The sequence below is a fragment of the Rhodococcus sp. P1Y genome (genome assembly GCF_003641205.1).
GTDB lineage: Bacteria > Actinomycetota > Actinomycetes > Mycobacteriales > Mycobacteriaceae > Rhodococcoides.
In genome coordinates this window covers 917,180-971,400 of record NZ_CP032762.1, presented here as the reverse complement: position 1 = coordinate 971,400, position 54,221 = coordinate 917,180, and the positions used below count along the sequence as shown (strand labels likewise).

General features: G+C 62.9%; 63 protein-coding genes (2 of these 63 running past the window's edge). 36 read left to right on the top strand and 27 right to left on the bottom strand.

Annotated elements, in window-relative coordinates; genetic code table 11:
- From D8W71_RS04580 to D8W71_RS04555, 6 genes are all read left to right on the top strand, one after another.
- On the top strand, positions 1–149 hold the end of the coding sequence (locus D8W71_RS04580; protein ID WP_121111380.1) for an urea amidolyase associated protein UAAP1. Its footprint begins 646 nt before the window's first position; 149 of the gene's 795 nt are visible here — the last part of the coding sequence; its start codon lies beyond the left edge, outside the window; it ends in the stop codon at positions 147–149.
- Positions 146–766 (top strand): urea amidolyase associated protein UAAP2, encoded by a 621-nt coding sequence (locus D8W71_RS04575; RefSeq protein WP_121111378.1) that lies wholly within the window; start codon positions 146–148, stop codon positions 764–766. Before D8W71_RS04580 ends, D8W71_RS04575 begins: the two co-directional genes overlap by 4 nt.
- Positions 763–2,772, top strand: a complete 2,010-nt coding sequence (locus D8W71_RS04570; RefSeq protein ID WP_121111376.1) for a 5-oxoprolinase/urea amidolyase family protein — start codon at positions 763–765, stop codon at positions 2,770–2,772. The genes D8W71_RS04575 and D8W71_RS04570 overlap by 4 nt, the downstream gene beginning before the upstream one ends.
- Positions 2,759–4,519, top strand: coding sequence for an allophanate hydrolase (gene atzF, locus D8W71_RS04565; protein ID WP_201265250.1), 1,761 nt, complete (start codon positions 2,759–2,761; stop codon positions 4,517–4,519). Before D8W71_RS04570 ends, atzF begins: the two co-directional genes overlap by 14 nt.
- 142 nt (positions 4,520–4,661) lie before the next feature.
- Positions 4,662–5,165, top strand: coding sequence for a PaaI family thioesterase (locus D8W71_RS04560; RefSeq protein ID WP_121111374.1), 504 nt, complete (start codon positions 4,662–4,664; stop codon positions 5,163–5,165).
- 3 nt (positions 5,166–5,168) lie between these two features.
- Positions 5,169–5,702: a winged helix-turn-helix transcriptional regulator gene (locus D8W71_RS04555; protein ID WP_121111372.1), complete on the top strand. Its 534-nt coding sequence runs from the start codon at positions 5,169–5,171 to the stop codon at positions 5,700–5,702.
- Here the strand turns inward: D8W71_RS04555 and D8W71_RS04550 are convergent.
- From D8W71_RS04550 to D8W71_RS04540, 3 genes are all read right to left on the bottom strand, one after another.
- Entirely contained in the window at positions 5,652–6,293 is a 642-nt protein-coding gene (locus D8W71_RS04550) for a LysE family translocator (RefSeq protein ID WP_121111370.1), read from the bottom strand. The two genes, D8W71_RS04555 and D8W71_RS04550, sit on opposite strands and share 51 nt — an antisense overlap.
- An 82-nt stretch (positions 6,294–6,375) precedes the next feature.
- Positions 6,376–6,975, bottom strand: a complete 600-nt coding sequence (locus tag D8W71_RS04545) for a DUF937 domain-containing protein (protein WP_121111368.1) — start codon at positions 6,973–6,975, stop codon at positions 6,376–6,378.
- Positions 6,976–7,022: 47 nt separating this feature from the next.
- Positions 7,023–7,898: an SGNH/GDSL hydrolase family protein gene (locus tag D8W71_RS04540; protein WP_121111366.1), complete on the bottom strand. Its 876-nt coding sequence runs from the start codon at positions 7,896–7,898 to the stop codon at positions 7,023–7,025.
- Positions 7,899–8,123: 225 nt separating this feature from the next.
- On the opposite strand from D8W71_RS04540, the gene D8W71_RS04535 reads away from it, so the two are divergent.
- From D8W71_RS04535 to D8W71_RS04525, 3 genes are all read left to right on the top strand, one after another.
- Positions 8,124–9,137 (top strand): alpha/beta hydrolase, encoded by a 1,014-nt coding sequence (locus D8W71_RS04535; RefSeq protein WP_121118574.1) that lies wholly within the window; start codon positions 8,124–8,126, stop codon positions 9,135–9,137.
- Positions 9,138–9,404: 267 nt separating this feature from the next.
- Positions 9,405–11,045, top strand: a complete 1,641-nt coding sequence (locus D8W71_RS04530; RefSeq protein WP_121118572.1) for an alpha/beta hydrolase — start codon at positions 9,405–9,407, stop codon at positions 11,043–11,045.
- Positions 11,046–11,089: 44 nt separating this feature from the next.
- A complete protein-coding gene (locus D8W71_RS04525; protein ID WP_121111364.1) occupies positions 11,090–11,269 on the top strand; it encodes a hypothetical protein in 180 nt (59 codons plus the stop codon).
- Positions 11,270–11,271: 2 nt separating this feature from the next.
- Here D8W71_RS04525 and D8W71_RS04520 read toward each other — a convergent pair whose 3' ends face one another.
- On the bottom strand, positions 11,272–12,192 hold the full coding sequence (locus D8W71_RS04520) for a transketolase family protein (protein WP_121111362.1): 921 nt from the start codon (positions 12,190–12,192) through the stop codon (positions 11,272–11,274).
- Positions 12,192–12,866 carry a transketolase gene (locus D8W71_RS04515; protein ID WP_121111360.1) on the bottom strand — a complete coding sequence of 225 codons (675 nt, stop codon included), beginning with the start codon at positions 12,864–12,866 and terminating at the stop codon, positions 12,192–12,194. The genes D8W71_RS04520 and D8W71_RS04515 overlap by 1 nt, the downstream gene beginning before the upstream one ends.
- A 103-nt stretch (positions 12,867–12,969) precedes the next feature.
- On the opposite strand from D8W71_RS04515, the gene D8W71_RS04510 reads away from it, so the two are divergent.
- Positions 12,970–13,923 (top strand): NAD(P)/FAD-dependent oxidoreductase, encoded by a 954-nt coding sequence (locus tag D8W71_RS04510; protein WP_121111358.1) that lies wholly within the window; start codon positions 12,970–12,972, stop codon positions 13,921–13,923.
- Positions 13,924–13,925: 2 nt separating this feature from the next.
- Here the strand turns inward: D8W71_RS04510 and D8W71_RS04505 are convergent, their stop codons facing one another.
- Both D8W71_RS04505 and D8W71_RS04500 read right to left on the bottom strand, forming a co-directional pair.
- A complete protein-coding gene (locus D8W71_RS04505) occupies positions 13,926–14,642 on the bottom strand; it encodes a Clp protease N-terminal domain-containing protein (protein WP_121111356.1) in 717 nt (238 codons plus the stop codon).
- Positions 14,643–14,708: 66 nt separating this feature from the next.
- Positions 14,709–15,164, bottom strand: a complete 456-nt coding sequence (locus D8W71_RS04500; protein WP_121111355.1) for a DUF6069 family protein — start codon at positions 15,162–15,164, stop codon at positions 14,709–14,711.
- 190 nt (positions 15,165–15,354) lie between these two features.
- On the opposite strand from D8W71_RS04500, the gene D8W71_RS04495 reads away from it, so the two are divergent.
- Together D8W71_RS04495 and ggt are read left to right on the top strand one after the other, a co-directional pair.
- Positions 15,355–17,595, top strand: coding sequence for a putative bifunctional diguanylate cyclase/phosphodiesterase (locus tag D8W71_RS04495; protein WP_121111353.1), 2,241 nt, complete (start codon positions 15,355–15,357; stop codon positions 17,593–17,595).
- Positions 17,596–17,706: 111 nt separating this feature from the next.
- Positions 17,707–19,518 carry a gamma-glutamyltransferase gene (ggt, locus tag D8W71_RS04490; RefSeq protein WP_236077902.1) on the top strand — a complete coding sequence of 604 codons (1,812 nt, stop codon included), beginning with the start codon at positions 17,707–17,709 and terminating at the stop codon, positions 19,516–19,518.
- A 72-nt stretch (positions 19,519–19,590) separates the two neighbouring features.
- On the opposite strand, the gene D8W71_RS04485 is transcribed toward ggt, so the two are convergent.
- The 6 genes from D8W71_RS04485 to D8W71_RS04460 are packed head-to-tail and all read right to left on the bottom strand — an operon-like array spanning position 19,591 to position 27,286.
- On the bottom strand, positions 19,591–20,277 hold the full coding sequence (locus tag D8W71_RS04485) for a response regulator (protein WP_121111349.1): 687 nt from the start codon (positions 20,275–20,277) through the stop codon (positions 19,591–19,593).
- A complete protein-coding gene (locus D8W71_RS04480; protein WP_121111347.1) occupies positions 20,274–22,730 on the bottom strand; it encodes a sensor histidine kinase in 2,457 nt (818 codons plus the stop codon). Before D8W71_RS04480 ends, D8W71_RS04485 begins: the two co-directional genes overlap by 4 nt.
- 12 nt (positions 22,731–22,742) lie before the next feature.
- Positions 22,743–23,381 (bottom strand): potassium-transporting ATPase subunit C, encoded by a 639-nt coding sequence (locus D8W71_RS04475; RefSeq protein ID WP_121111345.1) that lies wholly within the window; start codon positions 23,379–23,381, stop codon positions 22,743–22,745.
- 2 nt (positions 23,382–23,383) lie between these two features.
- Positions 23,384–25,498, bottom strand: coding sequence for a potassium-transporting ATPase subunit KdpB (gene kdpB / locus D8W71_RS04470; protein WP_121111343.1), 2,115 nt, complete (start codon positions 25,496–25,498; stop codon positions 23,384–23,386).
- Complete coding sequence (gene kdpA / locus D8W71_RS04465; protein WP_121111341.1) at positions 25,495–27,180, bottom strand: potassium-transporting ATPase subunit KdpA; 1,686 nt, start codon at positions 27,178–27,180, stop codon at positions 25,495–25,497. The genes kdpB and kdpA overlap by 4 nt, the downstream gene beginning before the upstream one ends.
- 7 nt (positions 27,181–27,187) lie before the next feature.
- Positions 27,188–27,286 carry a potassium-transporting ATPase subunit F gene (locus tag D8W71_RS04460; RefSeq protein ID WP_121111339.1) on the bottom strand — a complete coding sequence of 33 codons (99 nt, stop codon included), beginning with the start codon at positions 27,284–27,286 and terminating at the stop codon, positions 27,188–27,190.
- A gap of 294 nt (positions 27,287–27,580) precedes the next feature.
- Here D8W71_RS04460 and D8W71_RS04455 point away from each other — a divergent pair, with 294 nt between their 5' ends.
- Both D8W71_RS04455 and D8W71_RS04450 read left to right on the top strand, forming a co-directional pair.
- Positions 27,581–28,207, top strand: coding sequence for a hypothetical protein (locus tag D8W71_RS04455; protein WP_121111337.1), 627 nt, complete (start codon positions 27,581–27,583; stop codon positions 28,205–28,207).
- Positions 28,208–28,267: 60 nt separating this feature from the next.
- A complete protein-coding gene (locus tag D8W71_RS04450; RefSeq protein WP_121118570.1) occupies positions 28,268–28,801 on the top strand; it encodes a hypothetical protein in 534 nt (177 codons plus the stop codon).
- Between the two features lie 163 nt (positions 28,802–28,964).
- Here the strand turns inward: D8W71_RS04450 and D8W71_RS04445 are convergent, their stop codons facing one another.
- Both D8W71_RS04445 and lepB read right to left on the bottom strand, forming a co-directional pair.
- Entirely contained in the window at positions 28,965–30,152 is a 1,188-nt protein-coding gene (locus D8W71_RS04445) for an MFS transporter (protein ID WP_161965401.1), read from the bottom strand.
- A 174-nt stretch (positions 30,153–30,326) separates the two neighbouring features.
- Complete coding sequence (gene lepB / locus D8W71_RS04440; RefSeq protein ID WP_201265249.1) at positions 30,327–31,067, bottom strand: signal peptidase I; 741 nt, start codon at positions 31,065–31,067, stop codon at positions 30,327–30,329.
- A gap of 75 nt (positions 31,068–31,142) precedes the next feature.
- Between lepB and D8W71_RS04435 the strand changes: the two genes are divergently transcribed.
- From D8W71_RS04435 to D8W71_RS04425, 3 genes are read left to right on the top strand one after another with little or no spacing between them, the layout of a single operon-like run.
- On the top strand, positions 31,143–31,721 hold the full coding sequence (locus tag D8W71_RS04435; RefSeq protein ID WP_121111331.1) for a hypothetical protein: 579 nt from the start codon (positions 31,143–31,145) through the stop codon (positions 31,719–31,721).
- A 57-nt stretch (positions 31,722–31,778) separates the two neighbouring features.
- Positions 31,779–32,390 (top strand): TetR/AcrR family transcriptional regulator, encoded by a 612-nt coding sequence (locus tag D8W71_RS04430; RefSeq protein WP_121111329.1) that lies wholly within the window; start codon positions 31,779–31,781, stop codon positions 32,388–32,390.
- Positions 32,380–33,663: an alpha/beta hydrolase gene (locus tag D8W71_RS04425; RefSeq protein WP_161965400.1), complete on the top strand. Its 1,284-nt coding sequence runs from the start codon at positions 32,380–32,382 to the stop codon at positions 33,661–33,663. Before D8W71_RS04430 ends, D8W71_RS04425 begins: the two co-directional genes overlap by 11 nt.
- A 31-nt stretch (positions 33,664–33,694) precedes the next feature.
- Here the strand turns inward: D8W71_RS04425 and D8W71_RS04420 are convergent, their stop codons facing one another.
- A complete protein-coding gene (locus D8W71_RS04420) occupies positions 33,695–34,939 on the bottom strand; it encodes a KasA/KasB family beta-ketoacyl-ACP synthase (RefSeq protein WP_121111325.1) in 1,245 nt (414 codons plus the stop codon).
- Positions 34,940–34,979: 40 nt separating this feature from the next.
- On the opposite strand from D8W71_RS04420, the gene D8W71_RS04415 reads away from it, so the two are divergent.
- The gene (locus tag D8W71_RS04415) at positions 34,980–35,543 is read left to right on the top strand and encodes a TetR family transcriptional regulator (RefSeq protein WP_121111323.1); all 564 of its coding nucleotides are present in this window, start codon (positions 34,980–34,982) and stop codon (positions 35,541–35,543) included.
- Between the two features lie 41 nt (positions 35,544–35,584).
- Here the strand turns inward: D8W71_RS04415 and D8W71_RS04410 are convergent, their stop codons facing one another.
- Positions 35,585–36,436: an LLM class flavin-dependent oxidoreductase gene (locus D8W71_RS04410; RefSeq protein WP_121111321.1), complete on the bottom strand. Its 852-nt coding sequence runs from the start codon at positions 36,434–36,436 to the stop codon at positions 35,585–35,587.
- A gap of 188 nt (positions 36,437–36,624) precedes the next feature.
- On the opposite strand from D8W71_RS04410, the gene D8W71_RS04405 reads away from it, so the two are divergent.
- The 3 genes from D8W71_RS04405 to D8W71_RS04395 are packed head-to-tail and all read left to right on the top strand — an operon-like array spanning position 36,625 to position 38,412.
- Positions 36,625–37,098, top strand: a complete 474-nt coding sequence (locus tag D8W71_RS04405; RefSeq protein WP_121111319.1) for a MerR family transcriptional regulator — start codon at positions 36,625–36,627, stop codon at positions 37,096–37,098.
- Positions 37,095–37,637, top strand: coding sequence for a cysteine hydrolase family protein (locus D8W71_RS04400; protein ID WP_121111317.1), 543 nt, complete (start codon positions 37,095–37,097; stop codon positions 37,635–37,637). The genes D8W71_RS04405 and D8W71_RS04400 overlap by 4 nt, the downstream gene beginning before the upstream one ends.
- A gap of 46 nt (positions 37,638–37,683) precedes the next feature.
- On the top strand, positions 37,684–38,412 hold the full coding sequence (locus D8W71_RS04395) for a phosphotransferase enzyme family protein (RefSeq protein WP_161965399.1): 729 nt from the start codon (positions 37,684–37,686) through the stop codon (positions 38,410–38,412).
- Between the two features lie 20 nt (positions 38,413–38,432).
- On the opposite strand, the gene D8W71_RS04390 is transcribed toward D8W71_RS04395, so the two are convergent.
- Entirely contained in the window at positions 38,433–39,209 is a 777-nt protein-coding gene (locus D8W71_RS04390; protein ID WP_121111314.1) for a 2-phosphosulfolactate phosphatase, read from the bottom strand.
- Between the two features lie 26 nt (positions 39,210–39,235).
- Between D8W71_RS04390 and D8W71_RS04385 the strand changes: the two genes are divergently transcribed.
- From D8W71_RS04385 to D8W71_RS04375, 3 genes are all read left to right on the top strand, one after another.
- Complete coding sequence (locus D8W71_RS04385; RefSeq protein ID WP_121118568.1) at positions 39,236–39,634, top strand: GNAT family N-acetyltransferase; 399 nt, start codon at positions 39,236–39,238, stop codon at positions 39,632–39,634.
- A gap of 34 nt (positions 39,635–39,668) precedes the next feature.
- Positions 39,669–40,079: a hypothetical protein gene (locus D8W71_RS04380; protein WP_121111312.1), complete on the top strand. Its 411-nt coding sequence runs from the start codon at positions 39,669–39,671 to the stop codon at positions 40,077–40,079.
- Between the two features lie 136 nt (positions 40,080–40,215).
- Positions 40,216–40,443, top strand: a complete 228-nt coding sequence (locus D8W71_RS04375; RefSeq protein ID WP_153275309.1) for a hypothetical protein — start codon at positions 40,216–40,218, stop codon at positions 40,441–40,443.
- 34 nt (positions 40,444–40,477) lie between these two features.
- Here the strand turns inward: D8W71_RS04375 and D8W71_RS04370 are convergent, their stop codons facing one another.
- Positions 40,478–41,017: an HPP family protein gene (locus D8W71_RS04370; protein WP_121111308.1), complete on the bottom strand. Its 540-nt coding sequence runs from the start codon at positions 41,015–41,017 to the stop codon at positions 40,478–40,480.
- A gap of 101 nt (positions 41,018–41,118) precedes the next feature.
- Here D8W71_RS04370 and D8W71_RS28360 point away from each other — a divergent pair, with 101 nt between their 5' ends.
- A complete protein-coding gene (locus tag D8W71_RS28360) occupies positions 41,119–41,715 on the top strand; it encodes a CGNR zinc finger domain-containing protein (RefSeq protein WP_121111306.1) in 597 nt (198 codons plus the stop codon).
- A gap of 139 nt (positions 41,716–41,854) precedes the next feature.
- Here D8W71_RS28360 and D8W71_RS04360 read toward each other — a convergent pair whose 3' ends face one another.
- Positions 41,855–42,292, bottom strand: coding sequence for a PaaI family thioesterase (locus D8W71_RS04360; RefSeq protein ID WP_121111304.1), 438 nt, complete (start codon positions 42,290–42,292; stop codon positions 41,855–41,857).
- Between the two features lie 71 nt (positions 42,293–42,363).
- The gene (locus D8W71_RS04355; RefSeq protein WP_153275308.1) at positions 42,364–42,786 is read right to left on the bottom strand and encodes a hypothetical protein; all 423 of its coding nucleotides are present in this window, start codon (positions 42,784–42,786) and stop codon (positions 42,364–42,366) included.
- On the opposite strand from D8W71_RS04355, the gene D8W71_RS04350 reads away from it, so the two are divergent.
- Positions 42,752–43,363, top strand: coding sequence for a hypothetical protein (locus D8W71_RS04350; RefSeq protein ID WP_153275307.1), 612 nt, complete (start codon positions 42,752–42,754; stop codon positions 43,361–43,363). The two genes, D8W71_RS04355 and D8W71_RS04350, sit on opposite strands and share 35 nt — an antisense overlap.
- Before the next feature lie 11 nt (positions 43,364–43,374).
- Here D8W71_RS04350 and D8W71_RS04345 read toward each other — a convergent pair whose 3' ends face one another.
- On the bottom strand, positions 43,375–43,923 hold the full coding sequence (locus D8W71_RS04345) for a hypothetical protein (protein WP_121111299.1): 549 nt from the start codon (positions 43,921–43,923) through the stop codon (positions 43,375–43,377).
- Between the two features lie 61 nt (positions 43,924–43,984).
- On the opposite strand from D8W71_RS04345, the gene D8W71_RS04340 reads away from it, so the two are divergent.
- The 3 genes from D8W71_RS04340 to D8W71_RS04330 are packed head-to-tail and all read left to right on the top strand — an operon-like array spanning position 43,985 to position 45,655.
- Positions 43,985–44,548 carry a TetR/AcrR family transcriptional regulator gene (locus D8W71_RS04340; protein ID WP_121111297.1) on the top strand — a complete coding sequence of 188 codons (564 nt, stop codon included), beginning with the start codon at positions 43,985–43,987 and terminating at the stop codon, positions 44,546–44,548.
- Positions 44,529–44,978, top strand: coding sequence for a PadR family transcriptional regulator (locus D8W71_RS28355; RefSeq protein WP_442972015.1), 450 nt, complete (start codon positions 44,529–44,531; stop codon positions 44,976–44,978). The genes D8W71_RS04340 and D8W71_RS28355 overlap by 20 nt, the downstream gene beginning before the upstream one ends.
- Entirely contained in the window at positions 44,975–45,655 is a 681-nt protein-coding gene (locus D8W71_RS04330) for a hypothetical protein (protein WP_121111295.1), read from the top strand. The genes D8W71_RS28355 and D8W71_RS04330 overlap by 4 nt, the downstream gene beginning before the upstream one ends.
- Before the next feature lie 18 nt (positions 45,656–45,673).
- Here D8W71_RS04330 and D8W71_RS04325 read toward each other — a convergent pair whose 3' ends face one another.
- Positions 45,674–46,849 (bottom strand): Cmx/CmrA family chloramphenicol efflux MFS transporter, encoded by a 1,176-nt coding sequence (locus D8W71_RS04325; protein WP_121111293.1) that lies wholly within the window; start codon positions 46,847–46,849, stop codon positions 45,674–45,676.
- A gap of 383 nt (positions 46,850–47,232) precedes the next feature.
- Here D8W71_RS04325 and D8W71_RS04320 point away from each other — a divergent pair, with 383 nt between their 5' ends.
- The gene (locus tag D8W71_RS04320) at positions 47,233–48,756 is read left to right on the top strand and encodes an HNH endonuclease signature motif containing protein (protein ID WP_121111291.1); all 1,524 of its coding nucleotides are present in this window, start codon (positions 47,233–47,235) and stop codon (positions 48,754–48,756) included.
- A gap of 138 nt (positions 48,757–48,894) precedes the next feature.
- Here the strand turns inward: D8W71_RS04320 and D8W71_RS04315 are convergent, their stop codons facing one another.
- From D8W71_RS04315 to D8W71_RS04305, 3 genes are all read right to left on the bottom strand, one after another.
- Complete coding sequence (locus tag D8W71_RS04315; RefSeq protein ID WP_121111289.1) at positions 48,895–49,329, bottom strand: hypothetical protein; 435 nt, start codon at positions 49,327–49,329, stop codon at positions 48,895–48,897.
- A 269-nt stretch (positions 49,330–49,598) separates the two neighbouring features.
- The gene (locus D8W71_RS04310) at positions 49,599–50,048 is read right to left on the bottom strand and encodes a hypothetical protein (RefSeq protein WP_121111287.1); all 450 of its coding nucleotides are present in this window, start codon (positions 50,046–50,048) and stop codon (positions 49,599–49,601) included.
- Positions 50,049–50,055: 7 nt separating this feature from the next.
- The gene (locus D8W71_RS04305) at positions 50,056–50,610 is read right to left on the bottom strand and encodes an RNA polymerase sigma factor (protein WP_236077711.1); all 555 of its coding nucleotides are present in this window, start codon (positions 50,608–50,610) and stop codon (positions 50,056–50,058) included.
- A 138-nt stretch (positions 50,611–50,748) separates the two neighbouring features.
- On the opposite strand from D8W71_RS04305, the gene D8W71_RS04300 reads away from it, so the two are divergent.
- Genes D8W71_RS04300 through D8W71_RS04275 form a run of 6 tightly spaced genes read left to right on the top strand, consistent with a single transcriptional unit; the run spans position 50,749 to position 53,134 of the window.
- Positions 50,749–51,222: an Asp23/Gls24 family envelope stress response protein gene (locus tag D8W71_RS04300; RefSeq protein WP_121111284.1), complete on the top strand. Its 474-nt coding sequence runs from the start codon at positions 50,749–50,751 to the stop codon at positions 51,220–51,222.
- A complete protein-coding gene (locus tag D8W71_RS04295; protein WP_121111282.1) occupies positions 51,219–51,494 on the top strand; it encodes an Asp23/Gls24 family envelope stress response protein in 276 nt (91 codons plus the stop codon). The genes D8W71_RS04300 and D8W71_RS04295 overlap by 4 nt, the downstream gene beginning before the upstream one ends.
- Complete coding sequence (locus D8W71_RS27535; protein ID WP_121111280.1) at positions 51,491–51,727, top strand: hypothetical protein; 237 nt, start codon at positions 51,491–51,493, stop codon at positions 51,725–51,727. Before D8W71_RS04295 ends, D8W71_RS27535 begins: the two co-directional genes overlap by 4 nt.
- Positions 51,728–51,745: 18 nt before the next feature.
- On the top strand, positions 51,746–51,928 hold the full coding sequence (locus tag D8W71_RS04285; protein ID WP_121111278.1) for a DUF2273 domain-containing protein: 183 nt from the start codon (positions 51,746–51,748) through the stop codon (positions 51,926–51,928).
- The gene (locus D8W71_RS04280) at positions 51,918–52,262 is read left to right on the top strand and encodes an Asp23/Gls24 family envelope stress response protein (protein ID WP_236077710.1); all 345 of its coding nucleotides are present in this window, start codon (positions 51,918–51,920) and stop codon (positions 52,260–52,262) included. Before D8W71_RS04285 ends, D8W71_RS04280 begins: the two co-directional genes overlap by 11 nt.
- Positions 52,259–53,134 (top strand): hypothetical protein, encoded by an 876-nt coding sequence (locus D8W71_RS04275; RefSeq protein ID WP_121111274.1) that lies wholly within the window; start codon positions 52,259–52,261, stop codon positions 53,132–53,134. Before D8W71_RS04280 ends, D8W71_RS04275 begins: the two co-directional genes overlap by 4 nt.
- Here D8W71_RS04275 and D8W71_RS04270 read toward each other — a convergent pair.
- Positions 53,118–54,221: the 3' portion of a cytochrome P450 gene (locus tag D8W71_RS04270; RefSeq protein WP_236077709.1), read on the bottom strand. The gene runs 129 nt beyond the window's last position; only the last 1,104 of its 1,233 coding nucleotides appear in the window; its start codon lies beyond the right edge, outside the window; it ends in the stop codon at positions 53,118–53,120. The two genes, D8W71_RS04275 and D8W71_RS04270, sit on opposite strands and share 17 nt — an antisense overlap.

The following is a 54,221-nucleotide window of genomic DNA, read 5'->3' as shown; positions in this document are numbered from 1 at the left end:
ACACCTTCGACACCACCGCGCTCGACGTCACGGCCTGGGACGCCTCCGCCGAGCTACTCGACCTGGCGAACACCGATCCCGAGTATCGACGCGCCGTCTGGAACACCGAGAACGCATGGACTGCATCGCACCTGAAAGGCACACGATGACAACGACACTCGGCACCGTCGTACTCGACCAGATCACCGACGCGCGTGCACCCTGGTCGGCCGTTGTGGCAGCAGGAGACGTCCTCACGATCATCGACCTGCACGGCAACCAAGCCGTCGACACTCTGCTGTATGCAGCCGCGGACCATTCCATCCGTTATTCCGCCGCCGCGACGATCACCGCGCAGCGAAATCTGTTCCTGACCTCAGGAACCGTTCTACGAAGCGATGATTCGACACCGTTGATGACCATCGTCGCCGACGAGGTCGGCAATCACGACACGGTCGGCGGAGCGTGCTCGCAGGAGTCGAACACGCTGCGATACGGTCACCACACCAAGCACCAACACGCCTGCGTCGAGAACTTCCTCGTCGAGGGAGCCAAGTGGGGACTCGGCAAGCGGGACATGGTATCGAACATCAATTTCTTCATGAACGTTCCCGTCGATGCCGACGGCACCCTCGGCATCGTCGACGGCCTGTCGGCGCCGGGCAAGTCGCTGTCGCTGCGCGCCGAGGTGGATACGCTCGTTCTGGTGTCGAACTGTCCGCAGATCAACAACCCCTGCAACGGATTCGACCCCACCGAGGTCCGCATGGTGGTGACAAGGTCATGAGCCTCACCAAGATGACCGTCGTGCGGCCCGGCATGCTCACCACCGTGCAGGACTGGCCAGGACGCGTCGGATACTGGAAGGTGGGTGTGCCGCCGTCGGGACCGATGGACGATCTGTCGTTCCGCCTCGGCAACGTCGCCCTCGGCAATCCCGAGGGTGCACCGGGCTTGGAGTCGGCAATGTCCGGACCTTCCCTGACTTTCGACGCCGACACCTACGTGTGTGTCACCGGCGCAGACGCTCGGGTGCAGATCGACGGAACGGACGCACCGCAATGGCGTCCCGTTCTCGTCCCAGCAGGTGCGGTGTTGGATATCGGACCTACCAGCGGCGCAGGCCTTCGGGTGTACGTGACCATTCAGGGGATCATCGAGGTCGACGAGTACCTGGGCAGCGCAGCGACATTCACGCTCGGCAAGTTCGGTGGACACCGCGGTGGCACGCTCGCAGGCGGCGATATCCTCGAAATCACGGGAAACACGGATGCCGCGCGCATCCGCTCCATCCCGATGGAGCATCGACCGGTGCTGACGTCGACGTGGGACATCGCGGTCACCGAGGGACCACACGGTGCGCCGGAGTTCTTCACGCGCGACGACATCGATACCCTCTACTCGACACGCTACGAAGTGCACTTCAACTCCGATCGCACCGGCGTTCGGCTCATCGGCCCCAAGCCGGAATGGGCACGCGCGGACGGCGGCGAGGCCGGGCTGCACCCGTCGAACATCCATGACAACGCGTACTCCGTCGGTGCCCTCGACTTCACCGGTGACACCCCGATTCTGCTCGGTCCCGACGGCCCGTCGCTGGGCGGATTCGTCTGTCCCGTCACTGTTGTCGCAGCCGAACGATGGAAGCTCGGGCAGTTGAAGCCAGGGGACACGATTCGGTTCGTGCCGGTGAAAGCGGCGCACGCAGCTGCACTCGGTGCACTGGGCCTCGAGCGAAGGGCTTCCCTGCCGGTGGTCTTCTCTTCCGGTGGAGACGGCGATGACGGGGTGATCGCCCGGCGCGACGGTGACACCGCGGTGACGTATCGCCGCTCCGGTGACGACAACGTTCTCGTCGAGTACGGAGACATGACGCTCGACTTGGCGTTACGCGCACGCGCGCACGCATTGCACCAGCGCATCGAAACGATCGCACCTAGGGGATTGATGGATCTGACGCCCGGTATCCGGTCGCTGCAGGTCAAGGTCGATCCTGATGTTCTTCCCATCACCACGTTGATGGGTTTGCTCGCCGAGATAGAGGACGACCTGCCCGCCGCATCGGAGTTGGTAGTACCGTCGCGCACTGTCCGGATGCCGTTGTCCTGGGACGATCCATCGACCCGGGAGGCAATCGCCCGATACATGCACGGCGTACGCTCCGACGCACCCTGGTGCCCGTGGAACATCGAGTTCATCCGCAGAATGAACGGGCTCGACACTGTCGCAGATGTTTTCGACACTGTGTTCGCGGCCGACTACATGGTCCTCGGCCTGGGCGATGTGTATCTCGGAGCGCCCGTCGCCACGCCGCTCGATCCGCGCCATCGCCTTGTCACGACCAAATACAACCCGGCCCGCACCTGGACGCCGGAGAACGCCGTGGGAATCGGCGGAGCGTACCTGTGCATTTACGGCATGGAGGGACCGGGCGGCTACCAATTCGTCGGACGCACCACGCAGGTGTGGAACCACCGATACCCTGAGCAATCGGGCGCTTTCGAGAAAGAGAGTCCCTGGCTGCTCAGATTCTTCGACAGGATCTCCTGGTACCCAGTCGAACCGGAGGAACTGATGGATCTGCGGGCGGACACGGCGGCAGGCCGCGGCGGCGGAGTGGACATCACCGACGGCGAATTCTCCCTCGCCGAGCACGACAAGTTCCTGGCCGCCAACCACGAATCGATCGAGAAGTTTCGCGGCGTGCAGTCGGTGGCGTTCGACGCCGAACGCACAGCATGGTCCGCCGCAGGTGAGTTCACGAAGAAGGAGGCCGGCGATGCAGCGGCTTGAGGACAGGAGCGCAGCCTGCGGAGTGACCGGAGAGGACAGGAGCGCAGCCTGCGGAGTGACCGGTGTGCCAGTGGAACGAGTTCGGCAGGCCTACAAGCGAATTGCCGAGGCAGATCGGCCCGAGGTCTGGATTACTCTCCGAAGCGAGGACGACGTGCTCGCCGAGGCCGAGGCGCTGGACCCGACGCTCCCGCTCGCCGGGATGCTCGTCGCGGTCAAGGACAACGTGGACGTAGCGGGCCTTCCCACGACCGCAGCGTGTCCCGAGTTCGCCTACGTACCCGAGGTTTCTGCAACCGCCGTGGCGCGGCTGGTGGAGCAGGGCGCACTGATTCTCGGTAAGACCAATCTCGACCAGTTCGCCACGGGCCTCGTCGGCACCCGTAGTCCGTACGGCGCGGTGCGATGCGCATGGGATCCCGAGCGTGTGTCCGGTGGATCGAGTTCCGGGTCGGCCGTCGCGGTTGCACTCGGTATCGCAGACATTGGAATCGGCACCGATACAGCAGGTTCCGGCCGAGTGCCCGCGGCTTTCCACGGTCTCGTCGGCATCAAGACCACGCTCGGAATCGTCCCGGCCACCGGCGTCGTGCCGGCGTGTGCCGACTACGACTGCGTGACGGTCATGGCAGACAACCTGGAGACAGCCACACTCGCCACTCGCATCATGTCCGGCTACGACGACGCCGATCCTCGAAGTCGTTCGTGGCCATCGGATGTACTGCTCTCCGTAGGAGACACTCCACGGCTGGCCGTCCCTCGCGCAGAGGATCTGGCCGCATCGAGTCCCGAATACCTGGACGCATTCGCCAGGACTGTCGCCGGGCTCGAAGCGAAGGGAATCACCTACGACGTCGTGGATGTGTCACTGCTCCTGGCCATCGCGACCTTGTTGTACGACGGTGCGATCGTCGCGCAGCGCTATTCGGCCGTCGGACAGTTTCTTTCGGGTGGACCCGAATCGGCAGATCCGACTGTGGCGAAGATCGTTCAGGGCGCCGCAGAGCCGTCCGCGCATCGATACGTCGACGACCTGGCGGCCATCGCCGAGGGCAAGCGTCTGGCCGAGACGCTACTCGGTGGGTTCGACGGGCTGCTGTTGCCCACGACCACCGAGCATCCGACAATTGCTGCAGTGCAGCGCGATCCGACGGGAATCAATCGTCGCCTCGGCACCTTCACCAACTTCTGCAACCTGCTCGACATGGCTGCAGTCGCGGTACCGGGGGAGTCGACCGGCATCGGCGATCCATTCGGTGTGATGGTGGTGGTTCCAGCATTCCACGACCAAGTGGCCACCGACATCGCGGCCGCACTCGTGGCGGAACCGTCTCCGACATTGGTCGACGAGGGCATCGACGTTCTCGTAGTCGGCGCCCATCTGAAAGGCTTTCCCGTTCACCACCAACTGACCGACCGCGGTGCCCGCTTCCAGGGTGATGTGGTGACCTCCGATGCCTACCGCTTCGTGGACCTCGGAACGACTCCGCCGAAACCAGGTCTCGTCAGGCACGGACCTGGTCTCGGCGCTCCGATCGCAGGAGAGCTCTACCGAATGTCCGCGGCAGGCCTGGGAACATTCCTCGCCGGTCTGCCGGTTCCGATGGGACTGACCTCCGTCGAATTGTCGGACGGGCGCTGGGTGACCGGGTTCTGCTGCTCCTACGAGGCCGGCGAGGCGGGCACCGACATCACCGAGTTCGGTGGGTGGCGGGCGTATGCGGCTTCGCCGCCCGTGCGTGCGTAGTTACCTTCCGGTGCTACTACGCACGCACGACCAGGTCACCGATCGTGAGTGAGTAATTACCTCCCTCTGTCACTTTGCGCGCACGGGCGCGGACGCGCATACTGACTTGCATCGTGCAAGTCACTAGCGTCGAGGGGTAGCCATGATCACCGAGGAACACCTGCGTTCGCAGACCTTCTCCTGGGTCAGTCCGAAAGAAGTACTACGCGAGGCGTCACAGATGAACGGCCTGGAAGTGATGCGGGCGGTGGCGTCGGGCGAGCTGCCTCCACCGCCGATCGCCGTGCTGATGCAATTCGCGCCGGTCGAGGTCGAGGACGGCAAGGTGGTATTTCAGTGCACACCGAGCGAGGCGCACTACAACCCGATCGGCACTGTGCACGGCGGACTGGCATGCACGTTTCTCGATACCCTCGTCGGCTGCGCGGCACATACGACGCTTCCGGCCGGAACCGGATACACCTCGATCGATCTGAACGTCAGCTACCTGCGCAACATCCTCGACACCAGCGGACCACTGATCGGCACAGGCACCGTCGTCAAACGCGGATCCCGGGTCATCTTCGCCGAAGGATCGATCGTCGACAAGGACGGTAAGCTCGTTGCAACCGGCACCAGTTCATTGCTCGTCATAGCTCCGAGGTAGCACATGCAGCGCAGCGGTTTCGATTCGATGGGGTGCCCCATCGCAGGGGCACTCGAACAGGTCGGCGAGTGGTGGACGCTACTGATACTGCGCGACGCACTCGACGGTTTCACGCGGTTCGACGAGTTCGAACGCAACCTCGGAATCGCGCCGAACATGTTGACCCGCAGGCTGAAATCTCTCGTCGACGATGGATTGCTCGAACGCCGCCAGTACAGCGACCGGCCTGCGCGCTACGAATACCTCGCGACGAAACGCAGCCGCGAACTCAGTTCCGTCATCGTCGCGCTGTACGCGTGGGGAAACAAACACATCGAGCACGACGACCGGGAGGTGGTCCTGGTCGACGCCGACGGGCAAACCATCGACCCGGTGTTCGTCGACCGCAACACCGGCCGCACCCTCGGCGAGAGCAAAGCCCACTTCGTTGCAGGCCCCGCAGCGTCGGAGATGATGCGCGAGCGGCAGGATCCCGACAAGCGTCGATCACGCAGGAGCCGGGCGGCCTCCGTCGGTCACGAGCCGAACAGCCAGTAGCCCCAGTACAGTTCCCATGACATAGCGCTGCAGCCTCATCCACGTCGGCCGAACGGCGAGGAACGACGCAATCGACCCGGCGCCGAGAACGATCAACGCGTTGACAGCAACCGCTACGACAATCTGCACCCCGCCGAGCACGACCCCCTGTAGAAACACCGAACCTGCAGCTTGATCGACGAATTGCGGAATGATCGAGATGTACATGACGGCCATCTTCGGGTTGAGCAGGTTGGTCAGCAACCCCATCACGAACAACTTTGCGTTCGAATCATGCTGTAGGCCAGCTACTTCGAACACTTTGGTCGCGCCGCGAAAAGCAGAGAAGGCCAGCCACAACAGATAGCACGCACCGGCGATCTTGATGGCGAGGTACAGCGTGGGTACAGCCGCGAACACGGCGGCGAGACCGAGGTTGGTCGCGATCACGTACACGACCAACCCCAGCGCAACGCCCGCGAGCGACACCAGACCAGCACTGCGCCCCTGAGAAATGCTGCGCGACACCAGATACACCATGTTCGGGCCCGGGGTCAGCACCATCGCAAGGGCGACAGCGAACACTCCGAGGGCTGCGGTCGTCGACACCATGCGTCAACTCTGACACCGCCGGAGCCCGAAGTATCGGTCCAGTTACGCGATCGTGGCCCCCGATCCTGTGTGCGTAGTCGCCCTACTTCTTTCCGCCACCCAGCAGTCCGCCGAGAAGGTCACCGAGCCCACCGCCCGACCCGCCGGAGCTCCCGCCGAGAATTCCGCCCAGGACACCGCCCAACCCACCGGTACCCCCAGTACCGCCGGAACCGCCGCCACCGAGAACACTGCCGAGCAGATCGCCGAGCCCGCCACCGGATGATCCATCCGCCTGTCCTCCGGTGAACCGTTTCGCGAGATAGGCCAGCACGATCGGCGCCAGAATAGGAAGCACCTTGGCGACGAGTCCGCTATCCGCGCCGCCGCTGATTCCACCGAGAGCGCTGGCTACCTCGGACTTCTTGTCGCCGAACACGTTCGACACGATCTTCGCACCGTCGGCTTCGTCGACCTGGTCGATGTCGACACCGCCGTCGAGCAACCCCGACGAGCTGTGTTGGTGCAGCGCAGTTTCCAAGGATGCCGCCCCTGCCGGATCCTTGGCGTTCGCTTCGAGTCCGCCGACCAGCGTCGGCACTGCCCGGGTGACGGCCGACCGTGCGGTCTCCTCGTCCACACCGAGCTTGGATGCAATCTGGCCGATCGGAATCTGCGAGAGGAGTTCGTCGAGTGATGCCATTGAATCCACCTACCGGAATCGGGTGCACCCCCGTTGGGCGCAGTGAGCTAGAGACTAAGCGAACCAGCGACAACCTGGGCGAATGCTGCCATTCCTGCGGCTGTGGGGTGCAGCGGCGCTGCGGGGTTCGCCGGAATCACACCCTCCAGGAAGCGCTCGTCCGGTGCCGCACATGCGTCGTGACCCACACTGACTTCGCGCACGTCGACGAACCGCGCGCCGTGCTCCTCCGATTGCGCGGCCAAGGCGTCGTTCATTGCGTCGACGCTTCGCTGTAGGTAGTCGGCATCGCGCGCCCAGACCGGTTGCGTTCCGTAACACCCACCGGGGCGCACGTATGTCCCGTAGCCGACGACGAGCAGCTGGGCATTCGGTGCTCGGTCGGCAATCGCGTCGAAGACCTGCCCCCAACCCGACGCGGCCTCCGAGGTGGCGTCGCCTATGACGTCCACACCTCCTGCCGTCAACGCATCCGCGCACGAGGTGCCGTTCGGTTCGGGAGAGAAGTTGACGCAGCCACGGGCCTGCGAGACCAAATCGACGTCGTTGCCGCCGATCGTGATGGTGACCAGATCTGTCTCAGGCGACAGCGCGTCGATCTGGAGCGGAATCGGTCCACTGTTGGTCTGTTGCTGCTCGGTGGCGATGTTCTCCGAGCGCGCGCCGGAGCAGGAAACGTCCGTGAACGTCTCGGCATCGATCAGAGTCGCGAGAACGTGGGGGTAGTTGGAGCCGGACTGCAAGCATCCGGGCGTGCCCGTCGACGGAGGTATCAATGGTCCCGACGCCGCGGAATCGCCGAGAGCGACGTAGTCGAGTGGGGGTGGGGGTGGATCTTCCGTCACGCCGGCAGTCGAACAACCTGCCATGGCAACCACGCCGACGGCACCCACTACGAGGACGGTCACCACGGCTCGGCGCATGCATCTCAGGCTACCGACAGAAGAGATTCGATCGACCTCATCGAGGCTTGACTCCGGGCGTCGGACCGCATTGGATACGACCCAGTAACGAACAGGGCGAGAAACAAGACATAAGGTGTCGAAGACACGACCGCATCGGTGCCGTACGCAAGCACGGCTGAGTGGGGACCAACTGCAACAACGGCGTCGCCGATGGTGACCCGTGGACTGGGAATCGATTTCACGATGAAACTCATCTCATCACGCAACCGCGCGTTGCTGCGTAACTCGGTGGTTGTTGCTGCCGCCGCTCTCACGATAGCCGCGTTCGGCGGTGTGGCCTCGGCCCAGCCGGAGAAGGCATCGGCCGTGTCGTCCATCGACAAGGACGGTCGCACCTGGCACCTACAGGTGTATTCGGCGGCGATGAAGAAGGACATCAAGGTCGACGTGCAGCGCCCGGCCGACGATTCCAAACCGGCCCCCAACCTCTACCTCCTCAGCGGGCTCGACGCCGGCGAGGGAACAGCCAACTGGCAGCAGCAGACCGACGCCCTGGAGTTCCTTTCCGACAAGAACGTCAACGTCGTTCTGCCCATCGGTGGTCGCGGAAGCTACTACGCCGACTGGCGCAACGAGGACCCCAAGCTCGGGGTCAACAAGTGGAAGACCTTCTTCACCGAAGAGTTGCCTCCGCTTCTCGATGACGCCCTCGGTTCGACCGGCCTGAACTCGCTGGCCGGCTTGTCGACGTCGGGCACTGCGGTCCTTCAGTTGGCCGAAGCGAAGCCAGGTCTCTTCAAGTCCGTCGCCGCCTACAGTGGCTGCGCGCAGATCGCGGACCCGCTCGGCAGGCAGTTCGTCAAGTTCTCCGTCGAGACCTGGTCGGGCGGAAACACCGTCAACATGTACGGCCCCGACAACGATCCGGCCTGGGCCGAGAACGACCCGGTCATCAATGCCGAAAAGCTTCGCGGCACCAACCTGTACATCTCCAGCGGCAACGGCTTTCCGACCCCCGAGGATGCGCGGTACTACATCGACGAGGCCGGTGGCCCTCAGGGCGTCGTGAATCTCGGCCTGGGTGTCGTCATCGAAGGCGCGACCAACTACTGCTCGCACAACCTGAAGAACAAGCTGGATTCGATCGGCATCCCCGCGACGTACCAGTTCCCGCCGGTCGGCACGCACTACTGGCCGTACTGGGAAGAAGCCCTTCACGATTCCTGGCCGTTGCTTGCCAACGGCATGGGAATCTGATCCGAGCCCTGCCCTACCCCCAGCAGTCCCGGTACCCTCGAGCGGGTTCGCACTGAATCCATACGAAAGACGAGAGACTCATATGCTCACCAACTTCATCAATCTCATCCTCGGCGGCCTCGGCACAGCATCAGCCGGTAGCAGCGGCTTCGAACTTGCGCCTGGAGTTCTGCCCTTCGGCCTCTGAGGCCACCGAACACCGTTATCGGCGACGAGCCCCGGCTGCATACCCATGCGGCCGGGGCTCCTCACATTTAGGGTGTGACGATGCAGAAACTGCGGCGGTTCTTCCGGCGCCTGGAACCCGCCGCACTGTTTCTCGCGACGGTGTTCTTCGCTTTCTCGATGACCCCGTCCCTTCTGCCCCGGGCGTGGTACCTGCAGGGGGTTGCCACCGGCATCAGCGTCGCCACCGGGTACGGCATCGGGTGCCTTCTGATCGGAATTGCCCACGCCTGCGGGATCAGACCGACGTGGTCGGAGACGACCAAAAGGTACGGCTGGTGGGCTCTTGCCGTGACCGCCGCCGTCGCGGTCCCACTGTTCCTGATTCTGGGTTCCTGGTGGCAGGAGATCGTTCGAAAGCTCGTGGAAGTCGACGTCGAAGGGCCCGGCCGCGTTCTCTACGTCGCTGTACTTGTCGTTGCTTTCGTGGTTGCGGTCCTACTACTTCTCGCGGCGCGGGGGTTGCGCTGGTGCGCTAGGCGGCTCGCTGCGGTGTGCACCCGCTTCGTACCGATCCCGATTGCGAAGGGCCTCGGCATCGCGGTCGTTGCCGTGTTCACGCTTTTTCTCCTGAACGGCGCGGTGAACAACGTCCTCATCGCTGCGGTCGCCAGCTCGTCGGAGCTTGCCGACAAGGGCAGCCACCCCGGCGTGGAACAGCCGATTGCAACCGAGAGGTCGGGGTCGCCCGACTCGCTCGAGGACTGGGACTCGCTCGGCATGGAAGGTCGTAGGTTCGTGTCCTCGGGTCCCACTGCCGAGGACATCGAGGCCTTCACCGGTAGACCTGCATCGACACCCATTCGCGCGTACGTCGGAGCAGCTGGCGCAGATTCGATCGACGAGGCAGCCGACCGTGTCGTGCGTGAGCTGGAACGAACTGGCGCGTTCGACCGTGCTGTTGTGGCCGTCGCGACGACGACTGGGCGGGGTTGGGTCAACGAATCGGTTGCTGGCCCACTCGAATACATGTACGGCGGAGACACTGCCATCGCATCGATGCAGTACTCGTTCCTTCCGAGCCCGATTGCCTTCCTCGCAGACCGAGATTCACCCCGAGAGGCCGGGCGCGCGCTCTTCGACCGGGTCTACGACGCCGTACAGGATCTACCCGAGGACTCGCGCCCGAAGCTCGTGACCTTCGGCGAGAGCCTCGGCGCCTACGGCGGACAGGACGCGTTCGGAGGGACGCGCGACATGGTCGCCCGAACCGACGGCGCTCTGTGGGTGGGCAATCCGAACTTCACCAAGCAATGGGCGGATGCCACCGCAGACCGCGACACCGGATCTCGGGAGATTCTTCCCGTCATCGCCGACGGACGATACGTCCGATTCGCAGGTCGCCCGAGCGATCTCGAGATCGGCACACCATGGCAGCAGCCCCGAGTCGTCTACTGGCAGCACGCGTCGGACCCGATCACGTGGTGGTCGCCCAATCTCGTTCTCAACCAACCCGATTGGCTACGCGAGGAACGAGGCATCGACGTCGACCCCGGAGTTCGGTGGTTCCCGTTCGTCACGTTCTGGCAGACGACGTTCGACATGATCTTCTCCACCGACGTGCCGTCGGGTTACGGGCACAACTACGGCGAGGACGCCGTCGACCTCTGGGCCGAGGTCCTCCAACCCGCCGGATGGACCGACTCCGACAGCGCTCGGCTCAGGGAGATCGTTGCCGGCTGACCTGGCAAGTTTCGAGTCGGCCCCGGCGAGGGTATGACCCTGCAATGACCGAAAAGCATGACGCGACCGAAGAGCACGGCAAGCCACAGACCGAGGACACCGGATCGAACGCCGACGGCGCGCGGGAGGACGTTCAGTCCGATCCCGCAGCAGGTGAGGAGTCGGGCGACTGGTCGGGCGAAGGCGGCGCGACGCACGACGGCCCTGCAACCGACAGCGAGTAAGTTCAGTCCGGGGCAGCGTCGAAGAAGTCGCTCATCGACGAGCGAAGACCCGGAACGTCGAGACCGTGGGCTCGTTCGTGATCCTTCCGGCTCCCGTACCTCCGCAACTCCTCTCGTCCGACGCCGAGCCCGAGCACACGATGTCGCACACCGGACAGGGCGTCCGACAACTGCGGGACCGATGTGCCGGCAAGGTACGGCTCGACGATCACGACGTCGGGCTTCGACAGCGTCGCACGCACGGTCCGAGCGTCGAACGGCCGTATCTTCGACGCGTACATAACGGTCACGTCGCGGCCTTCCGTCGCGGCGAGCACCTCATCTGTCACGGGGCCGACAGCGATGACGGTTCCCTGGGTCCCGGTTCGCAGAACGGTGAATCCCGAACCCTCCGAATATCGTTCACGGTTCGATTTTCCGTCGAGCCTCAGATACACCCGAGCATCGGAACGCGCGGCCTCGCGCAAGGCCTCCTCGGCTTCGTCTGCGTGACCCGGAACATGTACCTCCCACCCGTCCAAGGTGTCCAGAAGCGCGACGTCACGCGGGCCGAAATGAGTCTCGCCCGCGGACGCCATGGAGTACGAGCCTCCTGAGCTGACGAGCACTCCGCCGACCCCCTGATGCCCGAAGTCCAACTTCACCTGCTCGAACGGGCGCTCGACCAGGAACGGCGCGAATGTGTGCACGATCGGCCGCATACCAGCCAGCGCCAGACCTCCCGCGAACGAGACGAGCAATTGCTCGCGAATCCCGACGTTGAACACCCGTGATCGCGCCTCCTCGGTGATGTGCGGCTCCAGATACCCCGCGCCGATCTCGGCCAGGACGAGGGCGAGTCGATCGTCGTCTGCGAGCATGGACGGAACCGTCGAATAGAAGCGCTCACGTTGGTCCGTGGTGTGCTCGATGGAAGTGGTCATCACTGATCCTTTGCTTCGACATGTGCGACGACGACGTGTGGGCGATCGTCGGTTCCGGCGGTGAATGCGCGGCGCAACGCGTCGTGGTCGCGTCCGTCGACATCGGTGGACGTCCAGCCTTCGACGTCGAATCGTGTACGTATGCCACCTGGCCATCCGAGGCCGGCGGAAGAGTTGTCGACGACTACCGCGGTGAGATTCCCGAGGCTCGCGCGTCCGGCGTACTGGATGGCTTCGGCGTTGCTGCCTTCGTCGAGTTCTGCATCTCCGAGCAGCACCACGACCCGCGCGCCGCGGCCCTGCACTCTCAGCGCGGTAGCGGTGCCAACCCCGATCGGAAGTCCGTGTCCCAGTGAACCGGACGAAATTTCGACGCCTGGAGCGCGGGTCCGGTCGGGGTGGTAGCCGAGCACCGAATCGAACTCACCGAAGCTCTTCAACTGATCGGCAGTGAGGAAGCCGTGAGCGGCGAGAACCGCGTAGTAGGCCATCGGGCCGTGGCCCTTGGACAACAGGAAGCGGTCGCGCTCCTCCGGGTGCGCCGGATCTATGTGCAGGACATGGTGATAGAGAACCCAGATGATGTCGAGCGTGGATGTTGCGCTGGCGTCGTGCTTTTCGTCGCCGGTCATCAGGGTCATGAGCTGAGGTAACTCTTCGTATGCAACTGTCATGAGTCCACTCTGCAACCTCGACCTTTGTTCAGGTCAACTCCGATAGATTGCCATTTTGGCAAACTTACTTGCCAGATCGATGCAGTCGCGTCAGAGTTGGTGCATGACTTCGAACTCCGAGTACGACGTAATCATCATCGGCGGCGGAGCCGCAGGACTGTCGGCCGCCGTCACACTCACACGCGCGCGTCGACGCACACTGGTCGTCGATGCCGGCTCACCACGCAACGCACCTGCCGCACACGCCCACAACTACCTCGGACTGGAGGGGATTCCGCCATTCGAACTGCTGGACAAGGGCCGCCGTGAAGCGCAGTCGTATGGTGCCGAGATCCGAGACGGCTCAGTCGTGTCCATCGACGGCAGTATCGGGCAGTTCACCGTCGAGCTGTCCGACGGCTCGACGACAAGCGCGCGACGCCTTCTGCTCGCCACCGGCCTGACCGACGAACTACCCGACATCCCCGGAGTGGCCGAGCGGTGGGGCAAAGAAGTTCTGCACTGCCCGTTCTGCCACGGCTGGGAGGTTCGGGGCGACACCGTAGGAATCATGGGTAGCTCGTTCGGCGTGCATCAGGCATTGATGTGGCGCCAGTGGTCCGACCGTGTCGTGCTGTTCACCGAGGGCTTCGAGCCGACGGACGAGGAGTACGAGAAACTCGCCGCTCGAAACATCGGTGTCGTGACGGACCGGGTCGCCGGGCTGGCCGTCGCGAACGACGCTCTGGTCGGCATCGAACTGGTCTCGGGAAAAACCGTCGAAATCCAGGCGGTTGTCGTCAAACCGCATTTTGCCGCCAACGCGGCACTACTGGAGAAGCTGGGCCTCGCCGTCACCGATGTCATGATGGGCGAGCACGCGATGGGGTCCGCAGTTGCCGCCGATCCGATGGGCGCCACGTCGATTCCGGGGGTGTTCGCCGCTGGCAACGTCGTGGGTATCACCGAAAACCTGATCGGCTCTGCAGCCGCCGGTGTGCGAGCAGGCGGGGCCGTCAACGGAAGTCTCATCGAGGAGGACGTCGACATCGCCGTTCGGGCTCGAAGGGCGAGCTAGCCTCACTCGAATTGCGCAAGGGCGGCCAGGAGCTCCTCCTCGACAACCGACTTCTCGACCCCGAGGTCCGTGAGCACCCCATTGCCGTCCTCGTACTCGAGCAGCGCAAGGAGAATGTGTTCGGTTCCCACGTAGTTGTGCCCCAGTCGGAGCGCTTCTCGGAACGTCAGCTTCATGACCTTCTTCGAGCCCGCGTCGTACGGGACGAGGGCAGGCGCCTCCTCGACCGACGCCGGAAGCAGGGGAGCGACTGCGGTGCGCACGGACGCCTCGGTCCGTCCCGACGCCAGCAGGAACCGCGCGCCGAGAGACTCGGGTTCGGCGAGTAATCCGAGCAGAATGTGCGCGGGGACGATCTCTGCATTCTGCCCGGCCTGTGCTTCGTTCATCGACGCCGCCACGACGTTCTTCGCTCGCGGAGTGAATCGCGAGAACGCCTGCTCCGGATCGAGATCCTGTTCCGGACCCTTGGGTACGAATCGCTTCTGTGCGGCCTGCTTGGACACACCCATGCTGCGCCCGATATCGGTCCACGACGCTCCCGACCGACGGGCCTGGTCGACGAAATGTCCGATCAGATGGTCGGCGAGATCACCGAGATGGTCCGATGCAATCACGGCATCGGACAGTTGCTCCAATTCGTTGTCGTGGACCTTCTTGATGGCGTCGATCAAGTCGTCGAGCCGGACCGGAACGGATACCTGCGTTGGTTTTGTCATTCGTCAACCATAGGTTGACGATCCCAAGACGTCAACCGTGAGTTGACGCGCATGCGAAGTGTCCTCCTACACGGCCGGCGACGCCTGTGCCGTGCCTGCGGCGGCCCCGCGCAGCATGGATTCGAGCGCAGCGGGCACCACCACTGCGATGACGACGTGCATCAGAGAAAGCACAACTGTGCTGACTGCGTCGAAGTCGGCAGCTACCGTCATGGCGATAGTCCCCAACGGCGCGAGGACCCCGACGACCTGGGCGAGTCTGATGACGCCCAGCCAGCGCAGCGAGACGATCGCGGCGATCGACATCCCGATCACTATCGGTACGACCGTCAGCATCACGACGCCACCGGGAGCAACGGCCATCGTTGTGCCGGCGTCGGTCAGTTCGAACGACCCGCCGGCAGCGAGACCGACGACCCAGAGCAGGAGGTTGACGAGCAACGCCGCCACGGTGGCGAAAATGACCGCACGCGGTCGGTTGAGAGCGGTCACGCTAGGTCTTGTGGTGCCATGCACGGTCATGGTGGACTCCTGTCGGAAAAAGGATGAGTTCTTTCGGTTCGACCCGCGCGACCGGCAGAACTCATCGCGCTTGCCCAAGTCTCCGCTGGGCGGTTCCGCGCGCACTAGTACCGTCCTGAAGTAATCTCCACGACAGGGCGAACCTTGTCGGGCGGTTCGTCTACTACTGCACCAGGTGAGGGGGCCTTCGATGGACACGAGGGCGCCGTCGATGCAGCGGGTGTTCACAGCAGGGCCCAAGTACCTCGGTCTCGTCTCTGTCCTGCTCGCGGCCAGCGTCGTCTTCTACATCGGAGACGCCTCGACTCGATCGATCGTCCTCGGTACCTTCGCGATCGGGTCCATCATCGCCGTCGGGGTGGGCATCAGGCGTTTCAAGCCCGCCGACTCCACGTCGTGGTGGTGCCTTTTTGCTGCAGCAGCCCTGTTTCTGGTCGGCGTGGGACTTCGGGGTGACCCGAACATGTACCCCGCCGGTGTCACAGCCCTGTCGAACGCCTTCATGCTGTCCGGATACGTGCTGATCGGCACCGCTCTCGCCCGATGGATTCTCGAACGCCGATCGCGCGACGACATCACGCCGCTGATCGATGCCAGCCTGATCGCCATCGGAGCGCTCTTCCTGTCGTGGGTACTGCTCATCTCCCCACTGCTCGACTCGGACATGAACACCGCTGCGGCGGTCCTCAACGGTGTGTACCCCGCGATCGACGCCGGGATGATCACGCTTGCGGCGTACCTTCTGATGTCGTCGAAACGCGGCAACGCGTCGCTGCGCATGCTGATGATCGCGTTGTTGTCCATCTTCGTCGGCGACCTCGCGTACGCGTATTTCCTCTCGCGCTCGTCTCCTCTGTCTCCTGGACTGCTCGACGGGATCTACCTCTTCGGGTACGCATCCGTAGGGCTCGCGGCCTTGCACCCCCAGATGGTGACGATGGCCCAGCGCCAACGCTCCGCGCCTCGTCATCGCCGCCGTTCCGCATTTCTCGTCGTGATGCTGTTGGTGTGCGCCGCTATTCCGATACTCGGCACCGCGGTGTCGACGGCCGATCTCGTAGTGCGGTCAACACTTCTCTCGGCCATCCTCATGGGCAGTTTCCTGCGCGGCGAGCGCGCCATGGGGCTGATGGAACGAAGCGAGGACGACGCCCGATACCGGGCCGCGCACGACACGCTCACCGGGCTTCCCAACCGCACTTTGCTCGCCGACCAGTTCGCCCGACTCGTCGCACAGGACAAGCCGGGGCGACCGTTCGTGCTGTTCGTGGACCTCGACAATTTCAAGGTGGTCAACGACTCGTACGGCCACCGGGTCGGCGACGAGATGATCGCCGCCACGGCGCATCGGATTCGAGCCACTGTTCGATCGTCGGACACGGTAGTGCGGTACGCGGGAGACGAGTTCATCGTGATCGGCCGATGCACCCGGCCCGAGATGGAAGCACTGGCACAGGCCGTGATCGATCGGATCGCCGAACCGTTCGTGCTGAGCGCCGCGAGCGTCTACATCACAGCATCGATCGGAATCGCGGCCACCACCAACCGTGGACACGAGATGGACGACCTCATCCGCGAAGCAGACACAGCCATGTACCACGCGAAGTCGCTCGGCGCGTCCCGGTCCGCGGTGTACGACGAGTCACTCCGAGCCGCGTCCACTGCAGCGCTCGAGACAGCGACCGCCCTGCGCGGCGCCGTCCGACGCGGGGAGCTCGAGGTCCACTACCAGCCCATCGTCATGACCTCGACCCGCACCACCGTGGTCTACGAAGCCCTCGTCCGGTGGCGACACGGAGGCAGGCTCCGAGGACCGAACGAATTCGTCCCCATCGCGGAATCGACCGATCTCATCGGCGAGATCGGCGAGGCGGTTCTCCGTACGGCGATGATGGACCTCGCGGCCCTGCGCGCCGCGGGCCAGGACGTCACCATGTCGGTCAACATCTCGCCGGTCCAGCTGCGCGACGACTCCCTCCCCGGCATCGTGGAGCAGTTGCTCGACGAGGTCGGCCTCGAGGGCTCCGACCTCGCACTGGAGGTCACCGAAACTGCGTTGATCGACGATGTGTTCGCCGCCAAGGCAGTGCTCGATCGGCTTGCGGAAATGAACGTGCTGATCGTTCTCGACGACTTCGGCGTCGGATACTCCTCCCTCAGTCGCCTGCGAGAGCTTCCCATCGGACTGCTCAAGATCGACCGATCCTTCATCGCGGAGATCGGTACGACGAACTCCGGGGGCTCGCTGGTCTCCGCCATCGCTGCGATGGCGCGCGCCCTCCCGGTATCCACCGTCGCCGAGGGCGTCGAAACCGAGAAGCAGGCAAGAGCCATCGAAGCTCTCCACTGCAGATTCGCGCAGGGGTACCTGTACGGAAGGCCTGCGCCACTGCAACACTGGCTGAAGCAGGGCGCCACCCGCGTTTCGTGAGATAGCGTCGGGACGGTGCATCCGAAACGGCTATTCACAGTTGCCTTCGCTCTGATCCTCGTCCCTGTCTCGGCGTGCAGTTCATCCCAGGACGAGGACGCGGCGTCCTGCATGGCACCGGAGACCGACACTGTGTCGACGTCGACGGCACCCCCGTCCGCCGGAGGCGACATCGGTACCAACCCGGAGATCGCGACGGGCTATCGGTCGGGGATGCAGCCTGTCGAAGAATCGGACTTCGCCGTCTCGACGGCGAATCCAATCTCCACCGAGGCAGCGTGTGCGGTACTTCGAGACGGCGGTACGGCCGCCGACGCCCTGATCGCGGCGCAAACGGTTCTCGGCCTCGTCGAACCGCAGTCGTCCGGCATCGGCGGCGGTGCTTTTCTGCTCTACTACGACGCCGCATCGGGCGATATACAGGCCTACGACGGACGCGAGGTGGCACCCGCGGCCGCAACCGGCGACTACCTTCGCTACATCGACGATGTGAACCGCACTGTGCCACAACCGGACGCACGATCGAGCGGCAGGTCCATCGGTGTTCCCGGGGTGGTCCGCATGCTCGAACAGGCACACGCCGACCACGGGAAGCAGGATTGGTCGCAGTTGTTCGATCCCGCTGTTGCCCTCGCGGACAACGGGTTCGAGATCAGCCCGCGCATGGCCCAGTCGATCGCCGACTCCGCGCCGAAACTCGCCCTCGACCCTGCGTCGAAGGACTACTTCCTCTCCGCCGACGGCGCTGGTAAATCGGCAGGCACCGTACTGACCAACCCCGCCATGTCGAAGACGTTGTCCGCCATCGCCTCGGGCGGCGCGGACGCCTTCTACACCGGCGATATCGCTCAGGCCATCGTCGACACCGCGGCGGACACGACCGCGGGACGAACACCAGGTTTGCTCACCCTGGAGGACCTGTCCGCGTACGAACCGAAAGCGCGCACCGCCGTGTGCACCGAGTACCGGGACCACGACATCTGCGGCATGCCAGGACCGTCCTCCGGAGGAATAGCGGTCGCGTCGACGATGGGAATTCTGTCGAACTTCGACATGGCACCGCTCGCACCGGGTTCCTTGGACGCCGACGGCGGCATTCCCACCGCCGAGGGCGTACACCTGATTTCGGAGGCTGAGCGGCTCGCGTACGCGGACCGCGACTTCTACGTCGCCGACCCGGACTTCGTTCCGCTGCCGGGCAATTCGCCGGACGCGTTGCTCGACCCACAATACCTCTCCGAACGCGCCGCACTGATCGACCCGACCCGCAGCATGGGTACCGCGCAACACGGCGATTTCGGGCCAGTCAAGTTTGCGTCATCCACTGACGAGGAACACGGAACCAGTCATATCTCGATCGTCGACAGCTACGGCAACGCAGCGTCGATGACCACGACAGTCGAGTCGGCATTCGGCTCGTTCCACATGGTCGACGGCTTTCTGCTCAACAACCAGCTGACGGACTTCTCCGCCGAGCCCGCTTCGCCCGACGGCACGCCACTTGCCAACCGCGTCGAGCCGGGCAAGCGGCCGCGCAGCTCGATGGCACCGACCTTGGTGTTCGACCGCCAGGACGACGGAACACGCGGTGACCTTGCGCTGGTCACCGGATCGCCAGGCGGTTCGGTCATCATCCAGTTCGTCGTCAAAACCCTGGTGGGCATTCTCGATTGGGGTATGAACCCGCAGCAGGCGGTGTCGATGGTGGACTTCGGTGCCGCGAACTCACCGTCGACCAACTACGGCGGCGAGCACCCCAACGTCACAGGGCCGGACGACCCCGTCGTGCAGCAGCTCGAGCAGTGGGGGCACAAGGTCTCGGTAGCCGACCAGTCGAGCGGGCTCAGTGCCCTGCAGCGCACGGACGGTGGTTGGACCGGCGGCGCCGACCCACGCCGGGAGGGTGTGGTGCTGGGTGGCTGACGGCGCTCCGCGCCCCGTGCGTGCGTAGTTACCCCAGAACGTAACTACGCACGCACGAGCGGCGAAGCCGCCTCACACCAGCCGATAGCCCATTCCGGTCTCGGTCAGCAGATGCCGCGGTTGCGACGGGTCGTCCTCCAACTTCTGCCTGAGTTGGCCGAGATAGATTCGCAGATAGTGTGTCTCGCGCTCGTGCTTCGGTCCCCATACCGTCTGCAGTATCTCTTTCTGCGAGACGAGCTTTCCGCGGTTTCGGGCGAGCAGTTCGAGCACGCCCCACTCGGTTCTCGTGAGGTGTACGGTCTTCCCGTCGCGGGTGACGGTCTTGGTACTGAGGTCGACCGAGAAGGAATCCGTCTGCACTACAGCCTCTTCCACTGCACGAGGACCCCTTCGCAGTGCTGCACGTAGCCGGGCAAGCAATGCGTCCATCTCGAACGGCTTGGTGACGAAATCGTCCGCGCCTGCGTCGAGTGCTTCGACGGTATCCGCGGAGTCCGTTCGCGCTGAGAGCACGACGATGGGAATGTCCGTCCACCCACGCAACCCGCCGATGACGTCGATGCCGTCGAAATCCGGTAGCCCGAGATCGAGCAGGACGATCTCGGGATGAAAGTCGGCCGCAACCCGCAGCGCCTCGGAACCCGATGCTGCAGTGGCGACGTCGTACCCGCGCACCTTCAGATTGATACGCAACGCTCGAACGATCTGAGGTTCGTCGTCGACGATCAGGATTCTGATCCGAGGCGTATCGCTCACGTCGCCGCCTGCAGGTCGACGGTGATCGTGAGACCGCCACCCGGCGTATCGGACGCGTCGACTTTTCCACCCATTGCCTCGACGAAACCTCTCACCACCGACAGCCCGAGGCCGACACCGACGGTGTTGTTGCGATCGCCGAGGCGTTGGAAGGCGTCGAACATCGTGGTTTCGGCCCCCCGCGCAATACCTGGGCCACTATCTGCCACCGTGATGGACGCTCGGTCACCGAGTTCGGTTGCCTTGATCCGAATCTCGCTTCCCGGTGCATGACGCACGCTGTTGTCCACCAGGTTCGCGAGGACGCGCTCGAGTAGACCTGAGTCGGCGAGAACTCGGGTGTCGCCGACATCGACGTGCACCTTTTCCGCTGACGCCGCAGTCCCGACCATCGCCCTGTGCACTGCGTCCTCGACATACACGGGCACGACTGTCGGCCGTACGACGCCGGCCTGCAACCGGGACGAATCGAGCAGGTTGGCGACGAGGGCAGTCAATTGATCAGCGGACTCGTCGATAGTGGCCACCAGTTCCGCGGTGTCCTCGGCCGAGAACTCCACGTCGGTACTACGCAGCGACGAGGACGCAGCTTTGACGGCAGCGAGGGGCGTCCGAAGGTCGTGACTCACGGCGGACAGCAGTGCCCGCCGCAGAACGTCCGCTTCGGCAAGAGCGGTGGCACGACTCGCCTCCTCACTCAATCGCGCCTGGCGGACCAGTCCCGCGGCTTGATTCGCCACGGCGGTCAGCACTCTACGATCACGAGCCCGAGTGCGTGGCCCGTGCAGCAGCAGCGTGAAGTCCCCTCCTGGGGAGTCGATTCGAGTGGCATCTGCCGAGTCGGACGGCTCGCCGACCGATCCGACCACCTCGTCCGTGGAATCCTCCACGAGCAGGACCGAACGCTGTCCGTAGGTTTCTCGAACCTTGTTCAGCAGAGCGTCGAGGTCGGCACCTCGGAGGACCGACCCTGCGAACAGCGTCAACAGTTCGGCTTCCCTCGACGCATGCCTTGCCTCGCGAGTCCGACTGGCCGCAGCGTCGACCAAGGCGGCGACGGCCACGGCCACGACGAGCAGCACGATGGTGACGACGAAGTTCTCCGGTTCGGCGACGGTCAAGCTGTATCGCGGTGCGGTGAAAAAGAAGTTGAGCAAGAACCCCGCGATCAACGCCGAGAGTGCAGCGGGCGCAACGCCGCCGAGCAATGCGACGCACAGCACGACCATGAAGAACAGCGCGCTCTCTCCACTGGAATCGAATTGCGGATCCACGAGCGCGAGAATTGCTGAAGCAACGCACGGCACCACGATCGCCGCAATCCACGACAAGACGCGCCGGCTTCCCTGGCCTACCTGGAGTCGCCATCGCCGAGAGCGTTCGTCGTGGGTGACCATGTGTACGTCGATCTTGCCCGAGTTCTGCACGACGGCTGCGCCGATTCCCTCGTCGAGGATCCGGGCCAGCCGCGACCGTCTCGACGTGCCGATGACCACTTGGGTCGCGTTCGCTCCGCGGGCGAACTCGAGCAGCGTTGCGGGTACATCCTCGCCGACGACGCTGTGCATGCTGGCACCGAGGGCAGCGGCCAATGTACGGACTGCGCCCATCCGGGGCGCCGACACACCCGTCAACCCGTCGCCGCGGACAACATGCAGAACCATCAGTTCGGCACTCGATCTCGAGGCGATGCGGCTCGCTCGACGCACCAACGTCTCCGATTCGGGACCGCCGGTGACCGCCACCAGCACTCGTTCGCGCGCCTCCCATGTGTCGGTGATGCGATTGTCGGTGCGGTACTTCACGAGTGCGGCATCGACCTGGTCGGCCGTCCACAGCAAGGCAAGTTCGCGCAGTGCCGTCAGATTCCCGAGCCGGAAGTAGTTGCTCAGGGCGGCGTCGACCTTGTCGGGCGCGTAAATGTTGCCGTGGGACATTCTGCGACGCAATGCTTCCGGGGTCACGTCGACCAGTTCGACCTGCGCGGCCCCTCGAACCACATCGTCCGGAACGGTCTCACGCTGCGTAGCGCCGGTGATCTGACTGACCACATCGTTCAGCGACTCCAGATGCTGCACGTTGACCGTCGAGACGACGTCGATCCCGGCATCGAGAAGCTCCATCACGTCCTGCCACCGTTTACCGTTGCGCGAGCCAGGAGTGTTCGTATGCGCCAGCTCGTCGACCAGAACGAGGTCGGGATGTCGGGCGAGCACGCCGTCGACGTCGAGCTCGGGTACGACAACCCCGCGATAGGTCACCGGGGTCGGTGGGACCATCTCGATGCCTGCCAGCGCCTCGGCGGTGCGCTGGCGTCCATGCGTCTCGACGACTGCGGCGACGACGTCGCAGCCACGGTCCTTGCGTCGGTGCGCCTCGTTCAACATCGCCAGCGTCTTCCCGACGCCCGGAGCTGCGCCGAGATAGATGCGCAACTCACCGGCCACTGACACTGACTTCCCCTTCTATTCGGTACTGCAGGACGGCGCCGTCAGCCCCAGCGCGACGTTGAGCTCCGGGACGGATACGGCAGCCTCTCCGAGTACACCGTACTGCCGTCCGTGGGTGTATTCACTGACCAGAGCCTCGACGTCGGCCACGGGAATCTCGTTGACGCTCGCCACCCTGGCCACCTGTATCGCGGCATATTCCGGACTGATGTGAGGGTCGATCCCCGACCCCGACCCGGTCACTGCGTCCACCGGAACATCCGACGGATTTACACCTTCGCGCTCGGCGATGGACTCTCGACGCTGCTCGACGAAGGAGGCCAGCAGTTCACTGCTGGGTCCCTGATTCGTCGGTAGCGCTGCGCTCGGGTCGCCCGGGGCGAACGCGTCGCCCTCCGCGACCGAGCCGGTGGTGCGCAGATGAAAGTAGGGGTCCGGTCGACCGGGCTCGACCTGAGGGTCGACACCGATCAAGCTGCTGCCCACCACACACCCCTGCGCGTCGGTGAGCGGTGACCCCTCCGCCGAATGAGCCCCGAGTCGACTCACCGCCCACACGGCCGCGGGATACCCGACGCCGAGGATCACCGTCAGGACCAGAAGTACCGTCATTCCAGCCACGATCTGACCGAAGAATCTTTGTGCGAACCGCATGATCAACCAATCCCTGGAATGAAACGAACGACGAGGTCGATGAGCCAGATGCCGACGAACGGGGTCACCACTCCACCCACCCCGTACAGCAGCAGGTTTCGTCGCAGCAACGTCGACGCACTCGACGGCACATACCGAACACCTTTGAGTGCCAACGGAATGAGTCCGATGATGACCAGCGCGTTGAAGATCACCGCAGAGAGAATCGCCGACTCCGGCGTCGCCAACCCCATGATGTTCAGCGCGCCGAGCTGCGGATAGACCGCGCTGAACAGCGCCGGAAGGATCGCGAAATACTTCGCCAGGTCGTTGGCGAGCGAGAACGTCGTCAACGCCCCCCGGGTGATGAGAAGTTGCTTGCCGATCTCGACCACCTCGATCAACTTGGTCGGATCCGAATCCAAGTCGACCATGTTGCCGGCTTCCTTGGCAGCGGACGTACCGGTGTTCATGGCGACGCCGACATCGGCCTGGGCGAGCGCCGGGGCGTCGTTGGTGCCGTCACCGGTCATCGCGACGAGCCTGCCGCCCTCTTGCTCCTTGCGGATGAGCGCGAGCTTGTCCTCCGGCGTTGCTTCGGCCAGGTAGTCGTCGACACCGGCCTCGGCGGCAATGGCTTTCGCTGTCAGAGGGTTGTCACCGGTGATCATCACCGTACGGATTCCCATGGCTCGCAGTTGCGCAAATCGCTCGGCAATATGCGGTTTGACGACGTCGGACAATTCGATCACACCCAGAGCACGTGCAGGGCTGTCGTTCGACGCCGTTGCAACAACGAGCGGCGTGCCTCCCATCTCGGCGATGGTATGAGCAATGTCGTCTATGTCGGTGATTGCGTCGATGCTGGTGTCGGTGCTGGTGTCGGACGCGGACCCGCCTTCGGCCCGAACCCAGGACAGCACCGAATCCGTTGCGCCTTTGCGTATCCGAACACCGTCCAGATCGATTCCGCTCATTCGTGTTTGGGCAGTGAACGCGACGAACTCGCCGCTCATCTCGGATTCGGTTGCGTGCGGCGGCAACGAGTAGTCGAGGCTGCAGAGGTCGACGATGCTGCGGCCTTCCGGTGTTCCGTCCGCCAGCGACGAGAGTCGAGCTGCCACAGCCAGCTCCTCGGCTGCAACTCCGGGCGCCGGATGAAAGCCGGTGGCGCGACGGTTGCCGAACGTGATGGTTCCGGTCTTGTCCATCAGCAGGGTGCCGATATCGCCTGCTGCTTCGACAGCGCGTCCCGACATGGCAAGGACGTTGCGTTGCACCAGCCGGTCCATACCCGCGATGCCGATCGCCGACAAGAGCGCCCCGATCGTGGTCGGAATCAGGCACACCAGCAGAGCAATGAGCTTGATCGGATCTTGCGCTTCGCCCCCGTACGCCCCCATCGGTCCGATCGCGACGACCGCGAGCAGGAAGATGATCGTCAGCGACGCGAGCAGAATGTTCAGGGCAATTTCGTTGGGTGTCTTCTGCCTCGATGCGCCTTCGACGAGTGCGATCATTCGATCGACGAACGTCTGTCCCTGTGCTGCGGTGATGCGTACGACGATCTCGTCGGACAACACACCGGTGCCGCCGGTGACGGCCGATCTGTCGCCGCCCGATTCACGGACGACCGGAGCTGACTCGCCGGTGATGGCCGACTCGTCTACCGTCGCAATGCCTTCGATCACGTCACCGTCGCCGGGAATGATCTCACCCGCCGAGACGACTACTTCATCGCCGACGGCCAGTTCGGTTCCCGCGACTTCCTCGATGGTTCCGTCATGTGCACGCCGGCGTGCCACGGTGTCGCGTTTGACCGCGCGAAGGCTTGCGGCTTGCGCTTTGCCACGACCCTCCGCCACCGATTCCGCCAGGTTCGCGAACAACAGTGTGAACCACAGCCACGCTGCGACGAGCCACGCAAAAACGGATGGGTTCACGGCGGCCAGGACGGTGGTCACGACCGAGCCGACGAGAACGACGAACATCACCGGGTTACGGGCGAGATGACGCGGGTCGAGTTTGGCGAACGCCGACGGCAGCGACGTCCACATCTGACGGGGACTGAAATAGCCGCCGCGTACGGGCGTCGATGCGTCGTCGGTTTCGGTCGGCGGCGCGATGGTGACTGTCATTGCAGTGCCTCTGCTATCGGGCCCAGGGCCAGGGCGGGGAAGAACGTGAGAGCCGCAACCAACACGGCGGTTCCGAGAACCAGGGCCGCAAACAACGGACCTCGGGTCGGCAAAGTGCCGGGGTTGGGCGGTGTTCGCTTGGTCGTCACCAGCGAGCCGGCAAGCGCCAGAACGAAAATGATCGGCAGGAAGCGTCCGAGAAGCATGGCGATTCCGAGCGAGATCTGGAACCAGTCGCTCGTGACCGTGAGCCCGCCGAATGCGCTGCCGTTGTTGTTGGAGGCCGAAGCGTAGGCGTAGAGCACCTCGGTGAAGCCATGGATCGATCCGGGAGTCCCTGGATCACCGGCATTTCCCTGATAGCCGCTGGTGGAGGACAGAATGACGGTGATCGAGGTTCCGACCAACACCAGCGCCGGCATGACGAGGACCGACAAGGCCGCGAGGGTGATCTGGCGTTGCCCGATCTTCTTCCCCAGATACTCGGGCGTGCGTCCGACGAGGAGCCCGCCGACGAACACCGCGATGATCGCGAGGACCAGAAGTCCGTACAACCCGGTTCCCACACCGCCGGGCGAGATTTCACCGAAGAGCATGTTGAGCAACACCGCACCACCACCGAGAGGGGACATACTGTCGTGGGCGGAATTGACGGCGCCGGTCGAGGTTCCTGTCGTAGCGACCGCGAACAGAGTCGATCCGGGAATGCCGAAGCGGACTTCCTTGCCTTCCATCATCGAGCCAGCGGCGCGTGCGGCGACGCCGCGGGTTCCCGATTCCGCTGCGGCAGTGACAGCGAGAAGGGTCGCGAACAGTGCGCTCATCACTGCGAGCAGGGTCAGGCCTTGTTTGCGGTCGCCGACCATCGTTCCGAAAGTCCGAGTCAGAGATACCGGAATCAACAGTATTGCAATGATTTCCACGACGTTCGTCAGCGGCGTCGGGTTCTCGAATGGATGCGCTGAATTGGCTGCAAGGATGCCGCCGCCGTTGGTGCCGAGTTCCTTGATCGCCTCCTGAGACGCGACCGGCGCCAATGCGTTGGTGGCCGCGGAACCGTCGAGACCAGTCGAGGCGAACCCAGTGTCGAACGACTGAATCACGCCCTGAGTCAGCAGAATCAACGCGATCACGAACGACAGAGGTAGAAGAACGCGAAGGGTACCGCGGATCAGGTCGACCCAGAAATTGCCGATCTCACCGCCAGTGTGTACCCGAACGAATCCGCGGATGACGGCGATTGCCACGGCCAATCCCACGGCGGCGGAGACGAAGTTCTGCACGGCCAGTCCGAGAGGCTGTGTAAGGTTCGACATCGTCGACTCGGGTACGTACGACTGCCAGTTGGTGTTCGCGACGAAGGAGATCGCGGTATTGAACGCAACCGAGGGGCTGACCCCCGACAGGCCGCCGTTCAGCGGCAGAACGCCCTGAACCCGTTGCAGAACATACAGGAACAGGACACTCGCGGCTGAGAATCCGAGCACCGACAGTGCGTATCCGACCCAGGTCTGCTGGGCACGTGAGTCGATGCGGCACAGCCGAAATATCAACGCCTCGACGCGCAGATCACGTTCGCTCGTGAAGGTCTTGGCGATGTAATCGCCAAGCGGAATGTAGGCGGCCGCAATAACGACCACGACCACGGCGATTTGAAGCGTCGCTGCAAGAGCAGAAGTCATGAAAGCGTCAGAACCTTTCCGGATCGAGCAGCGCGACGAACAGGTACACGATGACCGCAGCGGCGATCATGATCAGCACGACACTGACCACACCGTCGGCAGTCATTTCGTCTTGGCCTTCCCTGCGGAGGCCAACGCTCGCAGGATCAGTGCACACACACCGAATCCTGCGGCGACGACGGCCAAGTAGCCCAGATCAGCCATGTCTTTTCGTGCCTCTTTCATCGTCTTCGGCAACACGCAGTGGACGTGCTGGTCGGGACATGTCTACGCCCGAGAACGGGCTTCAGCAGCCGTCCTTACGGTTCCTTTACGGCGGCTCGCTCAGTCCTGACGGGAAGATGACACCCACGCTCTGAAAGACTCGGCGTGGAGCGTTTCATCGACAGATTGGGACCACATGAACTCTGCAGGCACGCGCGGATCGACGTCTGCGTGGTCGACAGCCGCAGTGATCGTCGCGATCGTCGTTTCTGGAACCGTTGTTGCAGGTTTCCTGAACGATCCGCAATCCGACGCGATCGCTGCCCCGGGGTGCGACGAGGTCGTCCAGCCCGAGGACATGCAACGGATCAACTATGCGTTCGTCGAGGACAAGAGGTACGCCGACCCGACCTACGGCTGGTTCTCGGAGACCAAAGCCACAACAATGTCCGACGCGCTGCTCGCAGCTTTGCCGAACAATGTTGTTGTTCTTCCCTACTCGATGTTCGAACCACTACGGTTCGTGCCGTTCGGGAGCGAGACGACGGCCACCGGAACCATTTCGATAGACGGCGCCGAGAGCGAGCTGGTCGTCGTCGTGCAGCAGACCGACGAACCCGCGGGCCCCTACTTCGCCGGATACGTCGACGAGCGGCGCACGCTGGCCGACGGGACCGTCATCGACATCTCGGAAGGCGAGAACGGCGGCCGCGCCCGCGCACACACCTCGGATGGGAGTCTGATCGACGTCTCCGCCACCGGCGCTCTGACGGTCGAGCAATTGGCGGACATCGCAGCAACGCCCGGGCTTCGGACGAGGTAGCGCCGGTCGACTGGCCGCAAGGCGGCACGCGTGGAGTCTGCGTCCGATACCGTCGAGGGAATGACAGTCGACTTCTCGTGGCCACAGTTTCTATGGATCGTCTTCATATTTGTAGGCGTACCCTCGGCGTTCTGCGCGCTTCTGCTGTGGCGCAAGTCCTCGAAATCGGAGAAGGGCATGGGCGCGGGCCGTCTGGGTTTGTGGGCTACCGGAGCGACTGCCTTCGTGTTCGGATTCGTTTCGTGCGCCGGGTGGTTGAGCTGGTCCGCCGATCAACGCGGCCAGTTCCGCGGACCTGGTCTACCAGCGCCGAGGGAGTTCCCAACGTGGCAGGTTGTCGCATGCGGTGCGACGGTAGTACTGCTGTGCTTGTGGGCGGCGCGGTTATCGCGCTGGACCGAAACCGGGAGATACACAGCGGCGCTGGGCACTACCGCCGGATTCTCGACAGCATTCTGCATCGAGGCGAGTACCGACGCCACTGGGCAATCAGGCGTAGGGGTTGTGCTCTGCATGGTTGGGTGGGGTCTCGCCCTGAGCGTCATAATGATGGCGTGGAACACGTTCTCGAAGCGCAGCACGGTCCAGCGATAGGATTGGCCTCATGAGCAATCGTGCCCACGAGGCGAACGAGCGCACACGCAGATATTTCGGCGGACCCGGAATCGGTACCCTCGCCATGTTTGGGGCCTTCTTCTTCGTCGTGCCGGGGATCGGCAAAGTTGCCGGGCTCGATGTGTTGTCCATTGCATTGCTTCTAGCGGGTCTCGCGGTGTGCATCATCGCTGTCAGCCGCGTGCGCAAGCGACTGACTGGCCAGCACCAGACAGCACACGAGCATGATCAAAACGAACGCCGTTGAAAAACCTATCTTTTCGGCCAAGAGTCCGACCAGCGGCGGGCCACCCAGGAAAGCGCCGTAACCGACGACACTCACCTGCGCAGTTGCCACCGCGACACCATCGCGACCTCGACGTCCTGCCGCGGTGATCAGAATCGGGAACACGGGTCCGAGCGCGGCGCCGATGAAGCCCAAGGCAAGTACTGCACCCAAGAATTGCTCCTGCACGACCAACCCCAGAAATGCCGCCGTAGCGATCACGGCCGCCGCAACACTCACTGTCGTTCGAGCACCCAGGCGGTCGACGACAAAGTCACCGCAGCTGCGTGAGAGAAACATCGAGCAACTGAATACGACCACAGCCGCCGCACCGATCGAATCACCGGCCGCGTAGTCACGAGATAGCAACAGCGCAGACCAATCGGTGACCGTGCCTTCCACCAGCAAAGCCGCAATAGCCATCACTGCAACCGATACGGGAATCGACAATCTGCGGGAACACCGCACTCGACTGCCACGAGGTAGCGAATTGCGTTCGTAGAAAGCACTCTTCGGTCCATCCGTCGGTGGCAAGAATGTCGAGGCCCCAACTGCGAGCGCCGTCAAGCATGCGCTGACGACGCAGAAGTGCGCGAGTACGCTCACGTCGAACACGGTAGCGACCGCGCCGAAGACAGCACCAACCAGAACACCCAAACTGTAGCCGCCATGCAGACGAGACAGAATCGTTGTGTCAGTTCGATTCTGCCACTCGATCGCCGCCGAGTTCATGGCGACATCGAGCGATCCGCTGGCGAATCCAAGGACGGTCAGAGCCGCAGCGAGGGCCCATCCATTGGGCGCGAGGGCAATCAATGGGAGTGCAAGAGGAAAGGTGAACGCCGTTATGGCACAAACCTGTCGAACGGACACCCAGCTGAGGACGCGCGCGGTGCCGATCAGGGCCGGAATCGAACCTACTGCCACTCCCAGCAGTGTCCACCCCACCTGACCATCGGAGAGCGACAAGCCGGACTTGACTTCTGGGATACGCGGAGCCCAACTCGCCAGCACAGCACCGTTGACGAAAAAGACAAGCCACAGCGCCACGGTCGAACGACGCACAGAGATACGAGATAACATGACGGCCTCACGGTCGCCCTGTCGGTATCGAGTGCCTACACCCCCGGACGGGCAGGGATGTTACGGCGTCACTTCAGTACACAAGACCACGGCCGAACGCGCCCGTCAACCCCAGCGGGTCAAGTCCCTGCGTGATCAGCCCTGTCCTTCTCTCACTCATCGCGAAGCGATGACACCCCAGCGTGACGGTGGAAGAACGATCAACCGCGCCTTCCCGACGACATCGTCGACGGGCACCGTTCCGGATAGCTCATCCGAGACGTGTGCCCTCGAATCTGCTGAACCACTGCGGTTGTCGCCCATCATCCACAAGTTCCCCGCCGGCACGGTCACGGGACCGAAGCAACGCCCCGACTCCGGTGCCGTGGTGCATGTAAGGGAATCAGGGACGAACGGAAAGTCCATGACAACATATGGTTCGTCGATCGACTGTCCGTCGACTTGGACTCGACCTCGATCGTCGCAGCACTGCACCGTCTGTCCGCCGGTCGCGACGACCCGCTTGCCGAGAGTGTTCTCGTCCGGTGCGACCAGGCCGATCCACGAGCCTGCATCTTGTAGGGCATGAGCAACAGGATTGGTCGATCGCGTCGATGAGTAACCGACGTTCCAGGATGAGGTGGGCGCCCGGAACACGACGACATCTCCCCGCCGTGGCTCACCGAATCGATAACTGATCTTGTCGACGACGATCCGATCACCGGTGCATCCATCGCACCCGTGAAGTGTCGGTTCCATCGATTCCGACGGGATGAGGTAGACCCGACCGACGAACGTCTGCAGTAGAACGCTGAGGACCAAAGCGACCACAACGAGGATCGCCGTCTCACGAAGCCACGACGGTATTTTCCGATCCGGGATGTCGTCATCGACACCCACCGCGTCTGCGCCAGTCACCACCGAATCCTATGTGTCCATACCCATCCATGAAATCACTCGGTAACCCAACCGGATCGGCGGTACCGTCCGGTGATGAGAAATCGGACATCGGGGTTGATTCTCGTTCTTGCGCTCGGCACGGCCGGGTGCGCGGCGGATGTTGACGAGCAACAGACCTCGAAGCCGCCCACCTCTTCGGAAGTTCAGGTAGCGCCCAGTACTGAATCCCAGATCTACGCAGCGGTGTTGCGTCGCCTGGTTTTGACAGATCACACCTTCGGGGTGGGCGACCCATCCCCGTTCAAGGCTGTGTACGTCATCGACCACCGTTCGTCGGGCATTTCCGACAGCTTCTTCCTCGCAGGGGGTGCAGCACCACTCGACGAGTCAATTCAGTCCGAGATCGAGCGGCAATCCGAGGAGTTGCCGCTAATCGAATTCATCGACACTCGCGAAAGCCGGATCGACCCAGGCGGTCAGGGACTCACTGGAGTTGTTAACGACGGAGTCGTCGTCGGCTTATCGGCAATTTCGACGCGCGACGACGGAGCAGTCGAGGTCGGCGCCGGATTCTGGTGTGGAGTCGATTGCGGATTCGGCACAACGTATTTGGTCGAGAACAGCGACGGTTGGCACGTCACCGAGAACATCGGCCCGACGTCCATTTCGTAGGCGGAGTCCCAGAACATCCTAGTACGCAGTACTAGTACAACGTGCTAACGTAACGCTGTGGACAGTTCATCAGAAGCGAACAGACGGGAGTCGATCCTCGAAGCTGCAACTCGCATTGCGGATTCGAAGGGGCTGGAGGCCGTGACCGTCAGGGCCACCGCGGCCAAGGCCGGGGTTGGAATCGGGACTCTTCGACACTACTTTCCCAGCCAAAAAGACTTGTTCGACGCGATCGTCGAACGAAGAGTCGACAACATCATCGACGACTCGGTCGTGCTCGATCCCTCGGCCCCGCTCGCTGATCGTATTTCGAGCATGGTCCAACAATTCCTTCCGTCGGAACTTGACGATCCCACTGCCCTCAGCCTGTGGTTCAGTGTCTATTCGTCGGCGCTCGGTCCCAATCACGACACCGGCAATCAGCGACTGCTCGCGGCGGCAGCGGCCCGATCGCATGAACACATGCGGCGCTGGCTACGACAATTCGCAGCCGAGGGGTTCATCGAGCCGGATGAAATCGATGACACGTCGAATACGGTTATTGCACTCATTGTCGGCATCACGCTCGAATCGCTGACGCCGGGAACCGAAATCACCGTTCCCGCCGGCCGGACGTTACTGACGAAGTTTGCCACGACCCTGTTTCAGGAGCCGAACCGTGACCAATAGAAGAAGCGAAAACGCACGCAGGAAAGCAACAGGGAGTCCGGGACTCCGCACACTGAGACGACCTGCGGTAGAGGGCAGTCCGGAGTTCGACCTGGCGTACACACGGACCGGTCCGTCCGACGGGGTGCCCGTCGTTGTTCTCCCCGGCGGACCTGGACTGGCATCGATACTTCCGTATCGGCAATTTCGCGCGCGAGCAGCCAAACACGGCATCCACACCATCATGATCGAACATCGAGGGATAGGGCTTTCTCGCTGCGATACGAACGGAAATCCGCTGCCGGCCAGCGCGATCAGCATCATGTTGGCCGTCGACGATATCGAAGCTGTGCTCGCTGCAGAGGAAATCAGCGAAGCCATCGTGTACGGCTCCTCGTACGGTACTTACCTCGCGGCGGGATTCGGGATCGCGCATCCCGAGCGCGTTGCCGGGATGATCCTCGACTCGGTGGTGCTGTCCGCGGAAGACCACCACATCGTTCGTTCACACTGCCGTTCGCTGCTTTGGGACGGGGACGCCCCTGAGCTCGCTGACTGTGCTCGTCTCCTCAGAAGTCTGGTGACGGCCGGTTTCGATCAGGATCAGGCCTCCGACGTCGCACGAATCGTGTACGAGTTCGGCGGGAGGGCGCTCCTTCGCCGAGTTCTCACCCAGGCGGCTACCGGGCGCGCGATACAAACGTGGAAATTCGTCACGCAGATCGGGAACAGTGAAATAGGCAACGACATCGCGTCGCCCTATGTGATGGAATTCGGTCCAGTAGGCCAGATTGCGTTCACCGAATTGAATTACGCTCCAACGCCGGACGGCAAGCCCTTCGACCCTGCGACCCAGTTCGCCGCCGCTGCCGAGAAGTACCCAGACTTCGCACGCGAACCGTTCGACGTCCGCGGCAGTATGCCGCAGTTCGACTGGCCGATGACGATCATCCTGGGTGCTCGCGATCTGCGGACGCCCCCGCCCATTGCCGAGCTGGCCGCAGCGCTCCTTCCTGACGTGCGCGTGGTGAAACTCGACAACGGGCACAGCGCACTCGATACCCACCAACTCGCCGCGCTGCACGTTATCGGTCGAATGGCAGGGCGCGATGGTGCGCGATTGGACACGGCGGAGGATCAGGCCGTGATCGCAGCACTGCCTCACCGCGGATCCGCGGTTCGATTTCTGCCCCACATCATCTCCTTCGCATTGCGGTGGGACCACGCGGTCAGTGCCGTTCGGGTTCGCCTGCCGCGCTGGTTGCGATCCAGGAACCACACGACGACGCAGTAGGAGTGACGAACGACTAGGCGCTGCGGGAGCGTCACGCAGCGCCCAGTACGAGTGCAACGTTATGACCACCGAATCCTACCGAGGTCGTCAGCGCATAGTCGATGTGCTGGTCGCGCGTACCGGTGACGACGTCGAGATCGATGGCAGCGTCGAGGTTTTCCAGGTTGAGAGTTGGCGGCACAACGGAATCGCGGATTGTCAGCATTGTCAGTATCGCTTCGAGTGCGCCGACCGCTCCGATGGAATGGCCCAAAGCCGACTTGGGCGCATAGACGGACGCTTGTCCGGCGACCGCCTCGATCGCCCGCGCTTCCGCAAGGTCGCCGAGAGGTGTTGCGGTGGCATGGGCGTTGACGTGACCGATGTCGGGATTGCTCAGCCCCGCACTACGAATGGCTTTGATCATCGCTCGGCGAATACCATTGCCCTCCGGATCCGGGGCCACGATGTGATATCCGTCCGAGGTGATTCCAGCGCCCATGAGCCGCCCGTGGATATGCGCGCCCCGAGCTCGGGCATGGTCTTCGGATTCGACAATCATCAGTGCACCTGCTTCACCGAAGACGAAGCCGTCGCGATCCCGATCGAATGGCCTCGACGCCCGGCTGGGCTCGTCGTTTCGCGTACTCATCGCGCGCATCATCGAGAAGCTGGCGATCGGGACGGCGTCGATACACCCTTCGACGCCGCCTGCAATCACGACGTCGGCCTCACCGGTCGTGATCAGCCGCCAAGCGTGGGCTAGCGCTTCGGAACCGGAGGAGCACGCCGAAACCGGGGTGAAGACACCTCCCTTCGCGCCGACCTCCAACCCGATGTGTGCGGCGGGACCGTTGGGCATGATCATCGGGACCGACATCGGCGATACCTTTCGATAGCCTCCGGCACGCATGGCATCGACCGCACCGATCAAGGCGTCGCCGCCGCCCAACCCCGTCCCGACCGCGACGGTCAGACGTTCCGAATCCATCTCGGCAAGGCCGGATTCCGCCCATAATCGGCGTCCCAGCACGACTGCCAGTTGTTCGATGAACGACAGCCGACGTTGCTCCACCCGGCTGAGCGACGCTGACACGTCGAAGTGCAGTACCCCTCCGATACGGACGGGCAGATCGTAGTGCGACACGAAATCCTGGTCGAGCCGGCCGATACCGCTGCGTCCGCGAAGCAGAAGATCCCACGTCGATTCAGCTCCGTCCGACAGCGCCGTCGTTGCGGTGTACCCGGTGATGACTGCGGATCGTCCCGGAGTTTGTGTAGCGACTGGTTCACTCATACTCCCATGAGTACATGTAGCGACCGGTACAGTCAAGCGCATGGCACGCCCACTCGATCACGACAAGAGAGTCGAACTCCTCAACCAGGTCTGCGCCTACATCGGCCTACACGGCCTGGACGACCTGACGCTGCGGCCACTCGCAGCTGCTTTGGGAACGAGTTCGCGAATGCTGATCTACTATTTCGAGTCTCGCGAGAACCTGATCGTGCAGGCACTTGCAAGTCAGCGCCCAGCCTTCGCCGAGATGTTCGACGGCATAGAAGACTTGGCAGCATTCGAAACCCGACTGCACAAACTATGGCGAGACATGACCGTCGGCGACGACGAGGTCAGCACCCGAATCCTCATGCAAGTCGTCGGGATTGCCGCGATCAAAGGTGGCGTCCTCGCCGACTACGCGAATTCGGCCGTCGCTGCGCTGACTGAGGCTCTGACGGCCACGTTCGTCAGATGCGGATTCGGCGCTGACGAGAGTTGCTCGAACGCAACAATTCTCGGCGCAGGATTCAGAGGATTGTTATTGGACAGATTCGCAACCGAGGACTCTCAACGCACCGACACGGCCGCCGCGCTGCTGTTCGAACGAACTACGCGTAGCTAGTTCGTTCGAACAGCAGCAGTCACAGCGACTGTAACCAGAGTTCAGCTGACGAGATCGGCGAGCCTGTTCACTTGGCCGACATCACCGGACCAGCAGTACAGCATCACTTCGTCTGCGCCGATATCGCGGTAGGCGCTGATTGCGTCACGAATTGCAGCCCGGCTCGAAAACACAGAATCGACCATGTACTCGGCACGTCCGGTGAACGCGTAATAATTGCTCAAGGCTCGTTTCGCATCGGACACCACGCCCTCCGCACCCAGCGCGACGTTGCACTGAGCTATCAGACGTGGCTTTCCCGTTCTGCCCTCGGCACTCCACGCTGCTTCGACAGCGCGGAAACGCTCGTTCATTGAGTTGGGATTCAACCCGGCGCCAAGGAAGCCGTCGCCACATCGTCCGACCCGAGCGATGGCGGCAGGAGAGAACCCGCCGAACAACACCTCGGGGCCGCCAGTTCGATGTGGAGACGGTCCGATGGGGCCGGCGGTGGGCGAGTAGGAATCACCGGTCCAAATGGAACGCAACGTCGACATCTGTGCGTCGAGTCGTCTGCCTCGCGTGCGCAAGTCTGTACCGGACGCTTCGTGGTCGTCGGATCGCCCGCCGACTCCCAGGCCAAGTGTGAACCGTCCGTTTGACATTCGATCCAAAGTTGCCGCTTGCTTGGCAAGAAGAGCGGTTTCGCGCAACGGGGCAAGCAAGACTTCGGTCTGAAGACGGATGCGAGACGTGGCGCCTGCAATTGCCGCAAGCGCCACCATCGGTTCAGGGTTGTCGTAGACGAGCCTGTCGGCGAGTCCCAGTGAGCTGAAAGGGCGATGATCAGCTTGCCGCGCCCAGTCGAGCAAGCCGGCGGGATCGTTCAAAGGTAGGCCAAGACCTATGGTCATATGAGTCACTCCTCGAGAAGGGTAGGGGTAATCACTACCGCCCCTCCGTGGCCTCGTTCCGGGCTTGCCCTGCGTTTGCGGCATGAATCTGCAGGGCTGGTGTTGGAGTGAACTCAGGGTAGCGCATCGAAAGGTCGCAGTCCTCTCGACTTGCCCTGGAGTGCGCTCCAGGACGTAGCGTCCTTTTCATGAGTGCACCATCGCTGTCGGCGAGGACTATCGGGTCAGAAGCGTCAGGAATCGGGATTGCCGAGATGTCATCTTGTTCCGGGCTCAGTCAGGACACGTTGCGTTGGTACGAACGCGAAGGCTTGATTCCGAACGTTCCACGCGCAACGGACCGCCGCAGGATATTCACTCCGCGCATGATCGCATTTGTGCAGTTGTTGGCACGACTTCGGGCCACAGGAATGCCCACAGCCGACATGCGCACATTCGTCACGCTCGTCGAGGGTGGATCATCGACCCATCAGGACCGTATCGAGCTTCTCTCCTCCCATCGCGCACGAATTGCTGAACGCCAAACCCTGCTCGCAGAGGCCAGCGACGCATTGGAGGCGAAAATTGCCCACTACCGGGACCTCATCGAGCGCGGACTCGATTGCGGCGGACAAACGTCTCACCGCCGGAACACCACCTGCGTACAAGGATCCGTGAGATGAAGCGTGAAATAGGTATTGACGTGCCGATCGACCTGTCCCCGAAAACGGCACTGCTCGAAATCGACTTCCAGCCGTGGGTGATCGAACTCGGCCACGATCCTGACGTGATCGAGCGAGCAGTCTTCATCCGCGACGAGTTCCGCAGCCGAGGTGCGCTTGTGGTGTGTACCCGCTATCTCAGCCTCGACGCACGCGATGCGATGCGTTCCGATCCCAGCACGGAAGGAGCTCGATTTCACCCGTCGTTGTCGCCTCAGCCTGGCGACTTGGTGGCAACGAAGCACGATCGAGACATCTGGACGAACCCTGACCTCGATCTGCAGTTACGACTCAACGGAATCACACACATCGTCGTGATCGGCCTGGTAACCGATTTCGGTGTCGATCTTGCGGCCAGAGGCGCCAAACGACTCGGCTACGACGTAACGGTCAGATCGGATGGGTGTGCCGGGACAAGCGTCGAGGCTCACCGTGCGACCCTCGAGTCGCTGGTTGACGACGGCATCGACGTCGACAGTGGCATGCCCGGCAGGCCGTAGTTGTCGTCGTGCGGTGTCTGCTCTGGCTGTGATGCACCATGGACACATGCGCGAACGAAGTTCGGATTCAGCACAACTGGAGGAACTACTCAGCTCGAGTTGGCCTGGCCTCAAGGTGTCCGACCGGATGAGTGGGGGAGCGCGAACCGAAGTGTGGTCGGGATTCTTGCGTGATCGCGCAATTGTTCTCAGGTACTCTTCGAGGTCGGACGATTCTCGCACCTGGGAATGGAACTTGTTGGAACGCTTGACCGTAGCGGGAATACGCGTGCCGCGCTTGGTGCCAACGACGGACGGTGTGCTCGATGTCAGTGGGTGGCACGTGTACCCGTATGTCGAGGGCCGAGAGCCCGATGCGGATGATCCGCGTCTCCTCGGCACATTGAGAGCGGTTCACGCCGAAACCGTCGGGTGGCCACAGCGTCCGAGATCGGTGTCGGCATCGACTCTATTGACCAGCAACTCCGGTGGTGACGTCGATCTGACCAGAATGCCCACCGACCTCGTCGAGGCGCTGCGCGATGCATGGCGATCAGCAATGGACACGCACCCCTCGTCTGTCGTCCATGGAGACTGCGGCCCGCGGAACGCGCTCATCGACGCCGAAGGGCGATGCGTGCTGATCGATTGGGACGAAGCCCGGGTTGACGCGCCGCTTTTCGATCTACCGACGAACGACCTCGAACGTCGCGCCGGATTGGCGTGGGAGATTGCCACGTGCTGGTGTACCGAACCGTCGTACGCCCGGTCCCTGGTGGGCCAACTGATGCGTTGACGCCGGGCGCAGCCGTGGGCCTAGCTGTGCACGGTCGTGGCTGGGACGAACCGATCGTTGCGAAGAACAGGCACGATGCGAGTGCTGTTCACCTCCCCAGCAATGGCGACGTCGCAGGGATATCCAGCGTCGATCAGCTCCCGGCCGCTTGCGGACTCCTCGAGTCGTGCCGTGATGCGCGGTTCGGCGCTGGTCCATGCCGATCCGGCGGCTTCGGATTCCGGCGAATACTGCGTTGCCTGCCAGCCGTGAGCAGCCATTGCCGTAAGGACAGCGCCAGCGCCCCAAATATCCTCGAATGCCGGCCGCAGCGAACCGTCTGGCCATTGTTCGCCGGCGGCGATCACAGCGACGACGGCGCCCGCGGGATACTCCGCACAGATCCACGCGCCCACCGCGTCAGCGTTTCGCAGACTGGCGCCAACGACGACGGTAGACGATGCCGCAACCTCGTAGCTGATCGTCGACCCGTTCGGCGACGGGAGAACAAGCCGTTCCGGCTGGTGCTCACGATCGCGAATGGTGGACGACGACAAACTGATCTGATCACCCTGCGCCACCGACCGACCCACAGCAAGAACAGCGTCGTGCTCAGCCGCGTATGCGGCCGCTTCCTCACCCCTGACCCTGAAAGGCAACACCACAATTCCTTCATCCAACGCCACACTCAGTGTCGTGGTGAAGGAAAGAACATCCACCACGACCGCCACGTCACAGCCCGCGGAAACTGCGCGCGCGCCTGACAGGCCCCAATCGAAACGCACACCGTAACTCGGTTGCCTATGAGCAGAATTCATTGAAAGGATGGTACAGAATCCTGCTCATGACAATCGACTTCCAGATCCGCTTTCCGGTCGTGGACACGGAGCTGTCTCGGCTGCATCACGACGCGTTCGGTGGGCGCTACGAATGTGCCCCGTGGCGGTCTCGACTGGAGCGACACAGCAAGTCTTGGGTCGGCGCCTTCAGCGACGGGCAGCTCTGTGGGTTCGTACACGCCGTATGGGATGGGGGAGCACATGCGTTTCTTCTCGATACCGCCGTCGCGCCACGGTTTCAGCATCAAGGAGTCGGGACCTCACTCGTATCTCGCATAGTGTCGGATCTACAGACCACAGACGTCGAGTGGCTACACGTCGACTACGAGGCACACCTGGCCGACTTCTATTCGGTCGCATGTGGATTCGGACCCACAACCGCTGGGCTCCTCAGGTTGAAATGAGCAGTATTCGGAACGGCGGTTATATGCTCGGCAAATGACGAAGAGGAAGGTACTGCTGGCTGCGGCGATCGTGGGTTTGCTCGGTGTGCTGTCCGGGTGCACAGACAGCGCACACGAGAACACCGCACCGGACCCCGCAGACCCCTCGAGAATCACCGATGTCGTCCGCGAGTATTTCGACGCCTACAACGCAGGCGATGTCGCGGGTCTCAATGCAACCTCTTGCTCCGCGGCACAGCGTGAGCAGGCAGACGTCCCCCCGGGGAGGTCACAACTGACCGATGTCGACGACCCGATCGTTGAAGGTCGGGCAGCGCGAGTCCCCGTCGAATTGACCATTTTCCTCGACGGTTTCGACCCCACACCGAGCCGAACACAGATCTTGCTTGTCGACGAGGATAGACGCTGGGGGGTGTGCATGCTCGAACGACCTGTTAACTCATGACCTGCACACACGTCGAGTACGGATTTCTATCGCGCACATCGACTGGATCGCAGCTTTCAACTCAGCAGACGGCGCGGCGGTGTCGCTCGGAAAATGCAGTCACGGCGTTCTGAGCTGAACGAAAGGAATGGCAGCGATGCCAACGAGCGAAAATACTCCTCCCGAACCGCTGGATTCCGCAGAAGAACCGGGAATCGACTATCTCGAAGAGCCCACGATCGACGGTCCGGAACCTCTGTCTCGCAGTGACTTTGCGCGCGATTCGAAACCAGATGCGAACACAGGAGACCGAGGCCATCAACCCATCGGCGAGGAAGGCAGCGCCAGCCTTGGTGATTCCTCGATCGCCGAACGCACCGAGTAGCCCTCCAGATGGGCGTCGTGTACGGATATCGGTATCACCATATGTAGGCCGGGTACGCAGTCCTGTTCAATCGGTGTCCTACAACGCCCACGAGCACCAGCACTAGCGCCGACGCAGTCACCAAAAGAATGAACTGCCACCCCGCGACTGCAGTACCCGTCGTACCGATGACAGCCGTCGCCGCTGCCGGCGAGTGCGCTGTACGGGTCGTAAGCATCACCCCGAGTGCCAGCCCACCAGCAAGAGCCGCAGCCCACAAAGCGTTCCCCAGTGCGAAGCCGACAGCAACCCCGACAAGAGCGGACAAGAACTGGCCGCCGATGACATTTCTCGGTTGCGACAGCGGGAGCGTCGGAGCACCCGCGACCAACGCCATACTGGCCGCAAGCGGTGGGATAAGGAACGGTTCCGCAGTCACCATGGTGAGGCCCGCGAGAGCTACCAGCGCGACGACGCTGGTGGCTGTCGCGACCGCAATCGACCGGATGCCTGGCCGAGGCGGGGCGGCACTGCGTACACGAGCCCGCACCCGTGCCCTGTATCTCGAGCGTTCTTGGGCAACATCTGTGCTCATCGATCTCCCGCCTCAGCTAATGCCATGACCATTAGTTGATCACAGGCGTAGGCTAACGGCAATCCAGTTAGGACGCCACCTCCGAGGAAGAATGTCGACCGATGACCCGGACCCGAGAAATCACGGACGGGGTGCTCCTGAGGCCATTCGAGTCCTTGGCCACCAACTTCCTGAGCAGCCGCTACTACGACGGGCGACGCATCATTGACCTGCTGGATAGCCGGGAGTCCGCCGAGCACTGGATGAGCACGGTTCACGCGCACCTCCACGGGCCGGCCCCGTTTCTACCCACTGCGACACAGCTGGATAGGTTGCGGACCGCTCGTACGCACATCGAAGCTCTGTACGAGAAAGTCGTTACGCGGACTCTCTCCGAAGCCGATGTGGCCGCTTTCAACGCGACATCCAGCGTCACACTGTCGGCTACCCAGCTTGGAGTAGTAAGAATCGGCGACGTCGACACCTTGACCTTTCGCACCACCAGTGAGTCAAGCGAGTCGAATACCTTTGTCGCACTCTCGATTGCGGCGATGGATACATTGACCGGTCCGCGAGCGCGGATACTCCGAAAATGTCATGCGCCCCGGTGCGTCCTGTACTTCACCCAATTCGACTCACGTCAACATTGGTGCAGCAACGTCTGCGGAAACCGTGCCAGGGTCGCCCGTGCAGCGGTCCACCAGCGCAGCTCAACATAGACCCACTGTCACCGGGATTGCGAGAGCCCTAATGCGCGACCCGTCGACACGTGAGTTCGAACTGCCGTACAGGAAGCTTGTAGTCGAATGCGCGCGCTGCTCACATTCGAATCTGGCTGCCGGTCCAAGCTCAATCTCGCTACCGGCTATGGGCTTTCGAGATCGTCCCCTGGGCGATAGCGACGATCTTCTCACCGTTGCGATCTGACGCATAGACGAGACACTGGCACACAGCTTGAGACTTCGTCACGGTGATCACGCTCGCGCGTGCAAGGATGACGTCACCTACGGCTGGCCGCACGAAGTTGATCTTGTGTTCGGCCGTGACCGCGTCTCCTCCTAGGGCGAGGCCGCCGGCGAATGTGAGAGCGTTGTCCGCGAGGTAGCTGATTACCCCGCCGTGGACGAACCCGTGCTGCTGTCGAAGTTCAGGACGGTTCCGAAGAGCAATGTCCGCACGACCACGTCCGACCTCGCGCAATTCGGCACCAATCCACTGGGTGAAGGGCTGAGCGTCGAAGATGCCGCGTGCGATGGCAGCAAGTTCGGCATCCGACGGTGACGCCTGTTCGTTCATTGAACCCCCGCAATTCGATTCAGCCTGTCCACTCCCGTCACTGCACCGTATGCGACCCTCATCCCGGGCAGCTACTCGAGCTCACCGCGAGCGGCCTGCAGATATTTGCGTCGACCCTCCAGGAATGGATCTATGTCTCTGACCTCGACCAGATGAACTCGGTCGACCGCGTAGTTGCGGCTCTCGATCGTGACTCCGGCGCTGTCGATATGTCCGGCCGCCCACCAGTGACTCGGTCCTCCCCACATCTCGAACTCGACTCCTACGCCGTCGACGGTCAACCACACCGATTCACCGCGAGAATTTCGGATGCTCTCGCTCTTGTACTCGTATCCCGGGTCACCCGTTCGAACTCCGGTCGAGCGGCTCAACGCTCGTACTACGTTGCGACGCGGGTCGTCGCCCACGGTGACGACGCGGACCGAAACGTCGTCATCAGGGGTTGCAATACTCGTGACGGTGAAGATCAGAGACGACCAGATCGAGTACTTCATTCTCGAAGGTTCGGTCACCGTACCGGAAGCGCAGCGTATGCGCACCATGTCGACGCCGCGCTCGGTGACACGAGATCTTCGAGACAACCTTCTGATGCATCTGTGCGCGTACCCGCTCGGCGAAGCGGCCCCACGGTCTGGGCTCGCCGAGCTCGAAGCGTTCGCTCGCGCAGTCGATCGCGAACGTTCCGTCTGGGAAAACGAACTCGCTGACCACGTGGGCCGCCACATGATCGAAGTCGCAACCACCGTATCCCGGGAAACACGCGAACAGGACCGCTGGGATCTACTCCTACCACTAGGTGAGCCGTCGACGAATCGTTGGCAGGCAGCGATCAACGTCTATACCTGGGTCCTGAGCTCACGGGTAGTAGATGGTTTCTTGCATCCCGTGGTTGCCGCCGGTTGGCTGTCCACCTGGCCCATCCCCGACGCCTACGACGACCCAGCGGTCCCTGGAGTCCACATGATCCACGTTGCTGGCGAGTTATTCGGTTCATGGAAGCGCAGGGACGTCTTACGTGGCGAAGTCGAAGAGCACATGATGGAGATGTTCCGAGCGGGCATTTGGGATTGAACGCGACTGAATCAGATACGTCGGGATAGCACGTCCTGGTGCCGTCTTTGCACCATTGCACGAAGGGGGCCTATGGCGAACCAGGTGACTGCTGTGAAGACAACAACAATCAGCCAGTACCACAGCCAGAACTGGGCCTCCGGGTCGGACAACAGCAACCCAGTCACGAGAACTGCGACCACGATGACGGAGGCCTGCACCATCTTTCGGAACTGCCTCCACTGGTAGGTCGCACTCTGACGCACAACCACATCCTCTTTCTCAGGCTTACGCTGTCGACCGAACCGGTAGGCGGCCAACCTGTCCATCCACCGAATGGTCTGCCGCCCGAATATCAAGGAGTAGCCGATGTAGAACGCCGAGAGTCCATGGGAAAAATTCGAATCCGCTCCTCTCGCCAGATCGGCCAGAGTGACGACCAGCAGAATCGCGTCGATTACCGGGGTAGAGGCGAGCAGAAGCCACGATGCTGACGACCATCCAAGCTTGTACCTCACCGCGAGCCCGATGAGTAGTACGACCCAGAAAAGTACTTCGCACACGATGATCACCGTCAGCATCGGACACTCCTTCCGGCCTCTGTTATCGTACAGTTGAACCATAACAGAGGATGGAGCGGCTGTGCCGAAGATTGTTGACCACGACGCTCGGCGGCGTCATGCCAGTCATGCACTGTGGCAGGTTCTTTCGCGCGACGGTATCGACGCTGTGTCGATGCGAGCAGTGGCAGCCGAGGCGGGCATGAAGCCGTCGACTCTTCAGCACTACTTCGTCGACCGAGCTCAGATGCTGAGCCATTCGCTCGAGCTGGTCATAGAACAGCAGAAGGCACGACTCGAATCTGCAGCCTTGCCAGCGGTCCCAGTCGAGTTGGTCTATGCATTGTGGCGACACACTCTGCCCCTGGACAAGGAACGTCTACTCGAATGTGAAGTGTGGCTTGCTGCCACGATCTCACTGAAAGATCCGAAGACCCGAACCGTGCTCGACTCCGCAGATCGCGCATTGAACGAACTGTGCGAGTGGTCGATCGATGTTCTCGGCGGTACCGACGTAGATGTCCGAGCATTGCGGTTGTTCACGGACGGACTCGTACTCAACGCGGTGTGCCATCCGGACCGCTTCGATTCCCAGCAACAGACCTCGGCATTGGACTCCTTCCTAGATGGGATCCGTCAGCGGTAGATGCGATGTCAGGAGTTCCTCGGTCGATACCTTGCTCAGCAAGCTACTTCGCGCTACCTTGTTGAGCATGAGTGCGATCGAACGGCGGAGCCTAGTGCTCCGAGGAGTGCTTGACCTCTGCCTTCTGTCCCTGCTCGGGGAGCGACCGGTATACGGATACGAGCTGACCGAACGGCTGGCCGAGCGGGATCTGCTCGTATCCGGAGGGTCGGTATATCCATTGCTTGCACGTCTCGAGAAGGCAGGACTGGTGATGTCCGAGAGGTACCCATCTCAATCCGGTCCACCTCGAAAGTACTACTCGCTTACTGAAACTGGAGCTGATGCACTGAAGGACGGAACAGCGGAATGGATTGCAGTCTCGAGCAGTGTCACTTCGTTGCTTCAGTCTCCGAAACCATCTACCGACAACAGAACGGGCGTCGCATGAACACCACGGAAGTTACGGAAGCGGAGAATGGCAAGCAACAGCATATTTTTCGGACAGCGAATCGCCTGTGGCGCCGAGCTGGGGTTCGCGGTGCAGATCGCAGGGATCTACTCGACGAGCTCGCAGCGGAACTCGACGGTGCCCGCCAGGACGGGCACAGTGTGACAACAGTCCTGGGCGAGAACAGTGGTCAGATGCTTCGGCAGTGGGCTGACGAACGTGATCTTTCCGGCCGCGCCTTCAGGCTTGCTGTCGTTGTCCCTGCTGCGGTACTCGGCGTAGCGGCTGGATTGGCGGTGGTCTTGTTCGCAGTGTTCGCCGCGTTCGCCAATCGCCCGACCGCCGATTTCGGGCCGTTCGTTCTTCCCATGTACGCATCGGCGGGCCTGTTGGCTTACCTGTGCGCGTTGCTGTCCGTGTGGGTGGTGCTTCGCGGCGATCCCAACGTGTCCTCGACGATACGTTGGCTCGCGGTATTGCTGCCGGTGGGCGCCATGGTGAGCACCGGGACCGGCGTTGGGATTGCCTGGTGGAGAAGCTTCAACACAAGCTCGACAGTATTCGCCGTCGTGATCGCGTCGGTAGTCCTAGTGCTGGGATCGACTGTGGCCGTTGCACGTTACCGTGCGGTTGCAGGTGCACGGGACCTGTCAGAAGCAGCACTGTCGCCCGCGTGAACTGGTCGAAGGTGACTTTCACACGAGTGCAGAGTCCGGGCCACAAGCGAGTTTCTTGAATGAGGACGTGGCGGCCGCGGCGATCACGATCGCCAGCGCAACCAGCGCTGCGCTCGTCCATAGTGGAGCGCGGTAGCCGAAACCGATTCCGATCGCTACACCTCCAAGACCCGGCCCCAGAGCGGCTCCGACGTTGAACGCAGCGGTCGCGAAAGACCCACCCAGCGTCGGCGCTGCGTCTGCGGCGTACAGCACTCGTGAGATCAGCGTCGACCCGACTGCGAACGAAAGCGCTCCTTGCACGAACAACATCGTCAGAGCCGTTACCGGATGAGCGGCGCTCAGCGCGAATACAATCCAGCCGAGTAGTAGGGCAGTCGCTCCCGCAACCAGCAGTTGAAACGGGTATGTGTCGGCGAGCCGGCCACCGATCGTGACACCGATGAACGATCCGAGTCCGAACACTCCGAGAAGCAGCGGTACCCAGCGTGAATCGAACCCAGTGATATCGGTGAGCGTCGGCGCCAAGTAGGTAAAGGAACAGAACGTTGCACCGTTGATCAGCGCGCCAAGTACCAAGGTGAGTTGGAGCGGGCGCTGACGAAGCGAAGCCAATTCGCGTGCCGTGTTCGGAACGAATGTTGTGTCTGGATCAGCTGGGGCAGTGAACATGATGGCCACTACAGCAGGCGCGGAGATCACCGCTACCGCCCAGAAGGCCGCGCGCCATCCCCATAGTTCTCCCACGAGCGCACCACCCGGAACGCCCAAAACGCAAGCAACGGTCACTCCACCCAGGAGAACAGCGGTCGCCCGACCTTTCATATTGCTCGGGACCATCGACATGGCAGCACTGAGAGCGACGGCCAAGAAGCCGGCGTTAGCCAGTGCACCTGCAATTCGAGAGATGAAAAGAAGCGTGAAACTTGTTGTGAGCGCGCCGACCACATGGACGACCATGAATGCGATCAGGAAGATCAAGAGGGCACGTCTACGCTGCCATCGGATACTGACAACTGCCATCAGGGGAGCACCGACGATCATTCCCACGGCGAAGGCCGATGTGAGAAGCCCGGCGGCCGGGACCGATACGTGCATGTCCCGAGCCAGTTCCGGTATGAGGCCGGAGAGCATGAATTCGGATGTGCCCTGGGTGAATACAGCTATTCCCAGGACATAGATTGCAAATGGCACGGTGAAACTCCATGTGTCTGAAAAGGGTCAAGGAAGCTCCGCGCCTCGGTTGATTCGAAGAAAACGAGAGGACCGCGGAGCGGCTGACCTGACAGCGTCACAGTGCAGGATGTGCGATGCCAAGGCCCGCCTCGAGCGTCAGACGGCAGTGGTAGTCCACACATCAATCGCACACGAAGACAGCCGGGAGCATTCACGGCAGATCGAGCGCGACTGTAGCGGCCACCGGGCTACCGCCGGTGGCTAGAGTCTGGACGCCTTGGGACTGGACACGACCTGAACCTAACAACGTCTGATCCTGACGTGCAACCCGTTTGAATGCCACAAGGCTGTCGAAATTCTGTTCGAAGAATGTGTCGGTGGGGTGTTGTACTTTCCTTCGCATGGGGACATCGGGGGATCACCAGGGCGCGCATTCGCTCTCCGACAGGGAGATCGAGTGCAGACTGGTGGAGCTTCATGTCTCCGACGCTGGCCGCGCCGCCGAGCGATACAGTCTGCTCACCGAAGCGGACCGCCGTGGGATCGGCAAAGCCCACGGGTACTCCTCTGTTGCGCACTGGTACTCGAAGAACACTCGTTGCACCGAAGGTTCGGTTCAGCATCTCGTGGACCTCGGGGCGTGGCTGCGAGAGCACCCCACCGTCGCCGACGCCCTCTCTGCCAGCGACATCCACGCCGGCCACACCAGAGCTCTCCACGACGCATACTGCACCATCGCCGTCGCCGATCCAGCTCAGGACGAGGGCACTCTGCGCATCCACCTGGCCACATTGCTCGAGGTGGCACTGCACACCACGCCAGGCGGTGTCACTCACCGCGCTCGCGCGCTCGTCGCCCGAGCAGTTGCCGACGCGCAAGCCCGCCACGACGACGAACAACGCCGGCGGGCCGAGGAAGAACGGCTGCGCGAGGAACAACGGCTGCAGGAGGAGGAGCAGCTGCGTCGTGAACGGGCCGCCTCAGGTGGGACGCCGGTGCCCGACGATGAATCCGAATCCGATTCTGCGGGAGGGGCCGGAGTCGTGCCCGCCGCGTTGGCAGGCCCACGGTCAGGTCCGGGGCTTGGGACAGGGCCGGGGCCTATGTCGGGGCTGGGGTCGGGGTCAGGGTCAGGGCTGGGGCCACGGCCGGTGTCGGCGGCGGAGAACCCGGCGTTGAACACGCTGAAGATCTTCGAGCTGGCGGATGGGCGGTGGCGCATCGAAGGCAACCTCGATGTCTTCACCATCGGGAAGATGCGCACAGCGCTGGACCCGCTCACCCGACCGCAGCCCGAAGCCGACGGCACACACGATCAGAGATCATCTGCCAAACGCGCGGCCGACGGGCTCGGAGTCATCGTCGATTACCACCTGTACCGCAGGCCGGGGCCCGGGAGTGGTTCGAGCGCGCGGGTCAATCTCGTCGTCCGACTCGAAGATCTGGCTACGACGGGCTGCCCACATCCGAGCAATCGGGCTGCGGGGGAGCATGGGTGGCCGTTGGATCTCGAGTGGGCCGGACCGGTCAGTGAGTCCTTGGCGGAGTTGATCACCTGCGATGCCGATCTGGGTGTGGTGGTCGTCGACTGTGCAGGAGTGCCGTTGGCGATGGGCACCGAGGTACGTCTGGCTACGGACGAGCAGCGGATCGCGGTGAAGATCCGCGACCGGTGCTGCGTGATGTGTGGACGGCCCGCCAGTTGGTGCCAGGTCCACCACATCGTCTACGCCCGTGATGGTGGCCCGACCGATCTGAACAACCTCGCGCTCGTCTGCGGGCGGTGCCACCGGTTGGTGCATTACGACGGTTGGCAGCTGCTGATGGGTCAGGACGGTCACCCGTATGCGATACCGCCGGCAGTGACCGACCCGTACCGGACACCGATTCCCAGCTACCACCGACGACGAAAACCCCACACCTAAAATATCCGAAGGAGGCAGCGTTGCAGAGACTTTGCAGCGTCAGCCGCCCATGCCACAGAGGCGCGGCGTATGCCAGAGACAAGGGTTCACAACCGAGGGGAGGGAGAAGCCTGTCGTCAACCTCGAGATAAGAGGCTGCTAGCTAACAGGATTCGACCTTCGATCTCGTCCCGCGGATACCAATCGATGGCTGATCGTCACCAGGAACGCCGACACAGTGATCGGGAGACTCCCCAACATGGAAAGCAATGATGGTGACGAAGCACCGATCACGGTGAACCACCCAACTGCAGACGACAAGAACAACACCCAAGCGACAGCCCACTCGACGGCCGGACGCGGTCTGATCGCCGGCAGCAGGCAGAGAACCACGGGAACAGCCAGCACGAGGTACAGATCCGCACCGAAATGATCGCGGATCGGCTCGTTGCACGCCTCCACCGTGGGTACGGCGGCGCTGTACGCGCCGATTTCGCAACTGCTGATCTGATAAATCGGCCACCCAGCCGCCCAGATGCCGAGGCCAGCAGCAGCGGCAGCCAACGTCAGCCAAGCGATTCGTGCCCATTTCATTCCATGATCCTGCCAGCTGAAGTGCCGGCAAGTTGCCCCCGAGCCGTATACGGGTCACGCCTCCGAACCGGGCGACCGGAGCTCGGCCACCGCAGACCGCATATGGGCGATCGCTGGATCCGCTACGCCGCGCGGGTTTAAGCGGGAGCGCGCGTTTCAGCGGGAGCGCGGGTTGCAACACGTGCCTGGGCTGAAACCCGCGCGCTCACCCCAGAAAGTGACCGAATGAGTCATTCGGTCACCCTAGAAGTGGCGCCGCCGAGCACCCGTCAGACCTCGATGTCGTCGACTCTCACGTCCACGTCGTCGCGGGTCAGAGAAATCCCCAGCACTTCGCCGAGAACTCCGATTGCTATGCCCGCCAGGTCGTTTCCCACAACCTGCAGATCGCTGCCGTACACACCGACGACCGAGATGGACAGACCAGTGCACACGTGCTCGTCGAGGTACAGCGAAATGTCGATCGGTTGGCATCCGTGGACGCCAGTCAACGCACCCAGAACCGCCCGGCGCGCCACGTGATCGCTGACCCGCAGGGTGTCCGCGTCACGCCCGTCACGTGCAACCGGATAGCGCGCGTCCACCGGCCAGGTCCGCCTGGTAGTCGACCGGACCTTGGACAGGATGTTGCTACTGATGTCCAACCATCGAGGCTCTTCGGGCTGCTCGCGGAGTTCGCGTGCGGCCCTGTCGAGGATCGAGTCGGGGTCCGGCGTCATCGTCGCATCACTGCCATTCCGCCAACCTTTCGCTCAGAGTCACTCGCGCTCGCTGCAATTGTCCGCGAACTGCGCCTGCCGACAATGTCATGATCTGTCCGATTTCCGGATGCGTCATCCCTTCCACTTCCCGCAGCAACCAGCATGCGCGTTGGCGGTAAGGCAGTTCCGAGAGCGCGCGGGCGAGATCCTGCATGAAGTCGTCACCGGTAGCCCGCGTCTCAGGATCGAGGTGAGCGTCCGTGCTTCTTCGCTCGAACACCCAGTCCTCGGCAGGCGCGATGGCTCGCTTCCGCCGGTGGTCGACAACTTTGTGCGACACCAGCGAGAACAACCAGGTTCGCAGCTTCGAGTCGCCTCGGAAGTTGTCGAGGCCCTTCCACGCTGCGACGAACGCATCCTGCACCACTTCCTCCGCGGCACCGTGGTCGGACAACATGTTGCGTGCGTAGCGGAACATCTCCGGCCCGTACCGCGCAACTATCTGCTCGAACGCATCGGTGTCACCGAGGACCGCGTTGCTGACGAGTACGTGATCAGTCCGGGGGTCCTCGTCGGTCACCACACCTCCTCGTCGGTCACAACACTGTTCTACACGCCCGCGCGTCTATGGCCTAGATCACAGTCGACAGGCGTGCGCTTTCCGAAACTGGGTACGACCTACTCCCGACACAATCGAACTGGAAGGGACGCACACAGCATGAGCACCCAGACGCTGGACAAGTCGGACGCTGCAGACGCCAAGGCTACGGTCACCCCCAAGACCGAGTCCGCTCTCGTCAGCACCACCGGCCGCACCACGATCGCCGACACCGTCGTATCGAAGATCGCAGGCATCGCAACCCGTGAGGTCAACGGAGTGCACGACGTCGGCGGCGGTACCTCCCGCGCGATCGGCGCTCTCCGTGAACGCATTCCGGGTGCCCGCGTCAACCAGTCGCAGGGCGTCTCCGTCGAGGTCGGCGAGCGCCAGGCAGCGGTCGACATCGACATCGTCGCCGAGTACGGCGTCTCCATCGCCGATTTGGCGTCGGGCATCCGTCGTAACGTCATCACCGCCGTCGAGCGCATGACGGGCCTCGAGGTCACCGAGGTCAACATCGTCGTTCACGACGTCTACCTCGACGAGGGTGACGACGACAGCCAGGAAGTCACCGGAACGCGAGTTCAGTGACTGAGCCAGACCTATCCGAACTCATCGCCGATGCGGTGCTGGCGACCCCTGGGGTCGCCAGCCTGCACGGCGGTATGTTCGGCGAGGCAGCCACCTATTTGCCGGGCAAACGAGTTTCCGGAGTCCGGATCGGTGACGACGGTGTCGAGATACACGTGGCGGTGACGTCGGGAAGCTCGATCCGAGAAACGGCCGACGCCGTTCGGACCGTCGTCGCATCTCTGTTCACCGGACCCGTTCACGTGACGGTGGAGGATATCGTTCGGGCATGACCCGATCTGCCGAACACACAGCGGCCAGGCGGGCGGTGGCCCGAGCACACCACCCCGACGTAGGCGGAGACGCCGATGTCTACGCCGCTGAGCTCGCTGCCGTCGAACGCCGGTTCGCCACTACGCCCGAGACTGGTCCGGTCAGCTTCCGGGCCAGCCCGTGGAAGCGCCGCCGCCGGACACTGATTCGCGCGCTGACCCGATCCAGGACCAAGCGCTACTTCGACATCTAGCCAGGAGAACCACCACCCATGACAACCTCGACCATCGGCTTGTTCGTCGGACTTCTGCTGGCGATCGCCGCAGCCGCAGGCGGTTTCACCGGCTTTCTGTTCGCCGTGATCCTTGCGGTCGCAGGCTTCGCGGTCGGACGTTACATCGACGGCGAACTGGACGTCTCGGCATTCTCCCGTGGACGCCGGCATGACCGATAGCGAACGAGGCTCACTCGACGTACGCCAGCGAGCCGTGACGCGAATCGCCGAAATCGCCGCCGGCCGTGTGACAGGCGTCGAACAGGTCGTGGGCGGTATCACCGCGCGCTCACTGCCGCGAGTCGACGCCGACATTCGGAATGGCCGCGTCCGCGCGACAGTCGAGGCCGCCACCCGATGGCCGACGCCTATTGCCGACGTCGCCAGCCGCATCCGCGTCGCCGTGGCCGAGGATCTTTCCCAGAACAGTGGTCTCGACGTCGATTCGATCGACGTACGCATCCACTACGTTGCGCCCGAACGAAACACGAAGAACCCCAGGAGAGTCGAGTGACCCCGAAGGCAGCACCGAAAGCGACGGCAGTCGCGGTGCTACTGGCGCTGGCCCTCTGCGCACTTGCAGTGGTCGCAGGCCGCGATGCGCTCATCGAGTTCGGCGCCTTGACCGGCGGAACCTGGATCGCCCCAGCCATCGACACCCTGATGGGGACTACTGCGCAGGGATGGATGTTGCCCGCCGGTATCGCTGCGGCTGTGGTCGGCCTGGTCCTGGTGCTGCTCACGCTTCTTCCCCGACGAAAGACACACCGCCCAACCGAATCGGACGGCGTGTGGATCAGTCGTCGCCCGGGCCGCGCCCGAATCTCCTCGATCGGAGCTGGGGCGTCCGTCTTCGACCGACTCGCGACGTTTCTGGTCGGCGCGCTACTGATCGCAGTCGGCTTGGCTGCCGCAGCGTGGCAGCGTGACCAGCTCCCCGACCCCGTGCACGACGCACGACGCACGGTGGAGACGTGGTCACCCACCGACTGGGCGTCGAACAGCTGGTGGCCGTGGGCACTGACCGGTGCCGCAGTACTTGCATTGCTCGTCGGCCTGCGCTGGCTCTACGCGCACCGCCCTCGGCGCGGGCCTGCACGCTTGGTCAGCGAGAGCGACGAGCACGCATCCGTCGACCTGGTGTCCGCTGCAGGCAATGCAGCAGCCCAGTTCGAATCTGCACCCGGAATCTCCTCCGCCACAGGCCGAGTGCTTCAACTGAAGAAAAACAGGGTTCTCAGAATTTCGGGTTACACCGACGGTTCCGACATCACCCACGAGGAACTCGTCGAATCCGCGGCAGCCCTACGAGACGACTGCGCGCGAGCTCTGGACGGTCTAGCAGTGGACGTTCAAGTACTGGTCGATCTCAGACCAGCTCGATAACCAACTTTTCGTAGCCGGGAACCAACAAGCGGGACCGTGCTTTGCGCTCGACGATCCTCCACGGCCGACCGTCGGCGATCAGAGCGCCGAGCACACGGGCCAGTTCCACGTTCACCAGCGTCGCGCCGATACACAGGTGTCGACCACCACTGAACCAGAGTTGCCTCAACTCCGGCACGTACGCGCGATCGGCCTTGAACGGGCCGATCGCGTTGTTGATGGACCAGACGAAGATCTTGACCTCGTCTCCTTCTTTCAACATCTTGCCGCCGACTTCCACGTCCCGCGAGACACCCCGTCCGACTGCCGCCGCGGCGCTGGTAACCCGGAGAGACTCCCGTACCGTGTCCGGGGTAATACTCGGATCCGCGAGCAGCGTGTGCTGCTCGCCCGAATCATGCAGCAGTGCAACCATTCTTCCGATCGTCGCGATCGTGGTTTGCGTTCCCGCGACCACCATCAACGCCGTGAGTCCCACTGCATGTTGTTCGCTCACACCGCTGTCACGCAGGCGTCCGAGCACAGTGTCGCTTCCGGCGGTCGCGTACGCGCGCGGCACCATCGAGGTGATCCTGTGCACCACCTGCCTCGACGACGCCATATCCTCCTCGGTCATGTCCGGCGACCCGATTCCCATTGCATAGTTGGCGAGGTTCTCGCCTTCTTTGCTCAACAGACGAAACAGCCCGGGGATGTCCGACGGGTCCGCGTCGGGGAACGTGTCCGCGATGTCGTTGCTGTCCATGCCGACGAGATCGGCGACGACTCGGCCTACCGTCACACGAGACCACGCGACGATGTCGACCTGCTTCCCTGCTGCTAGATCCTCGGCCAAGGACCTAAAACTCTCGCCGCCGGCCCGCTCGATCAGAAGGTTCGTGAAGTCAGCGGCGAACAAATCTCGCACCGCAGTTCGTATGCGGTGATGGCCGACGCCGTCGAACAGCTCCAGTACCCATTCGCCGAGAACCTGCTTCCACCAGAATCCAGCTCCGCCCAAACCGACGATGGTGAAGTGGTTGGCATCGTTGAACACCTGCCGCGCCAGAAGTGGATCGGTGACGACCCATCCGAGTCCAGGGACTTT

What these genes read in the sequence shown, in the direction of transcription:
- D8W71_RS04285 (WP_121111278.1), top strand. Translation starts at nt 51,746, where the DNA reads ATGACAACCTCGACCATCGGCTTGTTCGTCGGACTTCTGCTGGCGATC.
- D8W71_RS04540 (WP_121111366.1), bottom strand. Translation starts at nt 7,898, where the DNA reads ATGCGCCGAGCCGTGGTGACCGTCCTCGTAGTGGGTGCCGTCGGCGTG.
- D8W71_RS04575 (WP_121111378.1), top strand. Translation starts at nt 146, where the DNA reads ATGACAACGACACTCGGCACCGTCGTACTCGACCAGATCACCGACGCG.
- D8W71_RS04455 (WP_121111337.1), top strand. Translation starts at nt 27,581, where the DNA reads ATGAACTCTGCAGGCACGCGCGGATCGACGTCTGCGTGGTCGACAGCC.
- D8W71_RS28360 (WP_121111306.1), top strand. Translation starts at nt 41,119, where the DNA reads ATGACCCGGACCCGAGAAATCACGGACGGGGTGCTCCTGAGGCCATTC.
- D8W71_RS04355 (WP_153275308.1), bottom strand. Translation starts at nt 42,786, where the DNA reads ATGAAGTACTCGATCTGGTCGTCTCTGATCTTCACCGTCACGAGTATT.
- D8W71_RS04535 (WP_121118574.1), top strand. Translation starts at nt 8,124, where the DNA reads ATGAAACTCATCTCATCACGCAACCGCGCGTTGCTGCGTAACTCGGTG.
- D8W71_RS28355 (WP_442972015.1), top strand. Translation starts at nt 44,529, where the DNA reads ATGGGATCCGTCAGCGGTAGATGCGATGTCAGGAGTTCCTCGGTCGAT.
- D8W71_RS04370 (WP_121111308.1), bottom strand. Translation starts at nt 41,017, where the DNA reads ATGAGCACAGATGTTGCCCAAGAACGCTCGAGATACAGGGCACGGGTG.
- D8W71_RS04495 (WP_121111353.1), top strand. Translation starts at nt 15,355, where the DNA reads ATGGACACGAGGGCGCCGTCGATGCAGCGGGTGTTCACAGCAGGGCCC.
- D8W71_RS04450 (WP_121118570.1), top strand. Translation starts at nt 28,268, where the DNA reads ATGACAGTCGACTTCTCGTGGCCACAGTTTCTATGGATCGTCTTCATA.
- D8W71_RS04420 (WP_121111325.1), bottom strand. Translation starts at nt 34,939, where the DNA reads ATGAGTGAACCAGTCGCTACACAAACTCCGGGACGATCCGCAGTCATC.
- D8W71_RS04400 (WP_121111317.1), top strand. Translation starts at nt 37,095, where the DNA reads ATGAAGCGTGAAATAGGTATTGACGTGCCGATCGACCTGTCCCCGAAA.
- kdpA (WP_121111341.1), bottom strand. Translation starts at nt 27,180, where the DNA reads ATGACTTCTGCTCTTGCAGCGACGCTTCAAATCGCCGTGGTCGTGGTC.
- D8W71_RS04280 (WP_236077710.1), top strand. Translation starts at nt 51,918, where the DNA reads ATGACCGATAGCGAACGAGGCTCACTCGACGTACGCCAGCGAGCCGTG.
- D8W71_RS04330 (WP_121111295.1), top strand. Translation starts at nt 44,975, where the DNA reads ATGAACACCACGGAAGTTACGGAAGCGGAGAATGGCAAGCAACAGCAT.
- D8W71_RS04510 (WP_121111358.1), top strand. Translation starts at nt 12,970, where the DNA reads ATGACTTCGAACTCCGAGTACGACGTAATCATCATCGGCGGCGGAGCC.
- D8W71_RS04520 (WP_121111362.1), bottom strand. Translation starts at nt 12,192, where the DNA reads ATGACCACTTCCATCGAGCACACCACGGACCAACGTGAGCGCTTCTAT.
- D8W71_RS04380 (WP_121111312.1), top strand. Translation starts at nt 39,669, where the DNA reads ATGACGAAGAGGAAGGTACTGCTGGCTGCGGCGATCGTGGGTTTGCTC.
- D8W71_RS04475 (WP_121111345.1), bottom strand. Translation starts at nt 23,381, where the DNA reads ATGCGGTTCGCACAAAGATTCTTCGGTCAGATCGTGGCTGGAATGACG.
- D8W71_RS04375 (WP_153275309.1), top strand. Translation starts at nt 40,216, where the DNA reads ATGCCAACGAGCGAAAATACTCCTCCCGAACCGCTGGATTCCGCAGAA.
- atzF (WP_201265250.1), top strand. Translation starts at nt 2,759, where the DNA reads ATGCAGCGGCTTGAGGACAGGAGCGCAGCCTGCGGAGTGACCGGAGAG.
- D8W71_RS04500 (WP_121111355.1), bottom strand. Translation starts at nt 15,164, where the DNA reads ATGACCGTGCATGGCACCACAAGACCTAGCGTGACCGCTCTCAACCGA.
- D8W71_RS04415 (WP_121111323.1), top strand. Translation starts at nt 34,980, where the DNA reads ATGGCACGCCCACTCGATCACGACAAGAGAGTCGAACTCCTCAACCAG.
- D8W71_RS04570 (WP_121111376.1), top strand. Translation starts at nt 763, where the DNA reads ATGAGCCTCACCAAGATGACCGTCGTGCGGCCCGGCATGCTCACCACC.
- D8W71_RS04550 (WP_121111370.1), bottom strand. Translation starts at nt 6,293, where the DNA reads ATGGTGTCGACGACCGCAGCCCTCGGAGTGTTCGCTGTCGCCCTTGCG.
- D8W71_RS04545 (WP_121111368.1), bottom strand. Translation starts at nt 6,975, where the DNA reads ATGGCATCACTCGACGAACTCCTCTCGCAGATTCCGATCGGCCAGATT.
- ggt (WP_236077902.1), top strand. Translation starts at nt 17,707, where the DNA reads ATGGCACCGGAGACCGACACTGTGTCGACGTCGACGGCACCCCCGTCC.
- D8W71_RS04395 (WP_161965399.1), top strand. Translation starts at nt 37,684, where the DNA reads ATGCGCGAACGAAGTTCGGATTCAGCACAACTGGAGGAACTACTCAGC.
- D8W71_RS04410 (WP_121111321.1), bottom strand. Translation starts at nt 36,436, where the DNA reads ATGACCATAGGTCTTGGCCTACCTTTGAACGATCCCGCCGGCTTGCTC.
- D8W71_RS04555 (WP_121111372.1), top strand. Translation starts at nt 5,169, where the DNA reads ATGCAGCGCAGCGGTTTCGATTCGATGGGGTGCCCCATCGCAGGGGCA.
- D8W71_RS04360 (WP_121111304.1), bottom strand. Translation starts at nt 42,292, where the DNA reads ATGAACGAACAGGCGTCACCGTCGGATGCCGAACTTGCTGCCATCGCA.
- D8W71_RS04310 (WP_121111287.1), bottom strand. Translation starts at nt 50,048, where the DNA reads ATGACGCCGGACCCCGACTCGATCCTCGACAGGGCCGCACGCGAACTC.
- D8W71_RS04515 (WP_121111360.1), bottom strand. Translation starts at nt 12,866, where the DNA reads ATGACAGTTGCATACGAAGAGTTACCTCAGCTCATGACCCTGATGACC.
- D8W71_RS04505 (WP_121111356.1), bottom strand. Translation starts at nt 14,642, where the DNA reads ATGACAAAACCAACGCAGGTATCCGTTCCGGTCCGGCTCGACGACTTG.
- D8W71_RS04315 (WP_121111289.1), bottom strand. Translation starts at nt 49,329, where the DNA reads ATGAAATGGGCACGAATCGCTTGGCTGACGTTGGCTGCCGCTGCTGCT.
- D8W71_RS04300 (WP_121111284.1), top strand. Translation starts at nt 50,749, where the DNA reads ATGAGCACCCAGACGCTGGACAAGTCGGACGCTGCAGACGCCAAGGCT.
- D8W71_RS04560 (WP_121111374.1), top strand. Translation starts at nt 4,662, where the DNA reads ATGATCACCGAGGAACACCTGCGTTCGCAGACCTTCTCCTGGGTCAGT.
- D8W71_RS27535 (WP_121111280.1), top strand. Translation starts at nt 51,491, where the DNA reads ATGACCCGATCTGCCGAACACACAGCGGCCAGGCGGGCGGTGGCCCGA.
- D8W71_RS04405 (WP_121111319.1), top strand. Translation starts at nt 36,625, where the DNA reads ATGAGTGCACCATCGCTGTCGGCGAGGACTATCGGGTCAGAAGCGTCA.
- kdpB (WP_121111343.1), bottom strand. Translation starts at nt 25,498, where the DNA reads ATGACAGTCACCATCGCGCCGCCGACCGAAACCGACGACGCATCGACG.
- D8W71_RS04530 (WP_121118572.1), top strand. Translation starts at nt 9,405, where the DNA reads ATGCAGAAACTGCGGCGGTTCTTCCGGCGCCTGGAACCCGCCGCACTG.
- D8W71_RS04390 (WP_121111314.1), bottom strand. Translation starts at nt 39,209, where the DNA reads ATGAATTCTGCTCATAGGCAACCGAGTTACGGTGTGCGTTTCGATTGG.
- D8W71_RS04460 (WP_121111339.1), bottom strand. Translation starts at nt 27,286, where the DNA reads ATGACTGCCGACGGTGTGGTCAGTGTCGTGCTGATCATGATCGCCGCT.
- D8W71_RS04435 (WP_121111331.1), top strand. Translation starts at nt 31,143, where the DNA reads ATGAGAAATCGGACATCGGGGTTGATTCTCGTTCTTGCGCTCGGCACG.
- D8W71_RS04345 (WP_121111299.1), bottom strand. Translation starts at nt 43,923, where the DNA reads ATGCTGACGGTGATCATCGTGTGCGAAGTACTTTTCTGGGTCGTACTA.
- D8W71_RS04385 (WP_121118568.1), top strand. Translation starts at nt 39,236, where the DNA reads ATGACAATCGACTTCCAGATCCGCTTTCCGGTCGTGGACACGGAGCTG.
- D8W71_RS04525 (WP_121111364.1), top strand. Translation starts at nt 11,090, where the DNA reads ATGACCGAAAAGCATGACGCGACCGAAGAGCACGGCAAGCCACAGACC.
- D8W71_RS04320 (WP_121111291.1), top strand. Translation starts at nt 47,233, where the DNA reads ATGGGGACATCGGGGGATCACCAGGGCGCGCATTCGCTCTCCGACAGG.